Source organism: Bradyrhizobium sp. IC3195 (assembly GCF_020193585.1).
In the GTDB taxonomy this organism is placed as follows: Bacteria; Pseudomonadota; Alphaproteobacteria; order Rhizobiales; family Xanthobacteraceae; genus Bradyrhizobium; species Bradyrhizobium yuanmingense.
This window is the reverse complement of record NZ_JADYVG010000015.1, coordinates 57672-115342: the sequence shown is the minus strand read 5'-3', so window position 1 is coordinate 115342 and position 57671 is coordinate 57672. Positions and strand designations below refer to the sequence as shown.

The 57671-nt window shown below is 59.0% G+C and carries 52 protein-coding genes and 6 pseudogenes (2 of these 58 cut by a window edge); 16 read left to right on the top strand and 42 right to left on the bottom strand.

Going from position 1 to position 57671, the window contains the following annotated elements; all coding sequences use genetic code 11:
* The 3 genes from I6F09_RS25380 to I6F09_RS25370 form a co-directional block, all read left to right on the top strand.
* Positions 1-1496: the 3' portion of a hypothetical protein gene (locus I6F09_RS25380; protein WP_225189315.1), read on the top strand. The gene continues 340 nt to the left of window position 1, outside the view; only the last 1496 of its 1836 coding nucleotides appear in the window; its start codon lies beyond the left edge, outside the window; its stop codon occupies positions 1494-1496.
* Between the two features lie 23 nt (positions 1497-1519).
* Complete coding sequence (locus I6F09_RS25375; RefSeq protein WP_225189314.1) at positions 1520-2173, top strand: hypothetical protein; 654 nt, start codon at positions 1520-1522, stop codon at positions 2171-2173.
* Between the two features lie 70 nt (positions 2174-2243).
* On the top strand, positions 2244-2555 hold the full coding sequence (locus I6F09_RS25370; protein WP_225189313.1) for a hypothetical protein: 312 nt from the start codon (positions 2244-2246) through the stop codon (positions 2553-2555).
* 64 nt (positions 2556-2619) lie between these two features.
* On the opposite strand, the pseudogene I6F09_RS25365 reads toward I6F09_RS25370, so the two are convergent.
* From I6F09_RS25365 to I6F09_RS25330, 8 genes and pseudogenes are all read right to left on the bottom strand, one after another.
* Positions 2620-2871: pseudogene (locus tag I6F09_RS25365) on the bottom strand (nucleotidyl transferase AbiEii/AbiGii toxin family protein); the annotation flags it as partial.
* Positions 2861-3363, bottom strand: a pseudogene (locus tag I6F09_RS25360) (DUF6088 family protein); the annotation flags it as partial. The pseudogenes I6F09_RS25365 and I6F09_RS25360, both read right to left, overlap by 11 nt.
* 1041 nt (positions 3364-4404) lie before the next feature.
* Entirely contained in the window at positions 4405-5031 is a 627-nt protein-coding gene (locus I6F09_RS25355) for a DUF6036 family nucleotidyltransferase (protein WP_225145540.1), read from the bottom strand.
* Entirely contained in the window at positions 5028-5414 is a 387-nt protein-coding gene (locus tag I6F09_RS25350) for a hypothetical protein (RefSeq protein ID WP_225145541.1), read from the bottom strand. Before I6F09_RS25350 ends, I6F09_RS25355 begins: the two co-directional genes overlap by 4 nt.
* Before the next feature lie 549 nt (positions 5415-5963).
* Positions 5964-6452 (bottom strand): hypothetical protein, encoded by a 489-nt coding sequence (locus I6F09_RS25345; RefSeq protein WP_225189312.1) that lies wholly within the window; start codon positions 6450-6452, stop codon positions 5964-5966.
* A gap of 107 nt (positions 6453-6559) precedes the next feature.
* The gene (locus I6F09_RS25340; RefSeq protein ID WP_225189311.1) at positions 6560-7873 is read right to left on the bottom strand and encodes a phosphoribosyltransferase family protein; all 1314 of its coding nucleotides are present in this window, start codon (positions 7871-7873) and stop codon (positions 6560-6562) included.
* Positions 7874-7876: 3 nt separating this feature from the next.
* Positions 7877-9037 carry a hypothetical protein gene (locus I6F09_RS25335; RefSeq protein WP_225189310.1) on the bottom strand — a complete coding sequence of 387 codons (1161 nt, stop codon included), beginning with the start codon at positions 9035-9037 and terminating at the stop codon, positions 7877-7879.
* Between the two features lie 68 nt (positions 9038-9105).
* A complete protein-coding gene (locus I6F09_RS25330; RefSeq protein WP_225189309.1) occupies positions 9106-9516 on the bottom strand; it encodes a hypothetical protein in 411 nt (136 codons plus the stop codon).
* 787 nt (positions 9517-10303) lie between these two features.
* Between I6F09_RS25330 and I6F09_RS25325 the strand changes: the two genes are divergently transcribed.
* Entirely contained in the window at positions 10304-11029 is a 726-nt protein-coding gene (locus I6F09_RS25325; RefSeq protein WP_225189308.1) for a hypothetical protein, read from the top strand.
* On the opposite strand, the gene I6F09_RS37430 is transcribed toward I6F09_RS25325, so the two are convergent.
* The 7 genes from I6F09_RS37430 to I6F09_RS25290 all read right to left on the bottom strand — a co-directional run bounded on the left by I6F09_RS37430 (position 11026) and on the right by I6F09_RS25290 (position 15453).
* Positions 11026-11403 (bottom strand): DUF6527 family protein, encoded by a 378-nt coding sequence (locus tag I6F09_RS37430; protein WP_225189307.1) that lies wholly within the window; start codon positions 11401-11403, stop codon positions 11026-11028. The genes I6F09_RS25325 and I6F09_RS37430 overlap by 4 nt on opposite strands.
* A 2-nt stretch (positions 11404-11405) precedes the next feature.
* Positions 11406-12812 carry a ThiF family adenylyltransferase gene (locus I6F09_RS25315; protein WP_225189306.1) on the bottom strand — a complete coding sequence of 469 codons (1407 nt, stop codon included), beginning with the start codon at positions 12810-12812 and terminating at the stop codon, positions 11406-11408.
* Positions 12809-13447 (bottom strand): multiubiquitin domain-containing protein, encoded by a 639-nt coding sequence (locus tag I6F09_RS25310; protein WP_225189305.1) that lies wholly within the window; start codon positions 13445-13447, stop codon positions 12809-12811. The genes I6F09_RS25315 and I6F09_RS25310 overlap by 4 nt, the downstream gene beginning before the upstream one ends.
* 94 nt (positions 13448-13541) lie before the next feature.
* Positions 13542-14249: an ImmA/IrrE family metallo-endopeptidase gene (locus tag I6F09_RS25305; protein ID WP_225189304.1), complete on the bottom strand. Its 708-nt coding sequence runs from the start codon at positions 14247-14249 to the stop codon at positions 13542-13544.
* Position 14250: 1 nt separating this feature from the next.
* A complete protein-coding gene (locus I6F09_RS25300; protein WP_225189303.1) occupies positions 14251-14583 on the bottom strand; it encodes a helix-turn-helix transcriptional regulator in 333 nt (110 codons plus the stop codon).
* Positions 14584-14662: 79 nt separating this feature from the next.
* On the bottom strand, positions 14663-15181 hold the full coding sequence (locus tag I6F09_RS25295) for a GNAT family N-acetyltransferase (RefSeq protein ID WP_225189302.1): 519 nt from the start codon (positions 15179-15181) through the stop codon (positions 14663-14665).
* Positions 15178-15453 carry a DUF1778 domain-containing protein gene (locus I6F09_RS25290; protein WP_225189301.1) on the bottom strand — a complete coding sequence of 92 codons (276 nt, stop codon included), beginning with the start codon at positions 15451-15453 and terminating at the stop codon, positions 15178-15180. Before I6F09_RS25290 ends, I6F09_RS25295 begins: the two co-directional genes overlap by 4 nt.
* 825 nt (positions 15454-16278) lie before the next feature.
* Here I6F09_RS25290 and dgt point away from each other — a divergent pair.
* Together dgt and I6F09_RS25280 are read left to right on the top strand one after the other, a co-directional pair.
* Positions 16279-17730, top strand: coding sequence for a dGTP triphosphohydrolase (gene dgt / locus I6F09_RS25285; protein ID WP_225189300.1), 1452 nt, complete (start codon positions 16279-16281; stop codon positions 17728-17730).
* A 20-nt stretch (positions 17731-17750) separates the two neighbouring features.
* Positions 17751-18515, top strand: coding sequence for a hypothetical protein (locus I6F09_RS25280; protein ID WP_225189299.1), 765 nt, complete (start codon positions 17751-17753; stop codon positions 18513-18515).
* Between the two features lie 92 nt (positions 18516-18607).
* Here the strand turns inward: I6F09_RS25280 and I6F09_RS25275 are convergent, their stop codons facing one another.
* From I6F09_RS25275 to I6F09_RS25255, 4 genes and pseudogenes are all read right to left on the bottom strand, one after another.
* Positions 18608-19117, bottom strand: coding sequence for a hypothetical protein (locus I6F09_RS25275; RefSeq protein ID WP_225189298.1), 510 nt, complete (start codon positions 19115-19117; stop codon positions 18608-18610).
* Complete coding sequence (locus I6F09_RS25270) at positions 19114-20517, bottom strand: radical SAM protein (protein WP_225189337.1); 1404 nt, start codon at positions 20515-20517, stop codon at positions 19114-19116. The genes I6F09_RS25275 and I6F09_RS25270 overlap by 4 nt, the downstream gene beginning before the upstream one ends.
* On the bottom strand, positions 20517-21140 hold the full coding sequence (locus tag I6F09_RS25265) for a hypothetical protein (RefSeq protein WP_225189297.1): 624 nt from the start codon (positions 21138-21140) through the stop codon (positions 20517-20519). The genes I6F09_RS25270 and I6F09_RS25265 overlap by 1 nt, the downstream gene beginning before the upstream one ends.
* Positions 21141-22688: 1548 nt before the next feature.
* A pseudogene (locus I6F09_RS25255) lies at positions 22689-22831 on the bottom strand (transposase domain-containing protein); the annotation flags it as partial.
* A 123-nt stretch (positions 22832-22954) separates the two neighbouring features.
* On the opposite strand from I6F09_RS25255, the gene I6F09_RS25250 reads away from it, so the two are divergent.
* From I6F09_RS25250 to I6F09_RS25240, 3 genes are read left to right on the top strand one after another with little or no spacing between them, the layout of a single operon-like run.
* Positions 22955-24196 (top strand): tyrosine-type recombinase/integrase, encoded by a 1242-nt coding sequence (locus I6F09_RS25250; RefSeq protein WP_225189296.1) that lies wholly within the window; start codon positions 22955-22957, stop codon positions 24194-24196.
* Positions 24193-25119 carry a tyrosine-type recombinase/integrase gene (locus I6F09_RS25245; RefSeq protein WP_225189295.1) on the top strand — a complete coding sequence of 309 codons (927 nt, stop codon included), beginning with the start codon at positions 24193-24195 and terminating at the stop codon, positions 25117-25119. Before I6F09_RS25250 ends, I6F09_RS25245 begins: the two co-directional genes overlap by 4 nt.
* Positions 25116-26117: a tyrosine-type recombinase/integrase gene (locus I6F09_RS25240; RefSeq protein WP_225189294.1), complete on the top strand. Its 1002-nt coding sequence runs from the start codon at positions 25116-25118 to the stop codon at positions 26115-26117. Before I6F09_RS25245 ends, I6F09_RS25240 begins: the two co-directional genes overlap by 4 nt.
* A gap of 221 nt (positions 26118-26338) precedes the next feature.
* On the opposite strand, the pseudogene I6F09_RS25235 reads toward I6F09_RS25240, so the two are convergent.
* From I6F09_RS25235 to I6F09_RS25220, 4 genes and pseudogenes are all read right to left on the bottom strand, one after another.
* Positions 26339-26836: pseudogene (locus I6F09_RS25235) on the bottom strand (IS66 family transposase zinc-finger binding domain-containing protein); the annotation flags it as partial.
* Between the two features lie 68 nt (positions 26837-26904).
* Positions 26905-27252 (bottom strand): IS66 family insertion sequence element accessory protein TnpB, encoded by a 348-nt coding sequence (gene tnpB, locus I6F09_RS25230; protein ID WP_225189293.1) that lies wholly within the window; start codon positions 27250-27252, stop codon positions 26905-26907.
* A gap of 449 nt (positions 27253-27701) precedes the next feature.
* A complete protein-coding gene (locus I6F09_RS25225; protein ID WP_249784606.1) occupies positions 27702-28565 on the bottom strand; it encodes an IS4 family transposase in 864 nt (287 codons plus the stop codon).
* A 54-nt stretch (positions 28566-28619) separates the two neighbouring features.
* Positions 28620-29003 carry a transposase DNA-binding-containing protein gene (locus I6F09_RS25220; protein WP_249784605.1) on the bottom strand — a complete coding sequence of 128 codons (384 nt, stop codon included), beginning with the start codon at positions 29001-29003 and terminating at the stop codon, positions 28620-28622.
* 1239 nt (positions 29004-30242) lie between these two features.
* On the opposite strand from I6F09_RS25220, the gene I6F09_RS25215 reads away from it, so the two are divergent.
* Positions 30243-31601 carry a hypothetical protein gene (locus I6F09_RS25215; protein WP_225189292.1) on the top strand — a complete coding sequence of 453 codons (1359 nt, stop codon included), beginning with the start codon at positions 30243-30245 and terminating at the stop codon, positions 31599-31601.
* Between the two features lie 772 nt (positions 31602-32373).
* On the opposite strand, the pseudogene I6F09_RS25210 reads toward I6F09_RS25215, so the two are convergent.
* Positions 32374-33444 (bottom strand): annotated as a pseudogene (locus I6F09_RS25210) (transposase).
* 843 nt (positions 33445-34287) lie between these two features.
* Here I6F09_RS25210 and I6F09_RS25205 point away from each other — a divergent pair.
* Complete coding sequence (locus tag I6F09_RS25205) at positions 34288-34566, top strand: hypothetical protein (RefSeq protein ID WP_225189291.1); 279 nt, start codon at positions 34288-34290, stop codon at positions 34564-34566.
* 10 nt (positions 34567-34576) lie between these two features.
* Here the strand turns inward: I6F09_RS25205 and I6F09_RS25200 are convergent.
* Positions 34577-34779: pseudogene (locus I6F09_RS25200) on the bottom strand (transposase); the annotation flags it as partial.
* 319 nt (positions 34780-35098) lie between these two features.
* Between I6F09_RS25200 and I6F09_RS25195 the strand changes: the two are divergent.
* Positions 35099-35524 carry an SET domain-containing protein gene (locus tag I6F09_RS25195; protein WP_225189290.1) on the top strand — a complete coding sequence of 142 codons (426 nt, stop codon included), beginning with the start codon at positions 35099-35101 and terminating at the stop codon, positions 35522-35524.
* Between the two features lie 392 nt (positions 35525-35916).
* On the top strand, positions 35917-36219 hold the full coding sequence (locus tag I6F09_RS25190; protein WP_225189339.1) for a hypothetical protein: 303 nt from the start codon (positions 35917-35919) through the stop codon (positions 36217-36219).
* A 428-nt stretch (positions 36220-36647) separates the two neighbouring features.
* On the opposite strand, the gene I6F09_RS25185 is transcribed toward I6F09_RS25190, so the two are convergent.
* From I6F09_RS25185 to I6F09_RS25175, 3 genes are all read right to left on the bottom strand, one after another.
* Positions 36648-36830: a hypothetical protein gene (locus I6F09_RS25185; RefSeq protein WP_225189289.1), complete on the bottom strand. Its 183-nt coding sequence runs from the start codon at positions 36828-36830 to the stop codon at positions 36648-36650.
* Between the two features lie 572 nt (positions 36831-37402).
* Entirely contained in the window at positions 37403-38053 is a 651-nt protein-coding gene (locus I6F09_RS37610; RefSeq protein WP_346730133.1) for a M4 family metallopeptidase, read from the bottom strand.
* Positions 38017-38529 (bottom strand): hypothetical protein, encoded by a 513-nt coding sequence (locus I6F09_RS25175; RefSeq protein WP_225189288.1) that lies wholly within the window; start codon positions 38527-38529, stop codon positions 38017-38019. Before I6F09_RS25175 ends, I6F09_RS37610 begins: the two co-directional genes overlap by 37 nt.
* 756 nt (positions 38530-39285) lie before the next feature.
* Here I6F09_RS25175 and I6F09_RS25170 point away from each other — a divergent pair.
* A complete protein-coding gene (locus I6F09_RS25170; protein ID WP_225144553.1) occupies positions 39286-39513 on the top strand; it encodes a hypothetical protein in 228 nt (75 codons plus the stop codon).
* Between the two features lie 238 nt (positions 39514-39751).
* Here I6F09_RS25170 and I6F09_RS25165 read toward each other — a convergent pair whose 3' ends face one another.
* From I6F09_RS25165 to I6F09_RS25150, 4 genes are all read right to left on the bottom strand, one after another.
* Complete coding sequence (locus tag I6F09_RS25165) at positions 39752-40126, bottom strand: tetraacyldisaccharide 4'-kinase (protein ID WP_249782217.1); 375 nt, start codon at positions 40124-40126, stop codon at positions 39752-39754.
* Between the two features lie 465 nt (positions 40127-40591).
* Positions 40592-41764 (bottom strand): peptidogalycan biosysnthesis protein, encoded by a 1173-nt coding sequence (locus tag I6F09_RS25160; protein ID WP_225144552.1) that lies wholly within the window; start codon positions 41762-41764, stop codon positions 40592-40594.
* Positions 41761-42534 (bottom strand): class I SAM-dependent methyltransferase, encoded by a 774-nt coding sequence (locus tag I6F09_RS25155; RefSeq protein ID WP_225189287.1) that lies wholly within the window; start codon positions 42532-42534, stop codon positions 41761-41763. Before I6F09_RS25155 ends, I6F09_RS25160 begins: the two co-directional genes overlap by 4 nt.
* A 119-nt stretch (positions 42535-42653) precedes the next feature.
* Entirely contained in the window at positions 42654-42977 is a 324-nt protein-coding gene (locus I6F09_RS25150; protein ID WP_225130111.1) for a hypothetical protein, read from the bottom strand.
* 1078 nt (positions 42978-44055) lie between these two features.
* On the opposite strand from I6F09_RS25150, the gene glmS reads away from it, so the two are divergent.
* Positions 44056-45888, top strand: coding sequence for a glutamine--fructose-6-phosphate transaminase (isomerizing) (gene glmS, locus I6F09_RS25145; RefSeq protein WP_225189286.1), 1833 nt, complete (start codon positions 44056-44058; stop codon positions 45886-45888).
* 6 nt (positions 45889-45894) lie between these two features.
* The gene (locus I6F09_RS25140; protein ID WP_225189285.1) at positions 45895-46323 is read left to right on the top strand and encodes a hypothetical protein; all 429 of its coding nucleotides are present in this window, start codon (positions 45895-45897) and stop codon (positions 46321-46323) included.
* 151 nt (positions 46324-46474) lie between these two features.
* Here the strand turns inward: I6F09_RS25140 and I6F09_RS25135 are convergent, their stop codons facing one another.
* The 10 genes from I6F09_RS25135 to I6F09_RS25090 form a co-directional block, all read right to left on the bottom strand.
* Positions 46475-47056, bottom strand: coding sequence for an aquaporin (locus I6F09_RS25135; protein WP_346730132.1), 582 nt, complete (start codon positions 47054-47056; stop codon positions 46475-46477).
* A 222-nt stretch (positions 47057-47278) separates the two neighbouring features.
* Entirely contained in the window at positions 47279-49312 is a 2034-nt protein-coding gene (locus I6F09_RS25130; RefSeq protein WP_225189284.1) for a HAMP domain-containing methyl-accepting chemotaxis protein, read from the bottom strand.
* Between the two features lie 297 nt (positions 49313-49609).
* Complete coding sequence (locus I6F09_RS25125) at positions 49610-50869, bottom strand: Glu/Leu/Phe/Val dehydrogenase (protein ID WP_225130118.1); 1260 nt, start codon at positions 50867-50869, stop codon at positions 49610-49612.
* A gap of 418 nt (positions 50870-51287) precedes the next feature.
* On the bottom strand, positions 51288-52685 hold the full coding sequence (locus I6F09_RS25120) for an NAD(P)(+) transhydrogenase (Re/Si-specific) subunit beta (protein WP_225189283.1): 1398 nt from the start codon (positions 52683-52685) through the stop codon (positions 51288-51290).
* A gap of 39 nt (positions 52686-52724) precedes the next feature.
* Positions 52725-53042, bottom strand: coding sequence for a proton-translocating transhydrogenase family protein (locus tag I6F09_RS25115; RefSeq protein ID WP_014492434.1), 318 nt, complete (start codon positions 53040-53042; stop codon positions 52725-52727).
* 22 nt (positions 53043-53064) lie between these two features.
* Entirely contained in the window at positions 53065-54195 is a 1131-nt protein-coding gene (locus I6F09_RS25110) for a Re/Si-specific NAD(P)(+) transhydrogenase subunit alpha (protein WP_225189282.1), read from the bottom strand.
* Positions 54196-54849: 654 nt separating this feature from the next.
* Positions 54850-55632, bottom strand: coding sequence for an SDR family NAD(P)-dependent oxidoreductase (locus tag I6F09_RS25105; RefSeq protein WP_225131283.1), 783 nt, complete (start codon positions 55630-55632; stop codon positions 54850-54852).
* Positions 55629-56075 (bottom strand): hypothetical protein, encoded by a 447-nt coding sequence (locus tag I6F09_RS25100; protein WP_225183970.1) that lies wholly within the window; start codon positions 56073-56075, stop codon positions 55629-55631. Before I6F09_RS25100 ends, I6F09_RS25105 begins: the two co-directional genes overlap by 4 nt.
* 149 nt (positions 56076-56224) lie before the next feature.
* A complete protein-coding gene (locus tag I6F09_RS25095; protein ID WP_225189281.1) occupies positions 56225-57280 on the bottom strand; it encodes an LLM class flavin-dependent oxidoreductase in 1056 nt (351 codons plus the stop codon).
* Positions 57281-57618: 338 nt separating this feature from the next.
* A protein-coding gene (locus I6F09_RS25090) for an ABC transporter substrate-binding protein (protein WP_225189280.1) crosses the window boundary here: on the bottom strand, positions 57619-57671 show its end. Its footprint extends 1573 nt past the window's final position; only the last 53 of its 1626 coding nucleotides appear in the window; the start codon falls outside the window, past its right edge; its stop codon occupies positions 57619-57621.

The window sequence follows — 57671 nt, the reverse complement described above, 5'->3', positions numbered from 1 at the left end:
CCGGCACAACCGAGGGCCTCGAATTCGAGGACAAATCAGGCCTGACGTACCGCCTCTATGGAACGAGCGAAGAGGCTCCCGGCAAACTTGGCCTCACCTCGTCGTATAGCCTAACTGGCCTGGCGCCGCGATCATGGAGCGTTCCCAAGCCGGTGAGGATAGCCGCATGGTGGCTCGGTTCGATCGCGGCCTTGATCTTCGTTTTCGGTGGCATCTCGGCCATATGGTCGGGACAGAGCGACGGCAATGCACGGAGCCAACTCCGAAATTTCGACATCCAGTACCGTGTGCTCGACAAGCTGGCCGACAATTGCATCTCGGATGCAGCTCTGCTTCCCAACTGGAAGCGGAGCGTTTGCAGCTTCTTTGATGCCGGCGGCAAGTACGTGAAGCCAGCCGCAGTTGCCCCTGCCGCGCCTCCGCCGGCCGCCCCGCCGGCCGCTCAGGTGGCGCCGGCCGCCCCATCGCCTGCGCCGGCCGCTCCCGCCCAGCCGATCGTTCCGTACGGACCGAAGGTCGGAATGGCTCTCGCTACGATCCGGAGCTGCCTCGACCATGGGCCTTCCGCAGTGGACACAAATGCGGCTGCACCGTCGAAGAAGCCGCGAGAAACAGATGGCGCGGCCGCAACGGACGTGATGCTGTCGTGCGAACTTGAGGTGCGTAGCGCGGTCGATGCCGGCATTATCGCGATCACGCCGAATACGTCCACTTGGTCCGGCATCGCGAATGCGCTTCTCGGACTGCGAGACACTCTCGGCACGCGGTCGATCATCGTGCAATTTCTGGCGATGACCCTCGGTATTGCCGGACTCGCCATCGCGCTCGGCCTGGGGACCAAGGGGCGCATGGTCGGCATCTGGGTCGACGAGCGTAACCGCGTATCCCTGGCGCGGGCGCAAGTGACGCTCTGGACCATCGTTGCACTTGGCGGCTTCGCCACCGCGGCGCTTTTCAATGTTGGCCTTGGCGGACCAGGTACGTTCCCACAAGTCCCGCCATCCATCGCCGCCGCACTCGGGATCGCCTTTGCCTCACCGATGATCTCCGCGTTAATCCTGAATACGAAGGCATTCGGAATGGCCGGCTCGCCGTCGGATCAGATCACGACAATCGGTGGGAGGCCAAAGGACAGTAACGACCAGTCCGATCGTGGCCTGCTGACGGGGTCGAGCGACTCTTCGGCCGTCGAAGTCCGTTCGGACCCGACGATGGCGTCTCTTGCCGACGTCTTCGTGGGTGAACACGTGGCCGACTCGGGCGACGTCGATATTTCCCGGCTGCAAAATGTCGTGCTCACCGCCACCCTGATCCTGGGCTATTTCGCGATGCTCGTCGAGCAACTCCGCGGAATCGCACCAGACGTGCTGCTGACTGGCATCCAGAGCCTGCCCGACCCCGGAGGTGCCTTCACGTCGGTGCTGCTGATCAGCCACGCGACTTACCTAGGGACGAAAGCCTACAAGGGGAGCGGGAAAGGCGACACCGCTCACTAGCGTTCACCATTGAGGACCCTGCTATGCCCGCCTCGAATGCAGCAGCACTGATAGGTCTGGCTTTGACCGCAGCCGGTTTTGCCTTCGGCCTCTATCAGTATCGGATGAATAGTGAGCAGGCGAACTTGACCCGCCAGCGCGAGCGCGCGCTGGCGGCATCCGACCAAACAAAGGAATTCTTCGAAGATGGGGACGTGCGTTTCGTCATGCGCCTTTTGGACTACGGCAACGCCCAGTTTTGGAAGGAAGACACGCTGAAGGGCCAGACCTTCGACGTCCGTGACCTGCCCACCGCGCTCGCCGTCCACTGGAAGCTGGAGCCAACTGAAGAAATCGAAAAGAAAACATTCACGGATCGAAATCTGGCCGTCCGCTCCGCTTTCGACAACTTTTTACTCTGGCTGGAGCGGATCGAACATCTCATTCGCTACGACGTCATCGGGACCATCGGCTTCGGCGAGCTCTTCTCGTATTGGCTGGTCCTGCTCGGCGAAATCCCGCAACCCGGTGACAGGATCAATCATCTCTCCAATGAGGGGCGTGCCGCGCTTTGGGAGTACATTCGCGCCTATGAGTTCAATTCTGTCGTTCGCCTTTTCGCGCGCTACGGTCGCGCCGGCCCCGTCGGACGAGATGGATTCCTTCCCCGCAAAACGATCTCGAAAGAAAACGTCTGAACACGTCACGCCGTCCACGCCCTTCACTACCGTCATTGCCAACGATTTACCTAGAGGAGAAGCAGCAACAATGCCAAACATAAGCCTGAGCGGGAAAGCCATTGATGGCGATCCAGATACGTACTGGATTAATTTATTCGCCGCAGATAGCACCTGGCAGTCCGGCGAACCTGGGAATGCGACCAACGTATCGACAACGAAACAGGGCAAGTGGCTATACAAGCCAATCCCCGACAAGGGCGTGTATGCAAACGACAGAGCCGGCAAGGTAGTGTTCTTCTTTCGCAACCTCGACCCGTCGACGGTGAAGGTGGGAGATCGGGGTCAGGGGCACGCCTATGAAACAGCCCGTGCGATCGCTTGGCACGTGGATAGCCTCTAGCTCCGGCGCGCCGGCATCTCGACGCCTAGGCTGACCTCCCGCTCAGGCGCTTGCCGCTAAAGGTTATCGTCCGAATGTCGTCGGTGAGATCGACATCTTCCGAAAAACGGCGGATCGCACCGTAAGCCTTTGATAGCGAAGTTCCGCTTTTGAAGACAAGATGTTCGCCCAAAGGCGAGGAAAAGAGTGCGTTCAGGCACCAGACGACCCAGACATCCTTTTCGAGAAGATGTGCCGGACGACCTGGGTTGGACGCGGCAACGCCGAGCGCCTCTTGGCGCTCGGCGTCAGCCAGGTTTAGAAATCTATCCGACACGGAGTTCGCTTACCGGCTTGGCAAGCCAAGTCGGAAAGGAAGAAGCAGCGGACTTCAGCTCCTTCACTTCGGTCGGGGTCAGTTTCTGACTGATGGACCTCAATGCTCGTTCTGCCGTCTGTGGGCCCACCCAGGCAAGCGCACGCACTACCTCACCTGCACGTCGGTTCGCCAGGGCAAGCTGCCAACGCGGTGCATGCTTGAGCTCCACGACTTGCTTACCAAGGCGGAGCCTGCGGGAAGGACCAGAGGTCAGATAAACTTGACGGACAGGTACTGCGTCGTCAAACCAAGATGATTGGCCGCCGCCGCGCCGCTGGAAACGATGGTTTTGCCGCTGCGAACCTTGATTTCCTCGACGACTTTCTCGACTGATGGAGCTCTAATTCCGAAACGGCTTTCACCTGGACGCAAATATATCCCTCGTCTCGCGCGCAGAAGTCTTTCGAGGAGCCAGTTCAACCGCTGTGGGCTGTAGAGGCTTGCTCTGTCCGGCGCTTCGTGTGCGGCTCGGGTAAACGCACGGACCGCCCTCCCCCCTCGCTCATCCGGCGCGCCCGCTGGATCCGGCAAGCGTCGCGCCATCGCATCGAAGACCTCCGTAAGACTGGGGACATTTCCCGTCGCCATGAGAGCGTCGAATGCCGGGCGCGCGACATCGACGTCGGATTCTAGGGTCGACAATACGCCCAGTTGCGCGACATCGTGGCTTGCCCAACCGTCGGCCCGTACGGTCAGGCGTAAAACGGTCAGAACGCTCTTTCGATTACGAACCAGATAGTCCGTCAAGCTTTCGTTTGTCCCGGGCGAGAGGACCCGCCGAAGCTCGGTCACACGACGTGATCGGACGGCAGGGATTGAACAAGGGCGGCGACAAAGGGGTGCACTCAATCCGCGCCGCCAAGCCTGCGAGTTGCTTCGGATCCGAGGCGAACGCACTCCGGGCCAGAGGAGCCGAGCGCAGCAGGTTCGTCACGATCGTGATCCCGGCGGCGTTGTCGTTCGCGGCGGCGGCGTAAGACTCGACCTCCTGCGCCAATGCAGCCGCATAGGCCTTGGCCGCATCTGCGCCGAGCCGGGAGGTCACGGAATCGAGCAGCAGCGCGGTTCGCTCAACACCGCAGGTCGAGCCGCGGGTGGACTGCGCGATCGTCGAAAGCAGCCTTGCCAGGACCGGGGCGACATCGGCGGGCGCGTAGCCGGGCGAAAGGAACTCGACAGCCGGTGCGAGCGCCTCTCAGCGGCCCGCTGCCAGCATATCCCGCAAGGGTATTTCCGCGATCCGCTGCCTCACAATGGCAAGAGCGCCCGGTACGGTCGCAACGGCATAGATGACCGCGAACCCACGATCGCTGAGCCAGAAGGCCTTGTCGGTCGCGTGCTGGTCAAGGAACCTGGATGCGAAGCGCATCGCTCCAAGCGGCAATTTCGAGCGAACTTTCCGACAGCCCCGTCAAGATTGGCTCGAACCTTGCGAGCCTGCCAGGTTCGAAGGTGGACAATCTGCCGAGCGCGGCCCTCACCGAACCTGGATCAGCGCTTCCAAGGAGCAGCGTCTGCTTTGGGCTCGTCCGGAAGGCCCTTTACGAAGCTTATGGCTCGGTCCTGAAGTTCGGCCTCCAGATTTGTCGCCTTGATACGCTCAACGACGAGATCGCGATTGAATGGCCGCGCCTTATGGTAACCCTCCACGAACTCCTTGTCCTTTTCCGACAAGCGAGCGAGCTTGGATACAATAATGTCTTCAGGACATGGTGCGACGGCAAGAACCTTCCTGTCGTCAACATCGACAGTTTTGGTAATCGCGCGTTTATTCCAATCCCCAGGAAGCCGCGCGGTATTCTCGTCGACACCGTCGATATAGAAGCCGTGCTCCCGATGGAATGTAGAGCCCTCACCGTAGAGAGCATTGATCTCTTCTGAGGCCTCGGGATCATCTTCGGGATCCAGCTCCTTCTGCTGGATTTCCCATATTTTCGCGTTTTCCGGATAGGCGTCGATCTCACCAGAAGTGCGCAGGACGACGGGCGCATCAGGCCATGAAAGCAAGATGCTCTGGCTGCCAATGATGAAGACCTTGTCGGTTTTAAACAGCCGGGCGATCACCCTGACCGTCTCGACAAGGTCTTCAATAGTTCGAACAAACGAGTTTTGTGTCACGCCGCCATCCGCGGAAGTGCCGCGGTCTGATGGATCGCAGATCTCTCAGCAATCCGCTTCGCCGCCTTCCAAATACGACGGCGCAGAGTGTCGTCCTCGAAATTGATACCTTCCGCCAAAACGAAAGGTGAGGACAGACGCAGACGCGTCATCTCTTCGTCGCGGCTCGTCAGACGGCGGCGTACCGTAGATGGAGGAAAGCCGAGCATGTCCGACCACTCGCGAACGAAAGTGTAGCCTTCGAAATGTTGCGAGTTACGGGCCAAAGAATCCTTGGCCCTTTCGACCAGCGACGGGTCGCGACCGATCTGCCGCGCGATAAGCCGATGCATGATCAGCTTCGCGGTGTCATTCACGTATTCCCGGTTGATCCGGACGCTCATGGCTCTCGACCAGTACCTACCTCTCAGGACGGAAAATAGGGCATCTACCCTTAAAAATCCAGCTACTCACCAATCCTCTTGGACGGGGTATGTTCCCTGTCCGTTCAAGCTAGCAGTTCCCATAAGCCCGGGCAACGGGGCGGACAGCTCGAACGAGAGCCAAGCTTAACGGACCGACCCGCAAGCACCTTCAAGGCTTTTGCAAAAAAAAATCAAACAAAATCAATATGTTATTCGCCTGTATGGCTAATGGCGAACCATTCCCGATACCTCGGCGGCGCTCCCAGCATTCTTGGCATTCCCATCCTGCTCATCCAGGCCTGCAACCAGCCCCGTCAAACGCCACTGCGTGGCTGTGCTGCCGCCCCTGACCACCCCCCGCCCCAGCCCAACACGATGTCGTTTGAGGAGCTTTTGGAAGCCCACCGGTCATCGGACTTGGATTTTCCGTCCACCTCCGGAAGCAGCTTGAGCAATGGCAGAGCCCCCAAGCCTCCGCCGAAGACTTTTCTTTTTCGGCTTGGTGCCCCGCCAAATCCTCCTAGCACGTCACTCTTTGCCTGACGAGCTATCAAGGTCGAGAAACCCATGATTTCCTCGGGAAGCCAAATAACTGACAATCTCCATCACCCTGGTATCGGTGCCCGGCGTTCGACTCGCTTTGTCTTCCACAAGGATGCGTCGGAGTGCGTTGTCTTGCGCAGCGAAAATCCAACTTTCAAGCCTGGGCTGCCTGACGAGCGCGTTATTCACCTCAACAACCTTGTCAACATGCTCTGGCAGAAGCTTCGCCAAAGCGTCGAGAACACCAAATGCATGGTTCGGAGCGAACCCGCCAGCTAACATCATTTGAAGTTGATCCAACAACCACAGATGATCGAAATCCCACAAGAAAAAATGCCCAATACTACCGAGCTCAGCTCTAAGTGGCTCCGGATCATCGGCCTTGATTGCGCACTCAAGCCTCAACTCCCAATACGCCATCGCGCGTGAGCGATGCGATCTGCCGGCCCTCTCGGTCCAGTAGAGCACAGACACCAAGAGCCATCATGGCAGCGCTCGTTCGGACGCCATAAGTGGCGCGGACTGGAAACCAGGGCTTGCACCAACAATCGCCACGGAGAGAGTTGTGGTGGAAAAGCTCGTTACCTGCTGAGAGCCGCCTGAAACCGTTTGATGACGCGCTCGAACATGTCACGCGACACTTCAAGTGTCTCCTTGGCACCCAATACGTATCCGTTTCGAACACGCTTGAAGGTCATAGTGCCTTTCGAATTCCAAGGCACCCGAACAGTTGGATTAAGAGCGAGATTCGGCATATAAAGCGTTTCGCGCAGACGATGTTTAGCCGGCGCTGTACCTACGACAACCATGGCGCGGACCTCGGCCGCGGGATACTTCGCTTTTACGAATTCGCACGCGCCCGCTATGGCCTCTCCACTGCGAGCAATATCATCGACGATGAGGATCCTGTTCGCAACTTTTGAAACTCGTGGCTCCTCGGACATGTGCCAGCCACCAGACCTGGCAACAGAAGCGTATTTGAACCCTAGATCTGATTTGAATTGAGCTTCTAAAAGCCTGCCGACGACCTGACCGCCGCGATCCAGGCTGACAACCAGATCTGGCTTGTAGTCCAACAGCCGAATACCCAACAATGCCAATCCATCGATTGCGCGCGTTTCAGTAACGACATCCTCGTGCTCAGCCAGCAGATGAGGATCATAGATCGCAGGTCTGTGAACTATGTCGTTTCTTACCTTACCTAGAACCGACATAAACGTCGCTTCCAGGGCCAATGTTTCCGGATCCGCTTCGCGGCTGCGTCGCTCCAGTAGAAGGGCCCAAGCCTCAAGCAACATCGATGTCGTTCGGGCGTGCAGAAACTCTTGCATGAAGTCAGTCGCAGAAGCCGTTTGGAGAAACTTTCGAAACTGCTCACCAAACGCGCCCGGCTCCCCTAAACGTTTCTCTATATCGAACAGACTTTCGACTAGGAAAATACCCAGCTGCTTAGATGCATTCGTGATGAGCTCCTCAGATATCTGAGCAGCCGTCATGTGAGCGCTGATCGTTTCGGTGCTGGGAGCGAACGGCACCTCCCAGCCTTGCGGCAAAGATGCCTCGCTCGTCCGCTCAACACTGACAACGACTGGAGCTTCAGCAGCAACCGTTGCTCTGGTTCGACGATCGCGAAGAAGACGGTTTGCCTCAGCGAAGCTTGCGCGCGCACTTCGAAGACGCACGGCACCTTCGCTTATCACCTTCTTCGTTGCGGCCTCATCGCGCTCGTCACGCAGTACCGCGCGCGCAAACTCCGCGGCGTCAGCAACTTCCTGCGCGAGCGAGGAAAGTTCTCCTTCCGACATGCTCTGAAGGTTTTCTCGCGCCTGCGGATCCAACCGACGGGTGGCCGGAACGTAGGTCAATATCGTATCGATCAGCTCAGTCTTGGACATTGTTCAGTGTCCCGATCGCTTTGCCGTCGAAAAAAGCTGCTCGATAATGGCCTCGAGCGCTGCAGCTGCCTCAGACGCGCCACGTAGTACCAATTCCCGCTCTTCGTCCCTTAGTATAACGTCCTGAACCCCTAATTTAGTCCTAGCCAGCTCGTCGTTTGCCTTCCGACGGAGTTTCGGATCGACGTCCGCCGCGAGCTCGGAAAGCTCCAAAAACCGCCTTTCCACCACAATTCCCTCGACCGCCGGACTGGTTAGGTCTTCGATAAGCCCCTCGACCTCGGCATGCAACTCTGGGTCCTGTTCGGCTCCCACGAGCAAGAGTAGAGACAATGCCCTTTTCAGGGCCTTTAGAGAGTCTGTCGACCCGCTCTCTTGGCCAGATGCCGCATATTTGGACACCTCTGACCGTAAAAACGTGAGATAGCCGCAGATCTCCGAAATTCCGAAGACGTCGCGCGGCGGTTCGCCGCGGCAGATGACTGCCTCTTGGTGCACGTGACTGCGCCGAAGCGCTTCACCACAAAAATTATCGTTTACTTTCAATATCATACTCGTCGTCGGCATCATTCCAAATTTGGGAACGTCCCACAAGAAATCAAGTTTGACGTAAGTCACGGCTTCGTTGGCTAGCCGATCCAACTCCACTTGGAGACCGTCGAATGGCGCCGAAAATCTGTTGCCGTTCCAGTTCACGCGGACCAACAGCTGCTCCAGTGAGCTTCCGATCCGGCCCGTGATCAACGAAGGCATAGAGGCAATTGGCGAGGGAAAGTATTCGCAAAAATCGAGGTCGGAGATCGGTATCGATCGTCCAAGAAAGGTGGCGCTACCACTGAGACAGATCGGATGCCCCCCGCTCAAAACCATTGAACGCGCCGTGCCGACGAGATCCCCAAGACGTTCCTGCCCTGGAAAGACGCTGACAAGGTTGAACGGCACATACACTTCGATCTCGTCGATGGAACGCTTCAAATAACCTTCCCGTTCGAAGACCGGCACAAACGACGAATCCACGTCCGTCCCTGCTGCCAGGATCGCGCGAACTTTGATCATTGAGGTCACGAGTGCGATCTCGTCCGAATTCGGAGCATCCCTGAGAGCAGCCCGCATGAAATCCAATGCAGAGATGGGAGTCGGTGTCAGTTTATCTGTACGCGGCAATTTGAATCCAAGAAATTATGCGAGGCCGTTGCCGGATAAAACCGGCATCAATGTCAGTGAAGTACACCTTACTGCTGATCGAGACAACCCAGAGTGTTATACTTGCAGCAGGCGGTGCTTGCATGTAGCCAACGTCGTTCGCCAATAATCTCGGTCACGACACTCCGCAACGCCTTGCCGTCGTACTTCGGACCAAATAGCGACCGGCCGAAATCGAGCCACTCCGTCTTTGGCCGCGGACGACCTGAAAAGATCTCTTGACCTCGTTGGATGAAAAGATCGCGCATCTGGCGGGCCGGCACTTCAAGAGAAACGCCTGCTGCAAGTATCCCGCCCACGGGCGTACCGGCGATCAGGTCGGAGCAGCTTCCGATGGGTCTTCCGGACCTTCGTCCGTCCCCGCTAAGTGCAAGTATCTGGAATATTTTATTTTTTGTGGATTTTGCTGCCAATTCGTTCTTCAGTTTGAAATTGTCCAAATTTATCAAGCCTCAATTGCTCTATCCAGCCGAACATAAACTATTCCATCGCGACCCTGAGGCGTCCTGTGGACACGGTGAGACAAAAGGCCCTCGCAAGGGGAAACCTCGGCCGAAACCGCGCCCGGCGAAGGTAAGACGAACCTGTTTGAGCGATTTGGAATTCGTCACTGGAGCCCCCACGACGGCAGGACCACTCTCACGACTTTCCTGGAAGACCGCAGACGGGGCGGCGCCGCTAGCGCGATACTGGGCCATAAGCAACCCAACTTGGACCCGAGTCGAGCACGAAAGGCTCGCTCCCGTGACGGAGCAGCACTACAACAACTCGCAACGCATTCGATTGAAGGCTGATGGCATGGCTCTGTGGCTCAAGGCCCTCCTGAGTGCCTAGAACTGCGAGCAAAGGCGTCTTCAGAAGTCCTTGCAACGGCCGCCGTATAGCACGAAGCCCTTCGGACAAGTCGCGGTCCGCCACGCGCGATCAGACCGCGCTCACGCGGCGCTGTCCTTCTATCCAATGCCTTCCTCTCCGATTGACGGATAAAAAGGCACCCGAACAAAGGGCAGTGATAGCGACGCCGGAACGCAATGCCGGAGGGACCAAGGGCGAGTGCCTCCGGCGAGCGGCCCTAATCCGCGAGAGCCTGATCGTCACCAAAAAGCCGAAACGCCTCTGCGGTTCGGTGAGCGCCGTCTTCGGCGCGAGTAGAGCCCCGGTCACGCGAAGCGGGACGCGCCACCAACTATTCCTGTATATCATTCGAGCTGAAGGACACTTATCCGCTTGGAGCTTGATGTGTGGGCTGATGATGAGAAAGCGAATTGGTGGGGGATCTGGTGTGGGTTATCCCATTGCGGCCGGTGTCATGCCCTGAGCAGATCGGCGGCCAAATGCCCACAATGTGGTTATGAACCCGAGCCGACGCAGTGGCAAACAGAAATATTGGATGGCGTTCCGAAGGAAGTTCCGCAATTTATAACGGAAGGCGCGATTAGCTGGTCAACCAATGTTTTGTTGCAGCTCATGAAGCGTGAATGGATGCGCCCCGGAATTGAACTGGGCTATTTCGCTCACCGCCCGCTCGAAAAGCAGCCCTCTCAGCGAATGATGATTGTCATTCTCTTCTGGACCTTGTTTGAGCATTTGATGGACCGCTTCTTCGAAGCCGCCACCGCCTCGTTACCTGAAGGTGTCGGTCGGGATTTGCTCCGCCGTTATGCCAGTATTGGAAGCCGCATGGATCGGCTGTATGGCCTGCTCTTCAACGCACGACTGCAAGACGATCTGGCTACGTTGGGCTACGCGAGTGTTTACGCGCACCTGATGGAAGTGCAGCGGCGGCGCAATGAGTTCGTGCACGGCAATGCCGAGGCCATCGATGACGGACTTGTGTTTGCGACTGTCGAAAGGTTGCACGAGGTACAGGAGGCGTGGATAGCACTTTACAACAAGCGCTGCACCGGCAATGCGAAGGCACCCCCTGTGTGGAAAGGAAGCTCGCCGTTCTAGGCGTAGAAGCTTTTAAGAGGTGGCCGCGTTCCCGTGTCCTTTACCCATTTCACGTGGCCCTCGTTGATCCAGAAGTGACTATAGCAGCCATCCGTTTGCCAGACCGACGGCCTGACGGTCGGACGATTCAGCCAATCAACCGCCACCTCCCAATTCGGACGTCGCGTAGTGGCGAGCGACAACATGATGACCGCACCGCATTTGCAGGGACATTTCAAATAAGCCCATTTTTGATAGTCCTTGCCGCCGACGACATGCAGGACTCCTGGCGAGAGAGATGCTTGATCTGGATGATCTTCGCTGATCACCGCGACAAGCTCGGTTCGCGGAATCCATCTAATCGCCTCAAGAAATTGGCGAACCCAATTCTTCACGTCTAGCTCCGGTCAAGAAAGGGATCCACGTCGCCCTTGCCCCAATAGCCCGCGTCATCGCAGAGCGCGCATCCCGGGCGCGGCTTGGCTCCCGGCTTGAAATCCTCCATAAGGTGAAACTTGCGTACAAGGTTTTTCATCGGCGGTCCGCGAAACCCGTTGATTCGGTTCAGCAGTTCGTTGGCCGCCATGCACGCGAGCTCGGTCGTGAAGGTGACAACGACAGGGCTCGGGTTGCCTTCACCGAACACATAGGCTTCGGCCTTGCGCTTTTCATACTCCGCCGGATGTTCACGGCGCATGGCCTCTTCGGCGGCAATGACCGGATCGGTAACGCACCGGCATGATAAGCACGTGCTGCCAGGCAGCAGCACGGTGACACGGCCATCGAGCGCCTTCAATTCGGGAGGGTCGCCGTCGCCAACCTTTATGGCGAGGCCGAGGTCGAGAACCGGAATGATGTAGAACAGCGCGAGCCGGTTGAGGAACATGCGCCCGTCATTATCGTCCGTGCAGCCGAGCACGATGTCACATGCCCGAAGCCCGTCCCGGCATTCCGGATCGCCAACCCACGCCTCTTTGGTGACAACCCGGGTGCCGAGCCCAAGCTCGGTGATGGCGCGGGCAACGACCTCGACCTTCGGCCGCATGGCGTCGGCATCGGCCTGACGCGCGCCGTGAAGGCGATTAAGGTTCGTGGCGTCCACTATGTCGTTGTCGATCAACAGGACGTTGCCGATGCCCAAGCGCGGCAACAGCATGGCCACTGCGCTGCCGGTGCCGCCGCAGCCGACCACGCCGACGCGCAACTGGCTCAAATCCTGATTGAGCGTCTTGCCGAAGGCGAGCGCCTGCCGATGGAAGGCCGTTCGGGTATAGCCGGTTCCGCCTCCGGGATAGTGGAATTCAAACCGGTCGCCGATTACGCGGATCATGCGCAACGGCTCGTGGAACTTCGAGCTCAACCAGACTCGGCCCGCAAGGACGCCGTCGGCAGTGAGAATGAAGGACAGCAGAGGCGTGCCAGGACCGTTGCGATTGATCGCCATCTGCACGAGGTGCGGTTCGTTTTCGTCATCCTGCTCCGAGAAGAACGGGTAGCCTGCGCCGTGATTGTGCACGATCGCGACGCGCTGGTTTCTCGCCTCGGCGCGCTTCAGCACAGCCATAAGCGAGGTGGTCGCCCAAGTAATGACGGTCGGTCCGGATTCGATGACATGCTCATCGGCAACGGGGATGACCTCGGCGGAGATGAACTTACGGTGCGCCTGCCGGTCCCATGGCTCGAACGCAATGCTGGCCTCGTTGAACAAGACGTAGGCGGCATGCTCGTTCCCATCACCGGGCAGCAAGTGGCTGCGCAATTGATCCAGGTGAAGGGGCTGAAAGGTCGCGCTGTAGGTGGTCATGCGGCGGCGACCTCGAGGGCGTGATCGACCCGCTTGAGCATCGACCAGATGCCATCGACACCGGGACGCCATTCGCTGTTGTGACGGGACCAGCGCTGCCAGGTCTGCCCCGCGAAGTGGTGCGGCTGGTCGGCGCAACGCGGCAAGGCGTTGTTGCCGGACAACTTCACCCAGGGCAGCATGTAGAACATGTCTGGCGGCACGTCGGGATAACCGGTCGGGATCAAGATAAGCAGGTCCGCTTTGGCGGCGTCGAACATCCCGGCGGGCAGCGGGTACTGGCGCAAGATGACGCCGCGCTGCCCGCCGTCCACGACCTCCTCATAGGTGATGCTCTTCTCGGCCAGGTATTCCCGGTCGCGCGCCGGCAGAAACGTCGGCGCGCCCTCAGTGGACTTCTTCGGCCCGGTGATGAACTTCTCGGTGCCGCGCTTGGTGAGGTCGACCGACTTATTGTCGCCGATCTCCTCGTCTTCCGCAGGCCCCTTGATCACGAGCCAGACGCCATAGGGCGGAGGGGCGTGCACGAGGTTTTTCACCTGCGCACCGGTGATCGTGGGCTCCGGCCACTTGAAGGGCTTGTTGTCGATGATGATCTCGTATTCGCGCGGCTTGTGGTCCTTGTCCTGCTCCATGGGAGCCTCCTATCGTCTGAAAAAATAAATCAGCTGATACGCTTATTCGCGTAGTATAAGGCCGCGCCTGTTTCGGAGTCAAGCCCGCACAAAATTAGCCGAAGAGGGAGCGCGTGGCCTGCTCGGGGCCGATGAAATTGAGCACTTTCAGGCGCACAAGGGCGGCATCGCGCGATACTTGAAAGGCGTCGATCGTCGCCGCAACGAGCTTCTTTCCGTTGTCCGATTCGGCAGGCACCGGACCGAAGATCCCGAATCGCTCATGAATTTCGGCGACAACCTTGGTGACGTAGGATTTTGGCATCAACGCTGCGCCCGAGGCGTAACCGGCCTGCCACTCCATCCAGTCGGTCTTGCCTGCCGGAAGCATGTTGTCGCGATAGCAGTAGATCGCGTTGGGCTTCTGGTTCGGCCCTAGCTTCATCTGCCGTTCGGCCATGGCGAACAGGTAGCTGTGCAGCACCACATGGCCGTATTCGTGGGTCAGCGTGGTGCGAAGGCGGTTTTCGTAGCGGTGCACGGTCTCCGAAATGCGCACGATGGGCTTCTTGCCGCCGCGCTGGAACTCCGTCATGCCCTCAACGCCCGCACCATACGTCGTCAGGTCAGCATATTGATCGAGGTCGGTAACGTCCTGCTCGATCAGAGTGGTGATATCATCGGTGGAGATTGGGAAATCGGCAACGCCGTACTTTTTCTTGAGAAAGCCGGTCACCGCCCGCTCGAACATCGTGTCGAGTTCGGAAGCATCATAGTGAGGCCGTTCCTGAAAGGCATGCACGGTGTCGCGGATGTTCCTCAATTCATCCTCCAAGCTTCTTTCTGAATGCTATGAAAGCCTCGCCTACGGCATCCGGCGTCGATCGGCTCACCAACTTCCGTTCCTTCTCGGGCAACATGCCGATAATGGCGAAGAGAACATCGGCGTCGATGTCGAGAACACGCGCAAACTGCTTAACTAGGTGTGTCGAGGTCGGGCTGCGACGATTGTGCTCTATATCATTTAGATACTGAGGCGTAATCGCTGCCTGATCTTCTTCCTTCACAACTCTCGCGGCCAGTTCTTTCTGGCTCCAACCCTTCTTCTTGCGTGCGGACGCGATGGCGCTCCCGAACGACGACATGTCCAGGCTCATAGCCTCTCCCTGTAGAAATACGTGCTGCTAATCAGCTAATTAGCGAATTCGCGGGCTTTGAGCAAGAATAAAGGCTCGTTTACGATGACTTTATGAGGCGAGCAATTTCTTTAACGAGCAAGAAGAGGTGCAAGGGATCGACGGGCGACGGGTCGAAGTCAAAATGCTGATAGAACCGCTTGGCAGCCTCATCTTTGGCATGAACCAACACGGCGCGAATGCCGACGATATCGGCCGCCGCGATGATCCGCCGCAGGGCATCCAGCAGTAAAGCGGCTCCCAAACCCTTACCCTGCCAGGTATGGTCGACCGCAAGCCGGGCAATCAGGATGACTGGCACGGGATGGCGGGCCACCCCCTTCTTGGCTCGTTCAGGCGCCTGCTCGTACTCCACACTCGCCGTACTGAGGCTATAGTAGCCGATCGCTTCGCCATTAAGCACGGCAGCATACGTTTGCGCCGCACCAGCGCTTTGATTGGCGAGCGCGTAGCGCTGCAAATAAACATTGAGAGGTGCCGAGCCGCAATTGAATGCGTCGGCGGAATGGCTCTTGTCCAGCTTGTAGATATGCGGTTTGAGCGCAGCGCTTGGCGTCAATCGATAATGCTCGGTTCATTAAGAAGCCGCGCAAGGCGAGGACGCGGCTTGGGCGAGGCTTCTAGAGCGGCCATGAAGGCATTCCAGCGCTGCGCATCAAGCCGGAAAATCTGACGATCCGCTAGTACGCTATCAGCGCGCGCAAGTGCGCTTTCCAAAACAAAATCACTGAGCGTCTTGTGTGTTGCCTGGGCAGCCGTCTGCAGCGCTTGTTTTGCGTTCGGGGTCAGACGCAAATCAAGCTTCTCAGTACGATTGGTTCGGCTACGCATTCCACTCCTCCGCACATCAGCGTATAAGCATAATAGCACAGCTGCCCGACAATGTCATGACAATTCATAAATCAGCAAATCTGGCGAATTATTTAATAAAATCAAATATTTAATCGCCTTGGGCCGGGTTCTGGTTCTGTGAGCTCGGCCGACAAGGATAACAGCCCCATTTGTCCGCGATAAGCATGACGATGCCCTTTCGCACCTCGCGAACGGTTAAGGCGCTCAGCGCTGGAAGCGGCATCATTGATCTGCTTTAGCGACTATGCCGCCTTGCAATCGGGATTGGTTTTGCCAATCGACCTAAATACGTTGGTGTCGGTGAGGAACTTCATAGGTTCTCGTCGAGCACCTCATCCAGCGCTTCCCCACCGCCCCCTCGCATTGCACGCTTGATAGTCGTTGCCGTACGGCGGCCTGCTTTCGGGTGGGCTTCGGCATAGGTCTCAGCACTTACGAGCGCGGGGGTCAGCGAGGGATAGTCCCCACAAATGTCCTCGACGATCATGCCGCCATTGAGCAACGTCGCAGTCCGGTGCACTTCAATCGTTGTGCCCTATGGGGGTCCTAATTGCACACCATATTGGGGTCGGATTGCACGCAATCAAGGGCGCCGTCGCGCCAGCATCCCCTGTGGAAGTCGGTGAGAGCGACGGATTGAGGCTCCGACCGCGGCAGATCCAACTCATTGATTTCACGCGCGATTAATTGCCCCGCGCGAATCTTGACCGATCCTGATGGGGTCCGGCGGCCAACTGGATACTTGAACGGAATCAGCTGTTGTATCAAAGGATTGAACAAGGTCTTTAAATTTCAGGAATGGCAATGGGTGCCGCACCGGCCAAACTCAACTGGACGAAGCTACTGAACGGCGATCGACGGAGAAAGTCATCGACCGACAAGTCGGTTGAGCACCGGGTTGCGTTCGAGCGAGACTACGACAGGCTGTTGTTTTCGACACCTGTCCGGCGGCTCGCCGACAAAACGCAGGTGTTTCCACTCGAGCGGAACGACAGCGTGCGAACACGGCTCACGCATAGCCACGAAGTCGCCAATCTCGCTCGCAGCATCGGGACGACGATCGCTTCCGCGCCTTACGCAGAGAAACTCGGGTTAGCCAACTTTCCCGATCTGCACCGCATCATTCCATCGATCCTCGCATCTGTTGGCCTTGCCCATGACCTGGGCAACCCGCCGTTCGGGCATCAGGGCGAATACGCCATCCAATCCTGGATGTTACGCAATTCGGTGAACCAAAAGACGGACAAGTCGAGCTTCGGCATTTTCGATGATGTGCCTGAGTTAACGGATGCTCACCGCAACGATTTTCTGAAATTCGAGGGCAACGCCCAGGCGCTACGGTTGCTCACGAGGCTACAAATAATCAGCGACGACTTCGGGCTGAACATCACGTACGGCACTCTTGCAGCGTTGATGAAATACCCGGTGCCTTCGGATCGCACCGATAAAAACATTCAGGTGCGGAAGAAGTTCAATTTCTTCCAATCTGAGGCCGCCATCGTCGACGAGATATGGAAGGCCACCGGTCTGATGGAGGGTGTCAGGCATCCCCTCACGCTCATTATGGAAGCCTGCGATGACATCGCGTACTCAGTTATCGATTTGGAAGACGCCGCCAAGAAGAACCTCATTTCCATCCACGATCTCCTTGCCTCGCTAACGTACAGCAAGGATGGCAGGGATACGCTCGACCCGAGGATCAACGCGATCTGCCAGAAGTCTAAGGAACGGGAGAACGAATTCCGCCAGTTCGACCTGTCGGCTCCGGAATTGTCCGATATTTGCATGCAGATGCTGCGCGTCCAGGCGATCGGCCTCATGGTGAATGACGTCATTGAAGCGTTCGTGGACAATCAGGACGCAATCCTGTCCGGCGCCTTCAATGGCGAGCTTCTCGCAGTTTCGAAGTCCGTTGGTCTGCGGAAAGCTCTCAAAGCATTCGCAAAGAAGCACGTCTATTCGCATCGAAGCGTGATTGAAGTGGAGCTCGAAGGGCACCGCACGATTCACGCCCTGATGGACGATATCTGGAAAGCCATCACCAATCGAGGTAGCAAGGACTTCACAAAAACCAGGGATGCGCCCCCCTTCAGTGCGTATGTTTTCTCGAGGATATCTGAAAACTATCGCCGAGCGGCACAGCGGTCCACAATGCCGATGCGGTACCGCGAATTGCAGCTCATGACAGATATGATTTCTGGAATGACCGACTCTTTCGCGGTCAACTTGTGCCGTGAACTGCGCGACCTACGTTAGTTCCGGACATCGTAGAGCTGATGATGGACGCACTCGTTACCAGCCCCGACGCACTCAAGGACCGCGTCGATGACTTCCTGGCCTTAGACGAACGAGGTATGGAGGCGCGTGCCGTGATTGAGCGATTGAGCACCATCGGTCCGGTCGCCATATTCGGCGGGATGCTCCGCGACATTGCGCGATACGGTGGTGCGTCTTTCGCATCCGACGTTGATTTGGTTGTCGACGGGCCATCTGAAGCTTTGGCCACGATCTTCAACAACAAATCGGCAAAACGAAACCGGTTTGGCGGCTACCGCGTATATGGGCGGCATGCGCACTTCGATATCTGGTCGCTCCAAGACACTTGGGCCATCAAACAAGGTCTCGTCTCCGCCTCTTCGCTCGCAGATCTGACCAAAACGACATTCTTCGACTGGGACGCCGCCGTCTATTTGCCGCGCTCCGGCCAACTCCACTGCCCCGACGATTATATTGATCGGCTTCGCAGCGGCATTGTAACGATCAACTTGAAGCCAAACCCCAACCCCCTCGGGGCAGTCGCAAGAACTTTACGATTGCTGCTTGATTGGCAAGTTGGGCTGTCGGAAGAACTCACCGAATATTTGTGGCAGAACTTGTCGACCACCGACCGTGACCAGGTGGTGACCGCACAGAAGGTGACGATAGGCCGAGTGCCGTTGCCGCGGCGAAGTATCAAGCGCCTGGAGGCTGAGCTGGCGAACAGGGACTTTTTCGAGCACGTGTTCCGGCACGAGCGTGACAAACGACAGGCCGTTTTCTAGCTCCGATCACAAGCGCGATCTTCCCTGCCTATCTCGAACCCGGCGGCCCGCTCGTCACTTGACACAGGAGATCTACCGCGGCGTTCGCAGTCTCAGGCGCTGGCCAGAGCAACGGCTTTCGGACTTATTGCCGTATCGACCGCCAAGTGAATGCAGTTCCGCAACCGTCGGACATAGTCCGTTCGCTCGTGGACAGGCCTTCTCATCATGAAGGAGGGGTGCTCGAGGCGCACGAGCGTCGGCCCCGCACAATCACCGGCTTCAAGGCGCGCGCTCTGAACCTTTTGAAGAGCCTCTCCCACGATCGCGCTGAGCCCGATTACGACGTCAGACGTGGCCAGCTTCCACAAGGCGTGCCCTTCCAGTTCCTCCACAAGCTCGCCGCAAGTTGGGTAGCGCTCCCGGCCCTCCTTGTCGAAGAGCGCGCGAGGTATCACGTTATCGAAGCGGATGCCAACCTCGCTGGATGCGGCCGTCGCGTCGATTGCGTTTCTCAGGAACCTGCCCGAGCGAGAATTGGGAGAGAATGCGGGAAAGGGCTTGGACGTAGCCGGATCGAATTTGCGGCATGGTCCCAAGAACAAGATCGTCGCCCGTTTCATCGCAATCGCTGCTCCCGCATGATCATCGCCAAATCCCGGCGAATGATGTCGACCGGCACCTCACCAAACTGCAGACCGGTCGAAAAGTTGAACTCGTCCCGATCCGGCGGACAGTCCGCATCATCTATCCGGTCCGAGTAGTCCGGCATGGACTCCGGCAAGTGGCCAGCCTCAACCAGCCGCTGCCAATCCGGTGTCCCCGGATAAGGCCGGTATTCGAAGACACTGCAGCGGAAACGCCCCGGCATTCCGTCCGTCAGGTCCCAAAGCTGCCTGATCAGCGTGAGGGTCTCCTGATGCTCGTCACGCGTCTCAGTAGGCAGCCCAAGGATGAAATAACCCTTAACGTCGATCCCGACCCGGCAGAGCCTTGTCACTGCACGCACGACCTGAGCCACGGTGATCTTCTTGTCCACATGAGCCAAAACGCGGTCACTACCGCTTTCGATGCCCAGGGCAACCTCTCGGCAGCCCGCTGCAAGCATCAGATCGAGGAGGTCGTCCCGCGCGGTCGCCAACACGTTGATCCGCCCGGTCGCGTCCCAGCACATGTCCAGACGAGCGTCGACAAAGGCTCCAAGCGTCGTTCGCATCAGCCTTTGGTTGGCAAGAAACAGGTCGTCGACAAATCTGACCCTCTGCACCCCGAGCCGATTCCTGAGATCGAGGGTCTCCTCCATGATGCTGTCCGGCTTGCGCATGCGGATGGTAACGTCAGGATTGCTGCTGACGGCGGCACCGCAAAATGAGCAGTCGAAAGGACATCCACGCGAAGCTACCATCGCCGATTCTAGAATTCCGCCGTCATAATATGGGTCCTGGTCCAGGTGGTTCCTGTCCAGGAGCGGCATTGCGTCGAGATCGGGCGCGAGCAGAAGCGGGTTTTTGGTGCGCACGTTGGGCATCACCGCCGTCTGCCTCTCGCGCCAAAACACTCCCGGCAATTCACCGCGCGATGTCAGATCGCCAAGCAGGACTGGGACTCGCGTTTCGGCTTCGCCGAGGACGAGGGCATCGATCCGCGGAATGCGACAATCTTCGAGGATGGAGCGCGGCAGAGCCTTGGCCTGGTGGCCGCCCAGCATCACGGAGATCGCAGGATCGAGCAGCTGCAGCAGACGAACGCTATGTACATAGGTTGGTGCCAGCAAATTGAGTCCTACCCAACGCGGGCCGACGCGGTTGAGCAGTGCAGCGACCTGGGACAGACCAAGCCCCCTCGCCTCAGCATCCAGGACGCGGACCGAAAAGCCGCTCTGGTTGGCACAGGTCGCGATGTATGCCAGTCCTAAGGTCGGTAGCGTGAAGTCGTTGCGCCGAGGCGCTTGGTCGTAATCCTTGAGGGGCGAGTTCACCAGAACGAGGTCGATTCCGTTCTCGATCGTCCACTCCGGCTTCATCACGAGCCGGCCCTTTTCCACATGCCCGCGATTTCGGTGGCAAGTTGCCGCGATAACGTCGTCTCGTCGGGTGATGCATCCACGACCCGCACATCGTGGCCGTTCCCCCGTAGAAACGTGGTCGCCTCATCGTAGAGTTCAATCTCATCGCTCAGCCTCAACCGGTCTTTGAACCAGTCCGACTTGCCAGGACGGCTGCGGCGTCTTGCTTCCAGTGTCTCCGCCTCGAGCCGCAAGATGAAAGTGACTGACCCCGCCAACAAGGGCCGGTTCACCTCGTAGAGATAACTGACGGGCAGACCTGCGAAACGCTGATAGACCAGTGTCGAGGCAACGAAGCGATCGCAAAGCTGAAACTGGTGCGCCCCCTCCCTCAGCTCTGCGCGAGCCGCCGCAGCTGCGAGGGCCAAGGTTAATGGCCGGTCAAGCACCCTGGCCAAGTCTCGGATCACCGAGCTCCAGCGGCCGCTATCGTTGTTGCGGCACAGATCGAACGAGACGCCCGCCCGGACCAGATTGTCCGAGATCAAATCAAGCAGCGTGGACTTACCTATGCCGCTCGGTCCTTCAAGAGCGACGATCGGAAACCTTGCCACGCTCTGGCTGAAATCGTCTGCAAACATCGCTTAAATAATCCGCCATGCCTTCGACGCCCTAGCGAAGGGCCTTCTCCGTGCTGACGCCAAGCACGCAATCCCTGGATGAAAAATATATGATAGCTCTATTTCCGCGATTCGGAAACACGACTTTCCGCCTATTGGATGCCACCATGAGGCGGACGCGCTCCGCAAAAAGCGCACGGCATTTCAGGCGCCGCCGCCGGCCTGCTTCACATCGGCCTTAGTACCGATACCGCCGTGACGGTCCTTCGCCGGCTCGGTCAGGAGCCCGGCAAGCCTGAGGCCTTCGAGAATTCCTTGGAGCTGCTGTACGCGGAGCGTAGCGGCGAGCAGCGCAACGGCCTCCTCAGGGCCAACAGTGAAGCGGACATCACGCTAGCGCTGGACCACAACACCGAGCAAAGTCGGTGCGTCGACAACGTGATGACGCAGGGTCGATACGGCGTCCGACGCAACATAAGTCGCCAAGTCATAAACCGACGATGTCTCGATCTCGACTTCGACGCGCTGCCTCACCGCATGTCGCAGCACCTCACCCGCGGGAGCTGCTCGGCTTCATCTGGTCCATCGGCCAGCGCGTCCCGCTAGGCGCGTGATCGACCATGCATCCTCCGATCCGCATCAGCGAGCACGCCGAGCGCGGTAGAGGGAATCCTCGATTTTATCTTGGCAGCCGTGTCGCCTACGTCCGTGGCCAGAGCGAGGCAGCCCACTTCGACGCACCGTCATCATGGGGTAACCGATCCCCGCATAGGAGTCTGAGCGACCGTCGAGAACACTCAGCGTCCTCACCCACATGGATCGTATGCATCAAAATATCCCCGTCCTCAAAGGAGCGGTCGGGAAGCTGTGTTCAAAACGGTTGACAATGGCCATAGGAGATGAACTTGCCGCGATCCAGCCGCTTCGCGTGAAGCGACATGCCCAACCCGTCATGCCACAGAATTTTGACCGGATCGCCGCTGCGACTCTGGGAGATGTAGAGATCTCCACCGTGAGGATCGCGCTTCAGGCTATCTTGAACCGAAAGAGCCAGGCTTCGCATGCCGCGACGCATATCGCAGTGGCCAGTGGTGATCCAAACCCTGGCGCCGGCTTGGGATCGGGATCATCGCCGCCGCAGGAGCTCAAGAAGCCGCTACAGCGCCTCACCGTCGACGTCGCGGTCAACACTAACAGGACAGCCGCCGCTAAGCTTGATCTCTATGATTCCAGCCTTGCGCGTTGCGCAGGAGGACGCCAGTGGCGACGTGCTGATCGATGCCGGTGCCGCGCCGCAGGTGTGATCGCGACAGGAACCGGAGCTGGCACCGCATCACCGCCCAGGCGGCCCTGGCGCGCCTGCCGAGGCTATGTGAACAGCAAGCTATGAGCCACTCCGTGCCGGCAGGCGAAGCCGCAGCCCGTCTCGCCGGCTTGCAAGGTCCCCTTCACGAGGCGGACCTTTCGCCGTACCTCCATCGCCGCCGACGCTCGGCGCCCAACACATTGACGTGCATTCGCCACGTGACCTTAAAGGTACGCATCCGGTGAGGACCGCGGAGTGGTCACTCAGGCAGCCTGATTGGCTTGGTTGTTCTGGTCGCGCCAATTCCCGGGCAGGATTCGTCGAGCCGTTGGACCGGATGTGCAGCGATGCGCGCCAGGACGTCTGCGAGCCAGGCTTGTGGATCCACGTCGTTCATTTTGGCTGTTTATGCCGCCCGCCGAACTATGCCGAGTCGGGTCGTTTTCCCCAGATTTCTCGCTGACCGGCGTTTGGTCGGTTCGGCATAGTTCGTTCTGTGCCTCCGCTTTCAACAGCGGAGAACAGGAAGATGGAAGTTGAAGAGTACTTGGGCAGAAGCCGGCTGTGCCGGCGTCTCAGAAGCGGGCCCCACGGACAACTCATCGAGCGCTACACCGCTCGTCTCATCGAAGAGAGGCTCGTTCGGCACGGCACATGGCGTTGCCTCAACGTGGTTGGCGGGCTCCTGAGTTGGATGGCAGGCCGTCGCTATGAGCTGGTCGATCTCGATGAGCAGGTCGTTGAGCGGTACCTCCGACATCGAGGCGGGAGGCAGTCTATCCAACCCGGTGACCGGGCCGCGCTCAAGCGATGGCTGTCGGTGCTGCGCGAGGAAGGCGTGATCGCGCCGTTGGTGCTGCCGCCTCTCACCCCGCACGAACAGATCTTCAAGGAGTTCGATGCCTACCTGCGATCAGAGCGCGGCCTGGCCCCGAGGTCCATCGTCCGCCATCTCCCAGTCATCCGCAGGTTCCTGCACGAGGTGTGCTCCGGCGGCGCCGCCGCTCTGGGCAAGATCAGCCAAGAGGACGTGATCCGCTACATTGAGCGCCACGCCCAGGATTGGAGCCCGGGAACAGGCAAGGCGATGTGCTGGTCGTTACGCGCCTTTCTCCGTTATCTCCACCATCGGGGGCTGAACGCGCGCTCGTTGGCGGATTGCGTTCCATCGATGCGCCGATGGAAGCTCGCAACCCTGCCGACCTATCTGCCTGCCGCTCAGGTGCGGAAGGCTCTCGACAGTTGCGACCGAGAGACGGTGATGGGACGGCGCGACTACGCCATTCTGTTGTTGCTGGCCAAGCTCGGCCTGCGGGCCGACGAGGTCGCGACGCTCACCCTCGATGATATCGACTGGCGCGCCAGCGAGATACTCGTTCGCGCCAAGGGCCGACAGCGGGCACGGATGCCGATATCGTCAGATGTTGGCGCGGCCATCGTTGCATATCTGCGCAATGGCCGCCCAAAGTCGTCGTGCCGACGGTTGTTCGTCCGCACGCTCGCGCCACACGTCGGCTTTGCTTCCGGATGTGCGATCACCATGATCGCCAAGGCCGCTCTCGATCGCGTTGGAATCGGAGGTTGCGCACACCGCGGCGCCCATATCTTCCGACACAGTCTCGCTACCGAGCTTCTCCGATCTGGCGCGACCTTGTCGGAGATCGGACAGTTGCTGCGGCACGAGAACCACGACACCACTCGGATTTACGCGAAGATCGACATCGATGCGCTGAGAACATTAAGCCTGCCCTGGCCGGGAGGCGTGCAATGACCAATCTGCGCTCCGCACTCGATAAGTACCTGAGCATGCGCAAGGGACTGGGATACAAGTACGAGCACCAGACCCGGCGGCTCGCCGACTTCGTCGCCTTCATGGAGAAGCGCAAAGCCAGGATCATCACGACGAAGCTGGCAATGGAATGGGCAACGCTGCCGCCCGATCGTCATGCATCCTGGGCGCTGCGATTGAGCGACGTGCGCGGGTTCGCGCGGCATGTCGCCAACTTCGATCCGAGAACGGAGGTGCCGCCTGTCGGCATGCTGCCAGGATGGAGGCGCGCCAAGCCCTATATCTACAGCGACGCGGAGGTCGATACGTTGCTGACGGCAGCGCTGGCTCTGCCGCCAGAGGACGGGCTGCGCCGATGGACCTACCATACCCTGTTCGGGCTGATCGCGGTGACGGGCATGCGTATATCCGAGGCGATGGGCCTGGAGCGTGACGACGTCGACCTCGACGCCGGCGTGCTGACGGTCCGGCTGACCAAGTTCGGCAAGTCGCGGCTCGTGCCATTGCATCCGACGACGAGAACCGCGCTGCGCGACTACGCCCACCGGCGCGATGCGCTGCTCGGATCACGCTGCGGCTCGACCTTCTTCGTTGCCGAACAGGGAGGCCGCTTGCTTCACCAGTACGTTCATCGCGTCTTCTGGCGATTGTCCAAAGAGATCGGGCTGCGGCGCCCAGGTGATCGTACCGGGCCACGCGTGCACGACTTCCGTCATCGCTTCGCCATCCGGACGCTGCTCGACTGGTATCGCGAAGGCAAGAACGTCGAGCAGCAGCTCCCAGTGCTGTCCACTTACCTCGGCCACGCCTGCGTGCGCGATACTTACTGGTATCTCTCGGCCTGCCCCGAGTTGATGGAAGAAGCGGCGCGGCGTCTCGATCGGCGGTGGGAGGTGACGTCATGAAGCCCGCCTGCAATGTCGCCACGTTGATCGAGCGCTTCTTCACCGAGCGCCTCATGCGCCAGCGCAATGTTAGCGCCAACACGATCGCCTCCTACAGGGACACGTTCCGGCTGCTGTTCATGTTCGCACAGGTGCGGCTGCGGAAGCCCCCATCGGCCCTGACGCTCACCGATTTGGACGCAACGTTCATCGGCGCGTTCCTCACCGATCTCGAAGTAAAGCGCGGCGCCAGCGCGAAGACGCGTAACCCGCGTCTGACCGCCATCCGATCCTTCTTCAGGTTCGTGTCCTTCGAGGAACCGGCACACAGTGCGCTGATCCAGCGCGTGCTCGCCATACCGAGCAAGCGCCACGATAAGCGACAGGTGCACTTCCTGACGCGCCCTGAGATCGAGGCGGTTCTCGCCGCGCCCGATCGAACGACGTGGCTTGGCCGCCGCGATCACACCTTGCTGCTGGTCGCGGCCCAGACGGGCTTACGCCTCTCCGAGCTGACTGGCCTTGACCGGGATGCCGTCCACCTCGGGTCTGGCGCACACGTACGATGCGTCGGTAAAGGGCGGAAGGAGCGGACCACTCCGCTGACCACACTCGCTCGGTGCGCGCTCCAGGCATGGCTCAAGGAGCCGTTGCGGAAAGGAGCAACAGCGTTGTTCCCCAACGTGCACGGGGGCCGGCTCAGTGCCGACAGCGTCCAGTCGCTGCTGGGAAAGAATGTTCGCGTCGCTCACAAGAGTTGCCCGTCTTTGAAGGCCAAGAGCGTGTCACCGCATGTGCTGAGGCACAGCGCTGCGATGGAACTGCTGCAAGCCGGCGTCGACTGCTCCGTGATCGCGCTGTGGCTCGGTCATGAATCGGTCGAGACGACGCAGACGTACCTGCACGCCCATCTCGCCCTCAAGGAAGCTGCCCTGGCGAAGCTCAAGCCGTATGAGCGAGGCAAGCGAACCCGCTTCCAGCCGAACGACCGCCTGCTCGCCTTTCTGGAGGCGCTCTGAACGACCAAACTATGCCGAATGGAATGGGGCTGCCGTGCACGCGATCGACGATGCCACCGTGACAACGACGCGCCATACCGGACCCGTTCGGCATAGTTCGGCGGGCGGCATAAACCTGTCTATGCCGAGTGCGGCATAGTGCCGTGACGATCAGACTGTACATCATCGCGGCACGGTCGCCGCCGCGGTCGGAGCCACAGAACAGCCAAGACTCCACCCTCACGGCAGCTGAACTTCTCCCGGACGTGCTGGATCACCTTCCAGGATTTCGGGATCACCTTCAGCGTCTCGGTAATATCCTCCCCCAGCATGGACAACCGCGCTCCGCCGCAACAAGCGTACGCCACAGGTGCCGGCACGAGCACACGCTCGCGAGGCAGATGGTCCGGGAACGGCTGACGCGACGGCTTCTTGCGCGTGAACGAGGCCACCTTTGTCGCCCTGGCCGCGGCCATTCCGGCAGCGAGCTCGTCCTCAGTCGCTGAGGCCTCGAGTTCCTCAAGCGTCAGTTCGAGCTTGTCCAGCAGCCTTGCGGTACGCTCCGAGCGAGGGCCATAACGATCACGGTTCAGCTTTTCGATCTGCAGCTTCAGGTGAGCGATCAGCGCATGGTCGTCGGACTGCTGGGCGCGAACGCTGGCAAGTTCAGCGCGCGTCACCAGCAACGCCGATTGCAGCGCCTCAATATCTTCCGGCAGGTTCTCGGGACTGTCACCCATGCACGATGGAATCACAAAAGCCGCGATTTGGCGTGGGCTTTTTGCAATCCGCGGGACTATTGTGCAACCTACCCTGCGCTCTGCGGCCGCCAGCTGTGTTGGGGGCTGCGCCAGTCGATCGCCTCCAGCAAATAGCCCAACTGAGCTGCGGTCAGCGATACCACGCCGTCGACCGTCGCGGGCCAGATAAATCGGCCACGGTCCAGCCGCTTGGCATAGAGCGATAGCCCGACGCCATTGTGCCAAAGGGCTTTGATCAGGGTGCCAGCACGACCACGGAACACAAAAACGTCGCCGGCAAAAGGATCTCGCCCCAACCCCTCCTGCACCAGCAATGCCAAACCTTGCATGCCTTTGCGCATATCAGTGTGACCGGTTGCGATCCAGATTCTCGCCCCTGCTGCGATCGGGATCATCGCCGCTCCAGCAGATCCAACATGCGAGACAATGCGGTCATATTAACGCCGGCGTCCACGATCACGCGACAGGCCTTGCCGACGACGATTTCCATGCGTCCGCTCACTGGGCCCGCTGAAGCCACTGGCGGCATCGCCGTTTGGTCCGGAATCACCATCGCCGGCACAAAGGCTGGCTGAGGCTGTTCAATGTCGCTCGTTCGCGTCCCAAACGATCGTCGCCAAGTCAACAGGAGCGAGCGCGAAATGCCGTATGTCGTGCTGTCGATGAAACGGCGCGAAGTGTCCGAAAACTCTCCAGAACGATCTTGAGCTTCTCATCATCCAGCGACGGCGACGGCCAGTCTCGACAACCTCGAACCGTTCAACCTGAGCACTGAACTTATTGCTGTCCATAAGGGCTGTTACACAGCACTCCTCTTAACCTGGCAGGCGGCCTTCACCGGCTTTCAATTACCCACAAATTCTCCTTCGACCATGGCGCCCAGCGCGATGTCGGTGAGGCGTGACAGCCCGCGCCACATGACCGTATTGCCGGGCGGCGGATCGCTGGCGCGGGCGAGATAACCGCCGAGCCGGCCGATTTTGATTAGATAGTGCGAGAGCGTTTTGCGTCTTGCTCTTGCTTTGTCGTTGACGAGGCGATCGAGCACGCCGATTTCAGTCGCAGTCAACGCGAGGGTTGGCGGCGCGTCTGGGGCGGAACGAGTGAGCATCGTCATCCAGAAGACCCGCCAACTCAGGATGCAAAAGAGCGAGATCAGATTGGTCAGACGCTGGGCGGTCCTGAGCTTCGACTCCTCAGCTTTGCAGCCCGATTTGAGGATCTTGTGGAACACCTCGATCGTCCATCTCAAACCATACCATTCCAGCTTCTCAATGGCGTCGGTGCGGGAACCAACAGGCAGGTCGGTAATCAGCTTCCAATCGATCTTCTTCCTGTTTTTCGGCGTCCCGCGCTCTTCGGCATGGATCACCATCGGGGTCAGAGCGGGATAGCGCTTCTGCTTTCCAATCGGCGGTAGGACGCGAATCTTGCGATACCTGATCTCAAGAATGGCCTGGTCGGGATCGCCATTGCTGTCTCTGACTTCGATGCGATGGAGCCCTTTGACGGCGACCTCGTCCATTTCGTCGCCGATCGTGTGATCCCCGTCTCCAGCCAAGCGGTCGACGTAGGTCCTGATCAGGAAATGGGTTCCGATCCCCTGTGCTGCGCAGAAGAGCTCGTAGATGTCACTCTCGCAATCACCAATATGGATGCATCGTCCCGGATGATCCAAGAGTTGCGTAGACTGCTTGAAATTTTCCAACCACCGGACGCTTTCCTTTTTCTCGATGGGAATCCGGGTCGGATTAATCTTCTTTTAAAGCGCTGCCGTGCCCTTGAATTTCTTCCGGGTCCAGAACTTAACGACCGCCAACCCCAGCGGTACCCCCTCGATTGTAACCGCGTGGCTCGAATGCATCAGGATGCCGCAAACCGTGTGCGATCTGAGGCGACCTGCCTTATCCCGTCCACTGTTTATGCTCTTGGTGATGCCGATCGCTTCTGACTTCTCGCGTTGACAGCTGAACTCGGTTGTATCGTGCAGCACAAGAACGAGACCTTTGGCGGCGGCACGATCACGTGTCGATCGGAAATGTCCGGCCAGAATGTCCACTTCGCTGACCCGGTCGTTAGAGAAGAAGCGGTAGGCTGCCTTGGTATTCGCCCAATCCTGGCAGACGAGCGGAATGCTTTGTCCCATGGCGCTTCCAATCTGCGTGAGCAGTTTGCGGAATCTGTCGCCGAGCCGCGCGTCCCTACTCGCATCCACTACTCTCTCGATCAATCCAACATTCACCTTCCGAGGACGGCAAACAGCCTTTTGCCGATCGATCCCTTAATGTTAGCCCCATAGAGCACCCCCTCGCGAATCAGGTGCTCAGCAAGGAATCACAAGTGATTCTTTCGATTCAAGATTTTGCCGATCAGCCGATCAGCCCGAGTGGCCAAAGTTATGGGTAATTGAAAGCTTCACCGGAGGGAGACGGCAGCCCGCACGATCCAATGAATCAGCCGCAGCGCAAAGATCGACCTGACAAGACTCATGGTTTTGATTTGGATCATCAAGCTGCTTGTTTGCATGCTAGAGGGCGATCCGCTGCCTCGTACTGGGTTGCTAACGGAGCGGCAAACGGTCGTTTCCAATCGCTTCACTTGCCGGCTCAAATTCTTTCTTGCTCATAGCAATCCAGGAGAACCATCTTTCAGCAAGCAGACGAAACTATGCACCCCAGAGGCCCGCGTTCTCCGGCGCAATCCACCGGTTGGAGTCCACGGCGAAGGAGGAGAAGCTTCTGCGCAAGGCAGCATTCCTCTTGCTGTGCGAATATTGCTCTCCACCTGTAGGGTGTTCCGGGTGTGGGTCGTTCGCCGCGCGGAGAATCAACTATCACCGGGCTTTCGATGGATGATGCCTTGCGAGTGCATCAATTCAAGCCCCTCCTGGCGACCGCACATGTCGCACGTCGCGTCCTCCTTCAGATCGGTCGCAGCCGCAAAGGATTCCTGCACTGTCCGCACCGCGACACGCGCCAAGATGGCCGGGATCCGATTCACCCTCTGCCGCCAGAATTAAGACCTTCTTGGCAAGGCATGCCTTCATCGGAGGGGTCCGCCTCGGTTCGGGCACCATCCAGACGGCATCGTCCAGAACACTTCCCAGCTCAGTACACACTTTATTTTGGCACGATTTTGTAGGCCCTATGATGCTACTCTACGAAATAGAATCTTTGGTGCCGGCTCCGACTCACCCAGCCAGTGTTTCGGAAAAATGCAATCCGGCAATCCTTGGCGCGTGCCTCGGGTGAGTGTGGCAGTCGGATTGGCCATTTTGGCTCACTCAAGTCTCCAAGCGCGTCAGCTTGTCGACAGCTGATCCTAATAGAGGGAGAACAGAGAGCGGATCTGCTCAGGATTGCGAACCGACCCAAAGGGAGGGGATATGGACCCATTTAACAGCATCAACCCATTCGACCGGGCTGCTTACAACGACGCGGTGACACAACCGCAACAGCAGCAAGCGGAGTTTGAGCCGTACTTGGATGAAGTCCCGCAGCTTGATACCACTGCCGTCGCAGGGGTTCCTGTTTCTCCAGATCGCTACTATCCTCATCTGCCTGACGAAGACCGTAGACTTACCGTGGCGTTGGAACTTGGGGCCAGCGGTCCTCATCCCGAAGACGCAGTCACCAGAGGCGTCGGGCACGTCGCTGCGCAGCACAACGCGCGGGAGGCTTCGAGTTGGCCGAGCGAGCTGACTGCGGAAGGTCACGATCAGGATTCGCTGCGAGGGATGATCGGCGAAGCCGTCCTAGCATCGTCTCTCAAGCCAACCGCGCACGATCACCAAGCACCGGATCTCGGAGAAGCCGTTCGTCACTTCAACTGGAGCGACGGCTACCAGCCGGCTCCGAACGAGCTGACCGGGAGCGCCCCCCTTTCAAGTCACGCGCCCCTCATGGGTGAGGATTACAGCGGGCAGTTGAGGCCTGCGAAGAGGCAGAGGACGCTAAGCCATGCGGAACTGGATGCCATTGAGCGCCAGCTGAGCGAGCCGGGCAATTCAATGGCTCGTGTGCTGATGGAAAACGCCGGCGCACCGTCGCCTTTCGGGCCAGCGGTCGGTTCACCATTGGTCCTTCCTGAGGAAGGTTACGATCAGGATCAGCTGTGGGCGATGGTGCAAGACGCCGGCCCATCATCGTCTCTCGAGCCAACCGCGCGCCATGAGCAGACCCTGAATTTAGGAGCGGTTGTCCATCCCTTCAACTTCCGGCAGGGCAACCAGCACGCGTCGGCTGCGCTTGACGGTAGCGGCATCCCGCCGAGTCAGGACAGCCGACCAAACAGCTTTATCGTTCACAATGACCGCTACACGGCGCTATTCGTGCCCGCGGCGGCGATGAGGCCAAGCACCCCACTCAATGCGCCAGGCCCTGCCATTCCTCTCGGATCTCGACAGGAATACGTTCCGCAGCCCAGCGCACAGCCAGCGAATCGAGTCTCACCAGCGCTGCTTGGACGTTCGATGGAGCAAGCCGCCCCGGCGTCCTCCAGGGCTGACAGGACATCCCCGGCGGCCCGCGAAATTTATGCTGCATCATTCGCTGTTCCCGAGAATTTTTCGCACGGCACCCAACCCGCCTCGGACACGATGCGTTCGAAGCTCGGCCGCTGGGGCCTCTTGCCGGACGCGGCGCAGCCGGTAAAGCAATACGACATTCGCGGCGAGCTCTACACCGCCCTCCTGGGGCCGGGGGGGCCCAATGACGTTCGGCTCATCCATCACCCACGAGAGTAGACGCCGCGCACACTCCCGACGCTAGCAGCCCGTCCACATAGGTCCGGTATTGGGCTTGTTAATGGACCATAGCTTGCTCCAGCGACGATTGCGTGCTTGGCTCGGGACCGGCTGTGCGGGAGAGCGCTACTCGGCCCGATTAACTTGCGCCATCATCGCTGTGCGGCTCCTCGGCGAGCCGCATAGCCATCGCCCTTTGATCTTTGCCAAGAGCCGGGACCAAGCTGCGAAGAACACCTACGGTGTTATTGCCGTTGCGTTTTACAGCATTGCCATTAATCAGGGCCTCCTCAAGTCCCGAGACAGGGGAAGCATCCTCGGAGTAAAGAGGCTGCTTCCGGCGCCCTGTTGAACACGCGTCGGTGTGGTCGTCCATTAGCCCCAAATGCACATCCTGGTCGCGGCCTTCCGCAGAATGCTCTTTTGGCCAACGCTGCGCTGCGCAGCGGCGTCGTCGATCCGCCTCGAGTCTGTCAGTGCCGTATCTTCGGGATCAGCAATGGTCGGATACCGATCTCCATCGTTTTAGCGCCGATCGACGACTTCCACAGCTGAGCCAGTGCTGCCCGACGTTGCCGCCACCGCTCGTGTCCTGGTTATAGCTCTTGACATCTGCATTCAGCGCCTCGGCGGAAAGCCGGCCAGCAATGCCTTTCTTGTTTTTTGACGCAGATGTCGCTGAACCTTCAAGATTAGTGCATAACCGTGGCGTTGTCTGTCGCAGCTCCGGCTTTGAACTCTTTGACATCAGGATCTCGGGGACCGAAGCGAGCTATCGCCAAATTTGGTGACGGCGATGCCGGTCAGCGGCGGCGATTATGGGCTGACGGTCGGTCGGTTTGGCGATGACCTCGATCCCGTCGTTGAATGTCACAGTGCTCGGCGGCGAAGTCTTAGAAGGCGAGCAGCGTGTGTTGGTCCTTGCTCAGGCAGTCGGCCACCTTCTCGTATTTCAGCGCGTAGCTCTCGATGAAGGCGTCGAACGCCAGCTCGGCGACGACCTTCGTTTCAGCCATCCAGATTTCCTGCCAACGCGCCCTTGGCTTTCGGCTGCGGGCTCTTTGACAGCTTGGCGGGCACGTTCGCGGGACTTGTGCACCCAGGAGCGCTGCTCGCGCGTTTTCGGCCAGACCCCGCCGGCCGCCTTCCCGAGCCCGAGTGCGCCATCGGTCAAGCCAACCAGTTCCTTGCGGCCTTCCGGCGTCGCGCCGATCAACACGAGGATGCACTGCTTTTTGTACTTGAGCCGGGCCTCGAGATGAAGGCCATCAGCGCGGATGTAGACGTAGCGTTTCGCCGACGCGCTTCTGGCACGCGGTGTGCTCGTCGAGCTAGCCATCCTTAGGCGAGCGATCGCCGAGGCCGACAATCCGGCAGCATCCTTGCCGAGCAGCGCAGCCAGCCCTTCCGAGACGTCGCCAGTCGAGATCCCCTTCAGGTAAAGGATAGGCAGCAGCGTCTCGATCAACTTCGAACGGCATATGTAGGGTGGAAGGATCATCGACGGTGAGAACCGGATGCGGTCGGAAATCGGAGGCGACCCCCTGGCGATCGCGCACACGCGGCTGGCGGATAGCGACCGGACCGATACCGGTCGTCACCTCCCCCTCTGGCAGGTGACCGTGCCGGGCGATGCGCTGGTGGCCGGCCGCGGTCCTTCAAATCGGGATGCTTGCCGAGATAGTCCGCGACCTCGGCTTCGATCGCCTGAGCGAGATGGACGTGCCCAGTTGCGCAAGACTTTTGTGAGTTGATCGGCGACGGTTCCTGCCGGAATCAACTTGATGATGTCATGTGTGAACGCCTTCCACGTCGCATGATCCGAGACAAGTCGTAAGACCAAAGCTCGTTTACGCAAGCCGGCGAGGCGTTTCGGACTTCCTGCCGGCCTAAATTGACGATCGCAGCACCAAATCTATGCCTTAGCTGATCCAAGCCTTCACGGCCGATCCGGCGACCCGGCCGGGGTCATAGGCCCGTCTGGCCTCGGGCGAGGGATCAATTTCACGAGGCGTTTGCTTGTCCCCGTCTGCGGCGGTGAGGATAGATGAACGCCGCATCGAAAGATGCCTCGGCCAGTGGCACAGGGCGTGCAGTGCGTTTGTTGCGTGGGAAATTTCAGTGTCCCGGCTCAGGGATAAAGGGCGCGGCGTATTTTCGTGACGAGTCTCGTCTTTCCTTTGGACACCCGACGCGATTTCGTAACAGGTCAATGTAGGAGGAACTGTTGATCCACGAATTACCTCCGCAACAGTCCAGGTTCCTCGTTCGAAGGGGGACCACCGGCTGGATGGTTTATGATCGAGAACGCAAGGGGCCGGCGCTGTTAAAGGACCACAGCTTGGCCGAGAAGCTGTCCAAGGAACGGGCCGAACAAATAAGGCAGGCACTGGTCGATGGTTCGATTAACTGCTGGCCGTGATCCCTTGAGGTGAGCCTTATTTAGGAAAATGAAAGTCTATCCTGCGTTCAGCTCCGCTCTGGGGTCTCCACGCGGAGAACATAGCCATTCGTTCATGCCCCCCAGCCGGGCCTGGTGAGTTTGGCGATGATCTTGAGAAAATCGGCCTGCGAACAGCTGGGGCGTCGGACAAACCCACAGGCTTGTCCTTGCTTTCTGGCAGCATCAGCCGTTTTGCAAAGGCCTGTCCGTCACCCGCTAAGCACCAGACCGAGATGCTGGACCATGGAGTCCAGCCGCGCCGTGCGTCGCGCGGATGACGCCAATATCCCGTCGGCGAAACGCTCAGTGAAGATCTGGCGTCCGCACGACGGCGTCGCAGCGGAAGCGTTCGATGATCACCACGAGCTCTACGAACGCGGCGCCAGCGACAGATCGGTCACGCGTCGGCGTTTTTGGATACGCCGTGGAATCGTCCCGCACCTGCCACTCAACTTTCATCCAGCAGCGCTTACAGTCTCGGGTTTATGCAGCGAGGCCGACCTTTGGACCATCCAGAACTAGAGTTTTTCGATCACTTTGGCGAGCTGGATGCGCCGACGTGGTTTTGCAGCAGAATCGGCGGTCTGCGGCCGATGGCGCCATGGGGCCGTTCTTCGTTGTAGTCTCCACTTTTTCTTGGGCGTCCGCAAGGCTGAGGAACCGGTGCGTGTTGAGGCATTTGGCCCGGAAGGCGCAGTCTTCGATGAACGCGTTGTCGGTTGGCTTACCGGGCTGGAGAAGTCCAGCGCGACACGAACTCGCTGTCTTCATCGACGCGGATCGTTGCCGGGAACCCCAATTCCATGCAGGCGCTTTCCAGGATCGCCACGACGTCGCTGCCGCGGAAGGTGAACCGTGGCGCCAGTCCTGCAGCATCTCCTCGTGGAGCGACAGCCGAGATCCTCATCGGTAGCAGCCGCTACCGAAGCGGATGCACAGATTGAAAAAAATCGAGGTTGTGACCGAGACGCGATTAAACGACCCCACCAATTTATGCAGGAGATTGCACGGCTCAGGTTAGTTAGCTTGCAGGGTGCTAGCGACTTTGGGAGATATGTCAGTGTTGATCGTTGAAACTATTTTGAAGCCAGACCAGTTTGGCGGTATTGGACTTTTCTCTGCTACTCTTTTGCCTAAAGATGCATTGATTTGGATTCATAACCCAATCGTTGACATTGCCGTGACACCTGAACAGTACGCAACTTTACCTCGAACATTTCAAGCTTTACTTGAAAAGCATGCTTATCCAAGAGACCTCGACTTTGATGATGGTGTTCTAGAGTACAATGCTGACAACGCCCGTTTCATGAATCACAGCAATCAACCAAACACATACCAAGACGATCATTGCCGAATTTTCACAGCCCGTGACGTACAACCGGGTGAAGAACTGACTTGCGATTACTTGTCTTTCGATCCAAGGTGCGACTTATCGTGGGTTAAAGTGCTATCGCCGAATGTTGGTGCCGGAGCGGGCTAGGCGACAGTGGATTGAGTCGGGTCTGCGACTTCGATTCCCGTTGGCTAATTTAACGCGGGAGGGTTGCATCAACTGGTTGTGGCCATCGACGGGACGCAGCTTTTCTCGGCGGCCTCGGCGAGCTTGAGGATCGTAGCGAGCCTTGTTCGAAAGACATCCCGTGAACGGTGCGCCGGAACGCGCTGGCCAACGCGCTTTCAATGAGGTTGGTAGTCCCCTCATGTGGAGTCCTCTAAATGTGTAGCGCCAGTCAAAGACTTCGTTACCGGCGCGCTTTTCCGCGAATGTCGGCAACGAGTCCTGGCAGTGACAACACTGGGCTGCTGTTATGTTCTCCTGTGATTTTCCGGGGTAATTGATGAGGCGCTTCATGAAGAAGCAGATCCTGAAAAGTGAACGCTCAGCCCGAATACTTCGATGACTCCATTGACGAGAGCGGCCCTGTTCGGGTGATCGAAGTATTTCTCGATGCGCTCGGTTTGGCTGAGATGCGCTTTGAGGTTGCGGAGCCAGCGGGCGGCGTCGCGCCCCCACTTTGCTCCTCGAACTCTGCCAAGAGATGGATTTTTTGGCAACGACGAGGCGCCGCCACCGATGGCAGCAAGTTCAATGCCGTGAACAGCCGGGACAGGAACTTCACGTGCACGAAGATGGAGCGACGGCGTGCTCAGTTGGAGGAGAGCATCGCGCGCTGAGTCAATTCGACGCGACCAAGCGCCAGCAGCCGGTGGAGGCGCTGGCCGCGAAGGAGACAAGGCTTGCCCAGAAGCTGACAAAGCTGACAAGCTTGTTGGCTACGAGAAGCATGCTTCCTTCACCAGGGCGCCGGTCGCGGCCGAGGCGGTCAAGCACATTAATGTTCTGCTCGCCATTCAGGCGAGATCAACGGTCTTGCGCCGCGGGAGCGCCGGCGCGTGCGCCAGGAGCGCAGCCTCCCCGAACTGCCGGGATGGTTACGCGAACAACGCACGAAGCTCTCCAAAACCGACGAGACGACCAAAGGCGACCAATTATTGCCTCAGCCGCTGGGACGCATTTTACCCGCTTATTGAGCTACGTGTCGCCTCCGTGGACCAAAGAAATTGAACCTTCGCCGGCTCCGATGAGGGCGTGCGGCTGCGAACTATACCTTGATCGCACCACCAAGCTCCACGAGATCGATCCACAGGCTGGGCTCGCCGACGTGCTGGCCCGCCTGCCGGATCATCGCGCCAAGCGCATGTCCTGGAATTGTCGATCTCAGAACGTCACTCTCGCCCGCATAAGCGCGGACGACGTACCCCGCACGATGGACATAAGCCGACATTTCCGGACGCCCGAACCGGTGACGGCTTCTCATCCCGGGAGCGCGCACTCTCTACAACAACTCCACCCGGCACCGGACTGGATCGGTGGAGTTCTTAATGCATGCCGCAGGTTTTAGAACGGGATCTGGTCCTGGCCTAGGAAGCCATACGCCGTCAGTTTACCGAGCCGGCAGCGGTCCGGTCAGAGTCACAGACCCAACGCGGTTTGTCTACGCCCTGGGATGCAGCCATCGCGCAGCTAATCCCTACTTGATCAAATGCAAAGACGACATCTTTGGTTTCATACTTCAGTTTATCCGCCGCCCGGAGCACCCCTTCGGCACCATTTTGAAACGTGGCGTTCAACGTCCAGTAGTCTTGATTCGCGACAACAAACGTGTGGAATGCCTTCCTGATATCCCAACCAGAGCGTTTTAGGATACAAAACACCTTGTTATAAATTCCACTGGAATAGTGAACGTCGAGTCGATCAGAGTATTTGGAGACGTGGTCTATAGAGTAGCCATCCTGTGGCGGGTCGCACATATATCGCAAAGACGTCCCAGCTTTTTGGGTAACATCCGCCCCACGGTCAAGTCAGGCCCCGATCTTCCGAATGTATTGCCATACTTCTGGAGTAATAGGATTCGGCAGCTTCTCCTGCCATGTCGGAAAACGACTCATTCATAGCACCCGACTGGTACTGATATTCGAGGTTCGAATTCTGCTCTGTAAAACCATGCGACACTTCATGGGCAACAACATCCAAGCCCACGAGAGGGTAGAACATCGCTTTCCCATCGCCAAACGTCATTGAGCTGCCATCCCAAAATGCGGTGTCCTCATTCCTGGAGAAGTGCACGCGCAAATGCAGTTTCTGCTTCAAAGGACTGACGCCGTACCAGTCCCTATACATGTCCACAACAACCTGCCCGAAAAATTGGGCATCATTCAGCGGTGAGAACGCGCCATTGATATTATCCCCTGCGTTGTTGTAACACCTAAACGCAAAAGGCTTGTTCGTACCTTCTACAGAGAAGTTCATGTGCTCGGTGAAAACATCTGGGCTATCCATTTCACAGATGCTGCCCTGCTCGCTCACTTCGAAAGGCGGAACGGTTTCGCTTCCATAGGTGTACTGGCCAGCCTTGGCATTTCCGCCAGGCCCCGTTCCTCTTTGTGCGTGTTGTAGGTTTTCATAGGAACTCACAGTTTCGCCAGTAATGGCATCGATAAACAACACAGGACGTGTCGGGCTGGGCCTGCTGTGCCGTCCCGGACAGTTGTAAAGAACGACGTGCGGTACACAAGCCGGACCTCGCCCTTCTTTTGAACGAGATACACGAGATCGGCCTCTTCGTTTTCGTAGCTGCTCGCGCGAAGCGTAGGGGCAGAGGAGAGTACAATCTCCTTAGCTTTTTGAAGCGCCTGCTGCTTGGTGATCTTCGCGGTCAGGGCCGGACCTAAATCGTAGGCGGCAGTTCCGCTTATGGCAACAATTCTCGTGCCATCAGCAGATCTCTCGGCAACGATCTGCTGGCCCCACACGGGAATTCCGTTGTGCTGCTGCTCAAGGCGGAGAGTGGCGCCGGAACGGTTAGGCAGCGCCTTAAGCGACGAAGAAGTACCGAGCTCGAGCAATCCGGCAACGGAGGCCTCAGGTGATCTTCCTTGAGCTATTTCAGCTAGGGGACTGGTTTGAGGTACAACCTTGTTCACCTCACGGATCTCGGCGGCGGTAGCTGACCCTAAAATGCTCGATCCGCGTGGTCGGAATCATGGAATTGCTCCGGAAGCATTGCTGGAGCGGAGACACCAGCGGGTGATGCAGCGGGAGAGGAAGTCACGGCCCTTATCGACGTGATGCCAAGTAAACGACCTCAATGGCGCCTAACGACAAACGCGCAGCCCCGCTGGAGTTCGGAGCCGCCGGATCGCATCCTAACCTGACATAATCCGATCATCTGAACGATGCTTGGCAGCCTTGCCGCCGCCTTACGGGAGCACCCGATCACGCCTAAGCCTGATCAACGAAAGGTGTGATCTCTCGCTTGCGCAGAGCAAGCACCGCCCCCGACCGGCCTTTCGAACCGGTTCACTGCTCCGTGGTATCTCCGCCTACGCACCTCTTGATGAAACTCCTCCTGGACTCCCCAACGACCTTCTGATCGATCGCCTGCTTCAGGCAGTCGCGTCGATCCGCGTTGCATCGAATCGTGCTTGCACTCCGAGGTAAGTCATTTCGCTTTGTGGTTGGAATTTTCGTCGCGGTCCGGCGCCCTTAAGTTGTTTGACGAGGTCTTGCTGAAACACAGTGCCGCTAAACTTCCTGTTAGGTAATTAGCCCTGTTCTTTTTTATCGCACAGACAATCAAGTCAACCAAACGGCCATTGAGCTTTGGAATTGGCGCAGTCTGTGAACGGGCTCATATCGAAGAGCCATCTGACGGGCTACGATCACCTCGAAAATCCGCGGTGGAATATCTGTCAATTCAAAGTCAATCGATGGGGGTGATCATGCCCATCATACTGGACTTGCTCTATCGCGAATATTGCCGCGCCCGTCTCGCTGAAATGCGCAAGCAGCTTCTGATCGCAGCTGAACGCTTTGAAGCACTCGAAGCGGACTACCTTATTTCGGATCAGAGTGACGACGAGAGGGCGGCGGCATACCGCAAGACCGGTCGCGGCGCGCCGCATTGAAGCAGCCAAGACCGGCAATCTCTCCCGCGTGGTAGTGGCCAAGCAATTCAACAGTCTGGGAGACAGCGATGAACACACCCGAATGCTATACCTTCACGGTGACCTGCGTCTCGTGCCTGACCATCATAGGAATGATGGTCGTTGGGGTGTGGTGAGCATGACTGTCTGCTGAAGCGGTAGCTTTAGCGAGTGCGAAACGAAGTTGGTCGGCACGCTTCGCTTTGCCCACCCGACGAGATCAGCGTCTGGAAAAACGCCGCTCGCGGGCCTTGTAGAGATGGTCGCTGATCAGTTGCCGCAGCTTGGCCCGGTCGTCGAATTCGAGCTGGACGGCGAATGGGACGATGCCGGTAGGGCACGCCATCGCTGCGATGCAGGCGCGCAAGATCATTTTCGTCGTCACCAGCGTGAGCTGCTCGCGCTGTGCCTCCGCTGCAAGCGCGGCGAGTTCCTCGCGCGAGAACATGTGATGATTGTCGAAGCGGCGCGTGCGCGCGACCTCGATGCCGCTGGCCTCCAATGTGCGGAGGAAGTGCTGGGGATCGCCGATTCCGGCGAAGGCGAAGACCCGCTCGCCGAGCAGCTGCGCGAGCGAGGCCGCATCCGGCTTCAGGCGCGCGCGCAGCTTGGGCTCGTTGCGTTTGGCGACCTCGGCGGCGACATCGTTGGCGGCGAGTCTGGCTCTCGTCTTGCCAAATTCATAAAAAGGTCAGGCCGCGCCGACGTCCTCTCGAGAGGAAGCACTGCTTGAAGCCGGAAAACTCGCTTAGGGATTCCATCAACTCGCCACGCGGGAGTGTCGTCGGGACTGCCGTGCTCTACCCAATTTCGTTCGGAAATCTCGCGAATTTTCGTGCCACAAAAGCGCTCGCTGCCGACCCTCGAGACCCCGAGTCAGCCGTCATGACGTCATCGGGCACCGTATCCCAGAATGTGCGCAGCAGTTTCTGCTTGAGTGTGCCTTCGTCGTGCTCCGGCTTGAAGAACCAGCGCGGCATCTTCAGTCCAAGTCCTGGCGTTAGGCCGAGGGGCACCGTACCCGACCAAAGACCTCGGCGAATCTTGCTCAATCTCGCAGTTACTCACCCAGCAAACGCTCGACCAACTCCCAATCCCTGCAAAGATGGCCTGCGAACTGATTCTGATATTGTCTGATCATACGCAGATTGTGCCGCTTGACGTCGGAGCCGCAGATGTGCTGTTCACCAACGCACTTGATGACGATGGCCTGCGGCTCGATCTTTGCCCCTCGGTTCACTTTCGCACGTAACGAGGAGGTAGAAAGCCGCAATGTTGTGAGACCGCGCGCCGCAGCGTAATCGAGGGGCTCGTAATAGCATAAGACGAAATATCTGTAATCCTTGAGATCGCGACTGTAGTCTGCCCCGAAGTAGCGCAAGTGAAGTGCCGTTCCAAAGCGATAGAAAACAGCAAGCCCGGTTATCTCGTTGTTGCACTCGGAAATTGCTGCGGCACCGAACTTCGACACACCCGCCTTTCTCTGCCCGGCGAGTATCCTTTCCATCCAGTCGCGACCCTGGGTGCTTCCGTGTCGAGACCTGTTTTGGGTTATGAGATCAGCGACTATGGAGTCATCGAGTTCTTCGGCTGAGGCCCATCCGATCTTCCCCCCGGCTCGCCGGAACGCCGCGACTTCAGACTTGCTTTGATTACGATCATGCGCGCACGAGGCCGCCATCATCCCGGCCACCCCTGTATCCGGCACTTCTAGATACGCTTCGGCAGAATGCAAAACGACCGTACCCCCAATGTGCTCCGCGAATTCCACCGCCGCCGGGTAGGGCATGTACGGCACTACAACGCCGGCATATCCCCGCTCCTGAGCATAGTTTAGAGCGCTGCGTCCCAACTCGCCTAAAGCCTCATACCTTCGCCTGCCCTGAATGCAGGGTATCTCGTTGTGGGTGTTGCGCCGACCACCCAGCCAGAGAAAACTTTGTTGCCAACGGCCGGGAATTCCAGCCATGCAATCTGGCAGGAAGAACAAACCAGGTGATTGGTCTCCCTCCCAAAGCGTGCACGCAGCCACGACTCCGGCCGCCCCGCGGACCGCAAGCACGTCCGTTGCGCCGAGCGAATGTTCGAGCGCTCGCAGCCACCGGTAGCTGTTATAGAAATTGTTATCACCGACGAGGGCATCCCATTCATGCTCGTCAAAGCCGCATAGACCTTCCGCGACCGCTGAGGAGAACGGGACTAACAACTTGCTCCTGAATGGTACAAACGTCATGGGTGTCGCCCCGCACGGCGTGGGACACGGACGCCTTCAATGATGATCGCGTGCGGGCTTTGGAGATATGCATGTAGCTCCGTGGGAAGCTGATCTATACGGGCGCATGTGGGCACAAACAGTTCTCTCCATTTCAATGATCGGAACCCGGCTTGTGCTAATGAACTCTCCAAAGAGGGAGCGGGCCAATGCCATGCAAATACGCCGCCTTGTTCTCCATTTTTGCAGAACTCGACCTTAATACGCCCACCTTCTAAATATGGGTTCTCAGGATCGTCTACGACGAGCCTGAAGCCACAGGGTTCGTACCAGTTTGGATGTGGATTGTAAGCTGGATGAGTGGACAACGATATCAAGCGCCCGCCAGGACGCAACAGTTCGGCCATTTCGGCGCACATGCTGTCCAGCTCACTTTTGGTGGCGGCATAGGGCAGCACATAGGATGCAAGTACCAAGTCGAATTGGGCTGCCATGTTGGCATGGAGATGAGTGACGAAGGAGAGATTGATCCCCTCTTTTTCTGCGCGACGCCGCGCGTAGTTTAGCATGCCTGGCGCCGGATCATATCCTACAACAGAGGCTGCTCCGCGTTGCTTAAGTATTCGCGAATATGCCCCCGCGCCGCACCCAAAATCGAGGATGGAGAAGCCATCAACGTCACCCATCACCTCTAGTACGCTCGGCACTTCGATGTATTTTTGAAGGGGCCATTCAGTCATATTCTCGTGCAGACTTGCAAATTCATCGAATTGGGCCGCGCTGTCGGACACGGACGCGCCTCTCGAGGCGCCGTCCCCGTGTTGGCACGAACCCAGTGTTTTTTCTTCGGGTGACGGGCAAGAACCGCCGGACAACGCAACTTTGGCTGGGAACGGTGAGGATGCGAGACTCATGCTTCGATCCGTTCTGACCAGACCGAAACTGTCTTAGATCTGTCGAGATATTTTTCGTAGAGTTCTTCGAGCATTTTCTTGCCGACGACGGCGAGCTCAGCTTGATAGGCTTTACGATCGGTCACCTCAATGCGCTCGATATAGTCCCACGGCCCGCCTGATATGCCGACGCCGGTTTCCGTGATGCGGTGCGTCGAATAGCTGACGATAGTCTTCAATTTACTGGCGACGACATAGTCGACCTCGCGTTCGAAGCGTTCATACTCCGCTGCGCTGACACCCGGCTTCAGTGCGGCAAATACAAATCGGACAACAGCCATTTTCGATCCTTCTCGTGTCGCGGCATATCAAAATCCAAGCGGCCAGCTCTGAGCCAAGAGAGTCGGCAACGATCGCCTCAGTGCATTCCAGGGCGCACTTGCGCTGGCCCCTTAGCTGATGGACATCGCTCGGCGAAAATGCTCACACCAAACGCGCAGAGCGCCTCGTGCCCTAAGGGAACACATCGGTGAGGATGCTCCGAGAACATGAGCGATGGTGGGCACGCGTTCGATGATTGCCGATTGCCGTCCGTGATGCTCGGCGCACTCCTAAGCATCGCTACCACTCTCAGGGCGTGAATAAGGGCCAAGTGCTGTACAGCACGAACGACAAAGGCAATCGCGCCGCACCCGGCGGGCTTTCAATTCACGGCCTGTCGATGGCCTTGATGTGATTAGCCGAGCAAGGGCCATATGAACTCCGGGCTGCGCTATCTGCCAGACGGCCACATTGAAACGAGTTTGCGCAGGACCTCAGCAAAGTGCGTGCCACAAACGGCTTATGCCACTTGCGTAGCAGGCGGACAAAACAACCACTTCACGCCGTACGGCGGAATACTTGCGGTCTTGTCGAATTTCGCACATGCACGTCTTGATCCACACACGGCTGAATATGATCAGCCGGCGACTGCGCGGCAGCGCCCTCTTCGCGGGCTTCCACCACGCCGATAAAATAACAAGGCGAAATGGGTGGACCGAATGTATCACACGATGAATGTGAATTCCTCTCGGCTACTCACCACACCGGAGCGATGTTAGATCGGGCAACGAGGTCGATGGGGAATGTCAGTATCTGGCCGAGTGAGCGAACATTCTGGGCCCCGCGGCTCCATTTAGGCGCCGAGCCATCGTCAGCAGAAGTCCCCCGGAATGCTTGATCAGCGTGATGATATACGTCTAGCAGCGTGTCCGGGAACCGGCCCAAATAGCTTGTAAAGCCGTTCGGTACTGGCATGCAAATTGCCAGCTCCGTGGCTAGCCAAATGGGGGGATTCATTGACCTGCCAACCCCTCTAGCTTGCCGCCTGACTCGAAAGACGATGTGGTTCAACGCTAGTTGCGGAGCATATTGACCTGCATGTGCGGAATTGTCGGCATTGTGGGACGCCGTCCGGTCTCCGAGCAATTAATCGTTTCCCTGAAGCGGCTAGAATATTGTGGCTATGACTCTGCAGGCGTCGCAACGCTGGAAGGCGGTCATTTCTACCGACAGCGTGCCGAGGGCAAGCTCAAGGCGTTAGAGAACCGCCTGCGCGCCGCGCCGGTGTGGGGGCATACCGGCATCGGGCATACCCGCTGGACCAGCCACGGAAAAGCGAGCGCGAAGAACGCCCATCTGCATGCGACTGACAATGTGTCGGTCGTTCATAACGGCGTAATCGAAAATTATCCTGAGCTGCGCGCCGAGTTGGAACGAAAGGGTGCACAATTCGCCTCCGAGACGGATACAGAGGTAGTCGCTCACATAGTCGAATCCCATTTGATCAAGGGCTATTCGCCTCAGGACGCGGTGAAGGCTTCGCTGCCCAAACTGGGTGGTCCGTTCGCGCTGGTTTTTCTGTTCAAGGGCTACGACGATTTATTGATCGGGGCCTGCAATGGGTCGCCGCTTGCTATCGGCCATGGCGACGGAGAAATGTATCTGGCGTCGGATGAGATTGCACTTGCGCCTTTCACGGAGCGCATTACCCATTTGGAAGACGGCGACTGGGCCGTTCTGACCCGCAACTCCTTCACGATCTACGACATGCAAGGCGTCATTGCCCATCGCGAGGTACTGAAATGCAGAGCCTCGCCGGCTCTCATCCGAAAGGCAAATTATCGTCCTTTCATGCTCAAGGAGATCCACAGGCAACCGGAAGTCGCCGGCCATACGCTGGCGCGCTATGTCGACGCGTCGGCCGATCGCGTCGCATTCCCTCAGACGCTGCCATTCGACTTCAATGACATTGGCCGAATATTGATCACCGGCTGCGGCACCGCACGCCATGCCGGCCACGTCGGCAAATACTGGTTCGAGCGGCTGGCCCGCATCCCCGTCGAGGTCGATGTCGCTTCCGAATTACGCTACCGGGAACCGCCCTTGCGCGAGCGCGATCTCGCCATCCTCATTTCGCAATCCGGCGAGACGGCTGATACGCTGGCTGCGCTGCGTTTTGCCAAATCTCAGGGACTGCGCACGCTCTCCGTGGTCAATGTGCCGAGCTCGACAATTGCGCGAGAGAGCGAGACCGTGCTGCAGACGCTGGCCGGCCCCGAAATGGGCGTCCCCTCGACCAAAGCCTTCTCGTGCCAGTTGATCGTGCTCGCGGCTCTTGCGATCGCCAACGGGAGAGCGCGTGGTGAATTGTCCCGGGCCACCGAGGCCACGCTCGTACAGGAGTTGCGCGAAGTTCCTCGCCTGATGACAGCTGCACTTACAACCGAACCGCAAATCGAGAAGCTCGCGCGGGAGGTCGCCAAGTCGCGTGGCGTGCTATGTCTCGGTCGCGGCAGCTCCTTTCCGCTGGCGCTGGAAGGAGCGCTGAAGCTGAAAGAAATCGCCTATATCCACGCCGACGGCTATGCTGCGGGCGAGCTTAAACACGGTCCGCTTGCGTTGATAAGCGATGGTGTGCCTGTCGTGGTGATCGCCCCTTCCGACTCGCTGTTCCAAAAGACGGTCTCAAACATGGAGGAAGTTGCAGCAAGAGGTGGCAACATCATCCTAATAACCGATCCAAAGGGCGCCGAGGCGGCCTCTGTGAACTCGCTCGCGACCATCGTATTGCCTGACATGGGGGCAAGCTTTACTCCGATAGTTTATGACATTCCGATGCAGCTCTTGGCGTATCATACCGGGTTGCTGATGGGCACAGATGTTGACCAGCCACGCAATCTCGCTAGGTCTAAGTCGGTCATTGTCGAATAGGTTGCCTTGATTTTCGCCGACCCGACGCTCACCACCAGAATATCGGCGTACTTCGAGCGGGTTGGTGACATCGGTCAAGTTGCGTCGAGCGCGCCGCAGCTTGACTCTTCCTTTGAACCTAAGCTGAACTGCAAGACGCCGGCCTTGGGCGATACCCCGCTCAGCACTTTACGTGACGCAATCAGCATCGCGCCAACCCTTCTTGGCGTGACCATCCCGCATAACGACCAACGCTTCATGGCATCGGGGCCCCGTCTTTCAAACGGCGCTCAAGATCTTCCGGTTTTCTTCCCAAATGCAGGAACTTGCCGGCGCCGCGGCTGTGGCGTGCTCATCTGGGCGGCGACGACCTCCCCGTCATTCATTGGCTGCACGATCGACCTGTTTGTAAGTGTGAGGAGCAGCCAGAGCGCAAGTCCAAGAAGACAGAATTGACGTGCCGACTGACGTCAATGAGATTGTCGATCACGTCGGCTGCGCCGGACCTCTTTCGCTTCATTCTGCGTGTGCAGTGTTTTGCGAAAAGATCATGCTCAAACAATTACCTAAAGCGCGATGACGATTTCTTCCTAATCTCATCGCCCTTTCAGGCGGTGTTCCTAAATAACCATGCAGCGAGCGTTGTGGCCGCAAGGGCCCCAATCAGTTGCGCGATGATGAAGGGAACAACGCTACTCGGAGCGATACCGGCAAAGGTGTCGGACAGCGATCGTGCGATCGTCACCGCGGGATTGGCGAACGAAGTGGATGCGGTGAACCAGTAGGCGGACGTTACGTACAAGCCAACGGCGTAAGGAACCACAGCGGGAGTTCGGCTCGCGCAGCCGAAGATCGTGACGAGCAAACCGAACGTTGCGGCGGCTTCTGCGATCCACTGTCCTGCTCCGGTTCGTTGTGTGAGCGAGACTTGCCAGAGCGGAATATCGAACATCAAATGTGCCGCAAAGACCCCCGTGAGCGAACCGGCAATCTGCGCGAGAATATAGGCCCACAGGGCTCGCCACGTCAGTTCGCCTCGCAAGGTCAAGGCCAGACTCAGCGCGGGATTGAAGTGCGCTCCCGACAGCGGCCCGAAGACCAGGATCAGGACGACCAGGATCGCACCAGTGGAGATGGTGTTGCAGAGAAGCGCGAGCGCGACGTTGCCGCCGGCGAGCCGCTGCGCCATGATACCCGGACCCGACCACGGCAGCGAGAAGGAACGCCGTGCCGAGCCCCTCCGACACAATGCGTCGTCCCATGGACGGCATCAGAATTGTCCGAGCGGCGCATTTCGTAGGACCGATCTCCTCAAGTCCGCTCTTTCGCGCCATTTCATCTCGCTGATCATCGGGTTGCATTGAGTGTTCCTGCACAAGGGACATTTTGGCTGCTCGACCGCTTGGGCCACTCACGCTCGTCGCAAGGATGCAATGAAGCGGCTCAATTCGGCGGTCAACTCAGAACTGCTCTTGGACAGCGCCTGCGCCGACTGCAGGACGCCGCTTGCCGCTGTATCCGTGGTTGCGGCGCCATGGGCGACCTGGCTCATTCCGCTCGCAACCTCCGAGGTTCGCGCGGCGGTCTGCTGGATGTTGTGCGCAATCTCGCGCGTTGCCAAGAGCTGCTGTTCAACAGACTCCGACACAGCACCCGAAATCTGCGAGATGCGGTCGATCGTTGCGCTAATGGAAACGATTTCAATCACCGATTTGCGGGCGACCGACTGCATCGCGCCGATTTGCGCAGCAATCTGCGAGGTGGCATCAGAAGTCTGATCCGCCAAAGCCTTGACTTCCTGCGCGACCACCGCAAAGCCGGTGCCGTATTCGCCCGCACGTGCGGCTTCAATCGTGGCGTTGAGCGCAAGCAAGTTGGTCTGGCGTGCCACTTGCGCAATGAGCCGAACGACGTCGCCGATCCGTTCGGCCGCATCAGTGAGCTCGGAGATCTGCCTGTCAGTCTGCGCCGCCTGGCGGACCGCCTCCAGCGCAATCTTCGAGGATTCCTGCACCTGCCGCCCAATTTCGGAGGCAGAGGTCATCATCTGTTCCGTCGCGGCAGCAATGAGCTGGATATTGGAAGAGGCGCTGTCGGATGCTGCCGAGACGTGGCTCGAAACGCCGGTCGTGTGCTTGGCCGACTGAGTGAGGCCAAGAGCCGCACTTTCAAGCTGGCGGGAGGCGTTAGCCACCGTCTGAATGACGTTACCGACGGCCGCCTCGAACGCATCAGCAAGCCGCTCTAGCTCCGCGCGGCTTCGCTCGCCCTGCAGGCGGTCGCGTTCCAACTGTTCGGCAAGGTCGCGCTCAGCCTTCAGGCGCATGCCCTGCTTGAAGTCCTCGACCGCCCGTCCCATGTCCCCGATCTCATCTTTACGATCAAGACCCGGCAGAACAATCTCGAACTGACCGGCACCAAGCTGACGCATCGCCACCGTCATCCGTGAAATGGCACCGCCAATGCGATGGCCGAACAGCAGCGCAAACGTCGCGACCAGGCCCATCGCCCCAACCACCAGCCAAAACAGGAGATCGCGGGCATTTGCCGCGCGCAAGCCAGCCGCGGCGCTTCGGCGATCGGCTTCTGCAATTGCCTGTGCCAATGCCGGTCGATGGCTGCCATAAACCTTGGCAATATCCTCCATCTCGTCGTTCAGCGACTGCTGGACCAACATGAAGGCAGAAAATGCGGCTTGATAGGACTTGAGAAGCCTCTCAAGTTCGGGGCGAATACCCGGTGAGAGATCTGAGGTGGCCAGCAGCCCGGCGAATTCGGCGCCAGACTTGTCAAAATCCTGGCCGTATTCTTCTTCGCCGTGCAGCATGAAATCCTTTTCATACCCGCGCATCCTCTCCATGAGAACGGTCAACCTTGGCTGGTCGAGCTCGGCAAGCCGCCCTTCCAGCTGAAGCTCGGCCGTGCGCAGCCCGCCCTGGAGCCCCTCCTCGGCGTTAAAACCAAGCGCGCGCTCGGCCGAGACGATGTTCTGAAAGCGAGCGGCGTAGAGGTCGATCCCGCTCCGCAGTCCGGAAGAGCTCTTGAGAGGATCGCCCTCAGGCAATCGCGCCGCAATGCCTTCGATGTCGCCGAGCATCGCCATTTCGTGCTTGAGCAGCTCGGCATGGCGCTCAATCATTGCCTCGTCGCGCCGACGCAGGAATTCGGTCGTCACATGTTGCGATTCCAGAAAGCTCTGGGAGAGCGCCGCAAACCGGTCACGGACGCGAGCGGCCTCGTCCGCATCACCCTGGACCTGCGCCGCGTGGTTCAGCCCGACCAGGCAGATCGCGCCGGTCGCAATGACCGCGATAATGCCAAGCAGGCCGATCTTTAATCGCAAGGAGGCACTGAATGTTCGGCTGGCCGGGATCTGCAGCTTGAGCAAGCGCCACAATGGGGTGCGTTTGAACGAGAGCGCGCGAAGTGTGAGAGCTGAGAACAATGCTTTCTTTCCTTAAATGGCGCATGGCTTGCCAATCCTGCGGCCGATGAAAAACTGTAAGACGTGAGACTATCACTCAACGCTAAACATGCCGCTGCCGTTTGTCGGCGACGGCCCAGCCAAGTCTAGGGCGAACTGGCAGACAGACCGATCTGCCAGTGGATTGGGTGCATTTGTGCTCGCCAAGGAGACCATCAGGACGAGCGCACAGGTCAGTTGGGGCTCATCATTCAAGTGGCTCGTTAGCGGCAGCATAGGGGGCCTACGGCGGCTCCACGCGAGGGAAGAACTAGGTTTTTACGGGAACAGGCCGCGTGTTTCCTTGGCACCGCGAACACGCTCGACGCCTATTGCCATGGCCGCGGTGCGATTGAACAGATTTTCGCCTTTGCTTCGCGCCAGGACACGCTCGAAAGCACGATCCAGGAGTTGATACTCCCGGCGCATGACTTCCTCCTCCTCCCAGAACAATCGCTGAAGGTCCTGCACCCATTCAAAGTAACTGACGACAACACCTCCCGAATTGCAGAGAATATCGGGAATGACGAACACCTCGTCCTGGCGTCCTTCCAGAATTCGGTCAGCTTCCGGCGTGGTCGGTCCGTTGGCGCCTTCGGCAAGGATCCGGCAGCGCAGTTTAGCGGCCATTCCAGCGTCGATGACCCGTTCGACGGCAGCCGGAACAAGCACGTCGCACGGCACGGTCAGGATCTCTGCAGGATCCAGAGCGAGCTCATTGGAGTAGCCATCAAGGCTTCCTTGCGAGGCTGCGTGCCGGACCAGTTGTGGTATGTCGAGCCCACGAGGGCGGTAGAGCGCGCCGGTGTGATCGCTGACCGCGATCACTTTCACTCCCATGTTATGCAGCTCAAGCGCGGCGATCGAACCGACGTTTCCAAATCCTTGAACAACGGCGGTTGAGCCATTGAGACGGATTTTGAGCTCGTCTGCAGCGCGCCTGACCAGATGAGCCACACCCCGGCCTGTCGCTTCACGACGGCCGAGCGTTCCACCAGCGCTGACGGGCTTGCCCGTCACGATCTCGGTGACGGTTTGGCCCTGGTACATCGAATAAGTATCCATGAACCAGGCCATGATCTGCTCGTTCGTACCGAGGTCAGGAGCCATAACATCGGTGTGTGGCCCAACGAAGGGGATCATTTCCTGCATATAACGGCGCGAAAGCGCCTCAAGCTCGCGCTTCGACAAGGTCGAGGGGTCGACATTGATGCCGCCCTTGGCCCCGCCATACGGCAATCCGACCAGGGCACATTTCCAGCTCATCCAAATGGCGAGCGCTGCAACTTCGCCGAGGTCGACTGTGGGCGCGAACCTGGTGCCCCCTTTTGTCGGGCCAAGCGTCAAATGATGCTGTACCCGGTAGCCCTCGAACACCGCGGTGGTGCCATCATCCCGGTGAATTGGACACGATACTGTGACAGATCGCTTCGGCAACAACAGGCGCGGTCTCGCATCATCCGGTATGCTCAGGTAATTCGCGATCACCTCGAATTGCTTTACGGCCATCTCAAACACTGGCCCACGATATGCAGTCACGCTAGCTCCTCAAGCTGGATATGAAAAATTGAACGCTCATGCGTCGGGACGCTTTGGGCCCTGAACAGGTGATGCGATTTCGGGACGTGGAGATGGTCGCCGTTATCGCAAGAGCGCAGCTTGCGCTCACGCCGAATAGAGGACCAATGCCACGAAAGCGAGATTGACGAGGGCGGCCACGATCGCCAGCAACCAAGTGGTCGCAGGCGAAATGTCTGGAGTATCTTGCGAGTCTGGGATCCAAAGGGGCGGCGGCGGCATCTCAATGTCTCCGAAAGCTTGCATTGCAGCGGATCGAGCAAGCAAGATGAAATTGCCTCATGGCCATCAGGCGAGCCAGCTGTTCAAATCTATGGCGCGGCCGTGCTGATCTTGATCAAGACTAGAGAGGCTCTGAACCATGTTTAGCTCGTGGCGTTCACATCGCCTTGACGATGTTCTCGGTGACCTTCTTGGCGTCGCCGAGCAGCATCATGGTGTTGTCGCGGTAGAACAACGGGTTGTCGATGCCCGCGTAACCCGAAGCCAGCGAGCGCTTGATGAACATCACCGTTCCGGCCTTCCAGACCTGGAGCACCGGCATGCCGTAGATCGGCGAGGTCTTGTCCTCTTCGGCCGCCGGGTTGGTGACGTCGTTGGCGCCGATCACGAAGGCGATGTCGGCCTGCGCGAATTCGGAGTTGATGTCCTCGAGCTCGAACACCTCGTCATAGGGCACGTTGGCTTCGGCCAGCAGCACGTTCATGTGGCCGGGCATGCGGCCCGCGACCGGGTGAATGGCGTATTTCACCTCGACGCCTTCCTTCTTCAGGATGTCGGCCATCTCGCGCAGCGCGTGCTGAGCCTGCGCCACCGCCATGCCGTAGCCGGGCACGATGATGACCTTGGAGGCGTTCTTCATGATGAAGGCCGCATCGTCCGCGGAGCCGAGCTTGGCGGGCTTCTGCTCGCCTGTAGCCCCGCCGGCCGCCGCGGTCTCGCCGCCAAAGCCGCCGAGGATGACCGAGATGAAGGACCGGTTCATCGCGTGGCACATGATGTAGGACAGGATCGCACCCGACGAGCCGACCAGCGCGCCGGTGATGATCAGCGCCGAATTGCCGAGCGTGAAACCGATGCCGGCGGCGGCCCACCCCGAATAGGAGTTCAGCATCGAGATCACGACCGGCATGTCGGCGCCGCCGATCGGGATGATCATGAGGACGCCGAGCAGAAGGGCCAGGATGACGTTGAGCCAGAAGAACACCGGGCTGCCGGTGACGACGAGGCCGACGATGCAGGCGACCAGCGCCACCGCGAGCGCGACGTTGATGACGTGCCGGGCCGGCAGGATGATCGGAGCGCCGCTCATCCGCGCCGACAGCTTCAGGAACGCGATCACCGAGCCGGTGAAGGTCAGCGCGCCGATGGCGACGCCGAGTGACATTTCGACCAGGCTCTGGGTGTGGATATTGCCGGGCGTGCCGATATCGAAAGCCTCGGGCGCATAGAACGCGCCGGCGGCGACTAGCACCGCGGCCATGCCGACCAGCGAGTGGAAGGCCGCGACGAGCTCCGGCATCGAGGTCATGGGCACCCGCCGCGCGATCACCGCGCCGATCGCAGCGCCGATGGCGATGCCGACAATCACCAACACCCACGCGAGACCGTCAGCCGGCGGATGGTTGGCCAGCGTGGTGGCGACCGCGATCGCCATGCCGATCATGCCGAACAGATTGCCCTGGCGCGAAGAGGCCGGGCTCGACAGCCCGCGCAGCGACAGGATGAACAGCACCCCCGCCACGAGATACAAGAATGCAGAGAGATTGGCGCTCATCTCAGGTCCCCATTGATCCCATCAGCCCGAGGTGGCCGCTCACTTCGACTTCTTTTTGTACATCGCCAGCATGCGCTGGGTGACAAGGAACCCGCCGAAGATATTGATGCAGGCAAAGATCAGCGCAACGAAGCCGAAGGCACGGGCCCAGCCCGAGCCGCTCGAGACATTGGCGACGCCGCCGGCAAGCAGCGCGCCGACCACGATCACCGAGGAGATCGCGTTGGTCACGCTCATCAGCGGCGTGTGCAGCGCCGGCGTCACCGACCACACCACGAAATAGCCGACGAAGACGGCGAGGACGAAGATCGACAGCCGGAAGATGAAGGGGTCGACGACCTGTGCAGCGTGCTCCATGGAGATCTCTCCTTACGCCCAATTAAGCTGACTTGGGCTGGAAGTTCGGGTGGATGACGGCGCCGTCTTTCGTCAGCGCCGTGGCCTTGACCAGCTCGTCGTCCCAGTTCACGGCGAGCTTCTTCTCCTTCTTGTCGACCATGGTCTCGATGAAGGCGAACAGATTGCGGGCATAGAGGCCGGAGGCCGAGGCCGCCACGCGGCCGGCGACGTTGGTGTAGCCGACGATCTTGATGCCATCGAGGTCGACGACCTCGCCCGGCTTCGCACCTTCGACATTGCCGCCGCGTTCGACCGCGAGATCGACCAGCACCGAGCCCGGCTTCATCGACCTGACCATGTCGGCACTGACCAGCTTCGGCGCCGGACGGCCCGGAATCAGCGCGGTGGTGATGACGATGTCCTGCTTCTTGATGTGCTCGGCGGTTAGCGCGGCCTGCTTGGCCTGGTATTCCCTCGACATTTCCTTGGCGTAGCCGCCAGCGGTCTGCGCGTTCTTGAACTCCTCGTCCTCGACCGCGAGGAATTTCGCACCGAGCGACTCCACTTGCTCCTTCGTCGCGGGCCGGACGTCGGTCGCGGTCACGACGGCGCCGAGGCGGCGCGCGGTCGCGATCGCCTGGAGGCCCGCAACGCCGACGCCCATCACGAACACCTTGGCAGCGGGCACGGTGCCGGCCGCAGTCATCATCATCGGAAAGGCGCGGCCGAACGCCTCGGCGCCCTCGATTACGGCGCGGTAACCGGCGAGGTTGGCCTGCGAGGACAGCACGTCCATCACCTGCGCACGGGTGATGCGCGGCATCAGTTCCATCGCGAAAGCGGCAATGCCGGCATCGGCCATCGTCTTCAGCGCGGCCTCGTTGCCGTAAGGATCCATGATGGCGATGACGAGTGCGCCGCGCTTGTACTGCGCAAGCTCGGAGGCCTCGGGACGCTTCACCTTGATGATGATGTCGGCATCCTTCAGCGCGTCAGCACTGACGGTGGCGCCCACAGCGGTGAATTCGGAATCCGGCAGGCCCGACTTGATGCCGGCGCCCGGCTCCACGGCGATTTCGGCGCCCAGCGCCCTAAACTTCTTCACCGTATCAGGCGAAGCGGCGACACGCGGCTCCGACGGATCGATTTCCTTGGCAACGGCGATCTTCATGACACCTCCCGGCGAGCGCCGCCTGTCTTCGTACAGCAGTATTCCGAGCGCACCGGCCTGCAGAACGCCCGAATTGGTTCGTAGTGATGACTTGTTCGCACTGGATATAAGGCTCGTTTGGCAGACTCTATCAGATGCCCTGCGCCGTTCTTTGGGGGGGGGCGCCGAGCCTTTCAAGCTCTCTCGACCAAGATCGACTTTGTGCCGCTCTCCCAGTCAGCCCGATCCGCCGACCGCAATCAATCCGCTGGTCCGAATGAATAGGCAATGTTGCCCGCGCGTCATTCCATGACATCCCGCCTTGCGCCGCGCTGAGATACGGTCCTTCGTGTCACCCGTGCAACGAAAGCTAGCTCACACTTGCCGCGGATGAGGCTCAAGGTCAGGCGCCAATACTGCGGCCAGCTGCCGATTGGCCTCACATAGGATCCCGCCCCATTGCATTTCCCCTCGGGTCTACGGGCAAACTAGCACCGGGAAGACGTCGTTTCTCGGCGATCTGACTGCCTTCGCTGGAAACTAGCGGTGATACTCCACGAAAGACTGGAGGTAAGTGAATGATTCCTGCAAGATACGATGGATTTTGACGCGCGAACGAATCAGCATCGGAAAGCACCCGCACCGAATGTCGCGCGCTCTGGCGCAGCCGGAGACCTAACTGGTCGTCGTGAGGTTGAGTTTCAGCGTGCGCGGCAGCGATCGTCCGCCGTCCATGACGATTGATTGTCCCGTCACCGCGGAAAACTCCGATGTACAGAGAAACGCCACCATCCGGGCGACCTCCTGTTCGGTGACCAGTCGCGCCATCGGTGTTTCCATGACGACGCTGGCCTTGTAGTCGGCCATCATATTGGTACGCTCGCTGGCGATCTGGCCGGGTACGATCGCGTTGACCGTGACGAGCGGCGCAAATTCGAGCGCGAGGCACTGCGTCAAATGGATCAAAGCCTCTTTGGCAAGCCCGTATACCGAATGCGACCTCGCATAGGCCGAGGTTGCGCTCACATTGATGATCCGGCCCCAGCCCATTCGCTCCATGCCTGTGATCGCGCTTTGAGCAAGCTGGTACGGGGTCCTTAGATTCACCGCCATGACCGTCTCCCACTCCGACAAGGATAGCGACCGAAACGGTGTATCTGAATAGGGACCCGCATTGTTGACTAGGATGCCTAAGGCTCCCAGTCGCTCTGTGACCCGGCATACAAGCGCTGCCGCCGCCTCTGGGTCTCTTAGGTCAACCGGAAACAGCATCGCTTTTCCACCGATCGCGGCGATGCGAGCGACAATGCTTTCGCCCTCGCTCAAAGCACGCCGGCAATGCACCGCGACACGCGCCCCACGCCGCGCGAGCTCGACTGCGATTGCAGCGCCGGTGCCTGATGAGGAGCCGGTGACAAGGGCGACCTTGCCGTTGAGATCACATTCGCCCGCACTCATGGATCGATTCTCCTAGACCAGATCAACTTCAGCTTCGACTCGTCCAGATATTTGTTGTGTATCAGGTCGATCAGATCCTTGGCGGATGTGGCGAGCTCCGCCTCATAGGCGGCGCGATCGGTCACCTCGATGCGCTCGATGTAATCCCAGGGGCCGCCGTCGAACGGCACCGGCTCCGTCAGGCGATGAATCCGATAGCTGATGATCGTCTTCAGCTTTGCTGTAAACGGATAGTCAACCTCGCGCTCGAAGCGTTCATATTCGTCCGGGTCGACACCGGTTTTCAAGGCGGTCAGGATATAGACGACCGTCGTCATCATTTGCTCCTTATGAATATTGCTCAGAGAGGACGAACGAGCTTTGATAGCCTGAAGGCCAAGCTTCGGCAGATCCTTATGTTTGGGATAATCGGGCGCCGATAAGTACCGCTGTCCGCCAAGCACGAGCCACTCGTCTTCACCATCCCGCTCGTCTCCGACGCCAAGCTACACGCGTCATCCGACACATCCCTGGCAGGGCTTCGATCAGCGCGGCGCAAAGAGCCCGCGAGGAGACTGCCAGTCCTCTTTTGGGAAAAAAGTTGGCTCGAGGCTTATGCCTGCCGATCGCGAGACGCCTTCGCGAAAGCCGCCTCGACGGCCGGCCAGACTTGCGTTCCGAAGCGCATGATGACGTCTTCGTAACTGACGCCAGGAGCCGGAACCGGAAAGATGTTGAAGCCGGTGACGCCGGCGCGGCGGAGGTCAATGACGTGCTGGGTCACCTCTTCGACAGTCCCGCAGAGGGTGAGAGCATCGACATGGCGGTCGGTGACGAGAGGAAATAATGCGGCGAACGGGGCGACGCCGGCAGCATAAGGGACTGGACCAATGGCATCGACGACCTCTTTTGGCAATGTAAGTCCCTGTGTCTGAAGCGTGTAGAACCGCGAAGTGGCTTGCGCAATGATCCGCGTCACTGAAGGGCGCAATATATCGCGCGCCTGCTTACCGTCATTGGCGATACAGCAATCAAGGCGCGCGACAAGCTTGATCTCGCCCGGAGAACGGCCGGCCTTTGTCGCCCCCTCAGCGACGGCCGACGCGAAGGCCTTTGCTTCGTCGACAGAGCCGCACCCTTCCATCATCACGCCATCGGCGACTGCGCCGCCCATTTTCTGACCGAGCGGACCATTGCTTGCGACGCGAACAGGGACGCGCGCGCGCGGCGGCGTGAAATTCAATCGGCCGCGGTGAAATCGAATGATCTCGCCCTGGTAGTCGACCTCCTGCCCGGCCATGAGCTGACGAATCAGATCGACGGCTTCGCGAATAGCGAGAGGCGGCTTGCGCGATTGGATCCCGAGCTCGGCGAAGCCGGAGACACCCGCGCCGATGCCGAGAATGGTGCGCCCCTTCGAGATTTCATCGAGGGTGCCCAGGGCCATGGCGGTCAAAGCCGGGTGGCGCGCGAACGGATCGGTCACGCAGGGACCAAGCTTGACGCGTGAGGTTTGCCCGGCCAGATAGGACAGACACGAGTAGGTTTCGCGGTAGAAGCGCTCATCCGCAAGCCAGACGGTTTCAAATCCGCTCTCTTCGGCAAGCCTGGTACGAGCGGCAAGGCGGGACACCGGTTGGTCGCCGAGCATCAACAGTTCTATCGACATGAACGTCTCCGACAGTTGCCTCCCTCCGCGCTCAAGCGAGCTGACCCGGCCGAGAGGTGATGAAGAAAAAGGGCTTGACTTGCCGCCTCGCCGGTCCGCGGCCAGGTCCCTAACCAGCCGAGGCATCCGATCCTTGAGGGCGAATGCGCGATGACGCCGAGCCACGTATTCGGGCGTCGCCATGGCGCCGGCCTTCACGAGGGTGGGATTACCGGGCAACAGATAGACGAAGAAAGCCGGTCACGCTGACGCCGAATAGGGTCGGCGTCAGCAAAGAGTGACTGGCGAAGCACGAAAGCGAAGAACGACATGATCTTGTCAGCGCGTCCAGGCCGCTCTCAACTCAGCTTCATCTTGTTGAAGCGCTCGAAGGAATCCCAGTACTTCGCAA

Coding starts and splice junctions, on each gene's coding strand:
- I6F09_RS25375 (WP_225189314.1), top strand. CDS start 1,520: ATGCCCGCCTCGAATGCAGCAGCACTGATAGGTCTGGCTTTGACCGCA.
- I6F09_RS25370 (WP_225189313.1), top strand. CDS start 2,244: ATGCCAAACATAAGCCTGAGCGGGAAAGCCATTGATGGCGATCCAGAT.
- I6F09_RS25350 (WP_225145541.1), bottom strand. CDS start 5,414: ATGAGCGTCCGGATCAACCGGGAATACGTGAATGACACCGCGAAGCTG.
- I6F09_RS25340 (WP_225189311.1), bottom strand. CDS start 7,873: ATGTCCAAGACTGAGCTGATCGATACGATATTGACCTACGTTCCGGCC.
- I6F09_RS25315 (WP_225189306.1), bottom strand. CDS start 12,812: ATGACCACCTACAGCGCGACCTTTCAGCCCCTTCACCTGGATCAATTG.
- I6F09_RS25310 (WP_225189305.1), bottom strand. CDS start 13,447: ATGGAGCAGGACAAGGACCACAAGCCGCGCGAATACGAGATCATCATC.
- I6F09_RS25300 (WP_225189303.1), bottom strand. CDS start 14,583: ATGAGCCTGGACATGTCGTCGTTCGGGAGCGCCATCGCGTCCGCACGC.
- I6F09_RS25290 (WP_225189301.1), bottom strand. CDS start 15,453: ATGCGTAGCCGAACCAATCGTACTGAGAAGCTTGATTTGCGTCTGACC.
- dgt (WP_225189300.1), top strand. CDS start 16,279: ATGGGTGCCGCACCGGCCAAACTCAACTGGACGAAGCTACTGAACGGC.
- I6F09_RS25280 (WP_225189299.1), top strand. CDS start 17,751: ATGATGGACGCACTCGTTACCAGCCCCGACGCACTCAAGGACCGCGTC.
- I6F09_RS25275 (WP_225189298.1), bottom strand. CDS start 19,117: ATGAAACGGGCGACGATCTTGTTCTTGGGACCATGCCGCAAATTCGAT.
- I6F09_RS25270 (WP_225189337.1), bottom strand. CDS start 20,517: ATGAAGCCGGAGTGGACGATCGAGAACGGAATCGACCTCGTTCTGGTG.
- I6F09_RS25265 (WP_225189297.1), bottom strand. CDS start 21,140: ATGTTTGCAGACGATTTCAGCCAGAGCGTGGCAAGGTTTCCGATCGTC.
- I6F09_RS25250 (WP_225189296.1), top strand. CDS start 22,955: ATGGAAGTTGAAGAGTACTTGGGCAGAAGCCGGCTGTGCCGGCGTCTC.
- I6F09_RS25245 (WP_225189295.1), top strand. CDS start 24,193: ATGACCAATCTGCGCTCCGCACTCGATAAGTACCTGAGCATGCGCAAG.
- I6F09_RS25240 (WP_225189294.1), top strand. CDS start 25,116: ATGAAGCCCGCCTGCAATGTCGCCACGTTGATCGAGCGCTTCTTCACC.
- tnpB (WP_225189293.1), bottom strand. CDS start 27,252: ATGATCCCGATCGCAGCAGGGGCGAGAATCTGGATCGCAACCGGTCAC.
- I6F09_RS25220 (WP_249784605.1), bottom strand. CDS start 29,003: ATGGGACAAAGCATTCCGCTCGTCTGCCAGGATTGGGCGAATACCAAG.
- I6F09_RS25215 (WP_225189292.1), top strand. CDS start 30,243: ATGGACCCATTTAACAGCATCAACCCATTCGACCGGGCTGCTTACAAC.
- I6F09_RS25205 (WP_225189291.1), top strand. CDS start 34,288: ATGGAGTCCAGCCGCGCCGTGCGTCGCGCGGATGACGCCAATATCCCG.
- I6F09_RS25195 (WP_225189290.1), top strand. CDS start 35,099: ATGTCAGTGTTGATCGTTGAAACTATTTTGAAGCCAGACCAGTTTGGC.
- I6F09_RS25185 (WP_225189289.1), bottom strand. CDS start 36,830: ATGTCGGCTTATGTCCATCGTGCGGGGTACGTCGTCCGCGCTTATGCG.
- I6F09_RS25160 (WP_225144552.1), bottom strand. CDS start 41,764: ATGACGTTTGTACCATTCAGGAGCAAGTTGTTAGTCCCGTTCTCCTCA.
- I6F09_RS25150 (WP_225130111.1), bottom strand. CDS start 42,977: ATGGCTGTTGTCCGATTTGTATTTGCCGCACTGAAGCCGGGTGTCAGC.
- glmS (WP_225189286.1), top strand. CDS start 44,056: ATGTGCGGAATTGTCGGCATTGTGGGACGCCGTCCGGTCTCCGAGCAA.
- I6F09_RS25135 (WP_346730132.1), bottom strand. CDS start 47,056: ATGGCGCAGCGGCTCGCCGGCGGCAACGTCGCGCTCGCGCTTCTCTGC.
- I6F09_RS25120 (WP_225189283.1), bottom strand. CDS start 52,685: ATGAGCGCCAATCTCTCTGCATTCTTGTATCTCGTGGCGGGGGTGCTG.
- I6F09_RS25115 (WP_014492434.1), bottom strand. CDS start 53,042: ATGGAGCACGCTGCACAGGTCGTCGACCCCTTCATCTTCCGGCTGTCG.
- I6F09_RS25110 (WP_225189282.1), bottom strand. CDS start 54,195: ATGAAGATCGCCGTTGCCAAGGAAATCGATCCGTCGGAGCCGCGTGTC.
- I6F09_RS25105 (WP_225131283.1), bottom strand. CDS start 55,632: ATGAGTGCGGGCGAATGTGATCTCAACGGCAAGGTCGCCCTTGTCACC.
- I6F09_RS25095 (WP_225189281.1), bottom strand. CDS start 57,280: ATGTCGATAGAACTGTTGATGCTCGGCGACCAACCGGTGTCCCGCCTT.